This window comes from Bacteroidota bacterium (genome assembly GCA_020402865.1).
Classification (GTDB): Bacteria; Bacteroidota; Bacteroidia; order Palsa-965; family Palsa-965.
Map to the genome: position 1 here is coordinate 1 of JADBYT010000025.1, position 57,671 is coordinate 57,671.

Genomic DNA, 57,671 nt, shown 5'->3' on the forward strand with positions numbered 1-57,671 from the left:
CCGCAGTGGTTGTATTTCTGCAAGTGCCGGTAGTAAACCTCGGTGCAGATACTGTGCTGTGCGCAAGTTTGGGAAATCTTATACTCGATGCCGGCAACCCCGGATTCACCTACAACTGGTCAACCGCTGCCACCACACAAACCATTGCACCCGCTACACCCGGCACTTACTGGGTGCAAGTAAATAATGGCAACTGCACCAATACCGATACAATACTCATTTCCCTTACACCCGCTCCTCCCCCGTTAAGCGATTCCACACTTTGCAGCGGGCAAACCTATACACTCACCGCCACATCGGGCCAAAGCTGGGTGTGGAATACCGGAGCTACCACGCAGGCAATAACAGTAAATACCGGTGGTATTTATTCGGTAGCAATAACAGATGGTGCGTGTATATTTCCCGACACCGTTTTAGTGGTAATGAATCCTCTTCCGGTTGTTAATCTTGGAAATGACACCCTGCTTTGCCAGCCAGGAAATTTTCTGCTCGATGCCGGTAATCCCGGTTCAAACTGGAACTGGAATACCGGAGCGGTTTCGCAGCAAATTCAGGTTAACAATGCCGGCAGTTATGCGGTAAGTGTTACTGCCCTCAACTGCACCAGTTCGGATACCATTGAAATTGCTTATGCAACACAACCCGAACTCGGTAATTCAGCCTCCCTTTGTACCGTGCAGGAACTTATACTTACCCCCGGTACTTATCAGCCCGGAACCATCTTTTCGTGGAATACCGGTCAAACAACACCTTCAATTACCGTAAATCAGGCAGGTACTTATTCAGTTTCTATTCAGTTCGAACAGTGTTTACTCGCCGATAGTATTGAGGTTAGCGGGAATCCGGGCGAAGGAGCCGTATTTATACCCAATACATTTACACCTAATCGCGACGGGCTTAACGAAGTATTTATGGTTTATGGAAATGACATCATTGATATTCATATAAAAATATTTAACCGCTGGGGAGAATTAATTTTCGAAAGCTACGATATAAATAACGGCTGGAATGGTATGTATAACAATATGCCCGTTCAGCAAGATACGTATGTGGTGGTAACAGAATATCGTACAGCGTGCAATAACGATACCTTTGAGCAGCGCATTACACATGTGAATGTGATTAAATAGTGCAGTGCGTATTTTTGAACATTGAATCATCCAATCTAAACCGTGTGTGCGGAATTGTTTGGTAGAATAAATTGTTTGCTATCAGAATAAGCACAAAATCTATGAATCTGCTTTTTGATCTCGACGGAACGATTAGTGATCCTGCCGAAGGCATTCTTAATTCAATTCAGTATGCCTTTACGCACTTAAACAAACCGGCTCCCGAACGTCATGTCCTTTTACGGTTTATTGGCCCTCCGCTTATTGATTCATTCAAAGAAACTGCCGGTTTCACAGAAGAAGAAACACACCGTGCTGTAGCATTGTACCGGGAATATTTTAATATAAAAGGGAAATATGAGAACTTTCTATATCCAGAAATACGTGATGTACTTGAAGCCGCTGTAAAAATGAGACATCGCTTATTCATTGCCACTTCCAAACCTACTGTTTTTGCGAAAGAAATCATTGCCCATTTTCATTTAGCAGACTATTTCATTGAAGTTGCTGGCAGTAATCTGGACCATACCCGTCGTGAAAAAGCAGAGATAATTAATCATCTTCTCCATACCTATCAGCTCAACACGAAGGATACGTGGATGATCGGCGACCGCCTGCATGATGTTGCCGGGGCCCGGAAATGTGGTGTTAAATCGGTGGGGGTAAACTGGGGATATGCGGAATCCGGTGAATGGCTCGCTTATTCACCCGACCTCATTGTTGAAAACCCCGCTGAGCTTTTGGCGCTCATTCAACGCTTGAGTTAATTTTTCATTTTACAGCCTTCTATCCTCTTGTTTAGCTGTATCCTGTTCAAAAAACAGTCAAAATGTCAGTAATTCGGTTTCGGAACAGGATTTGATTGATGTACGATGTCTTTTGAATTCTCGTAAATTTGCAGGACAGAAAAATTCACGGACTCACCACATAAAACATTCCTTACAATGGCGCTTCAAATCACCGATGCTAATTTTGAAGAACTCGTTCTCAAGTCAGATAAACCCGTAGTGCTCGATTTCTGGGCCGAATGGTGTGGCCCCTGCCGCATGGTAGGCCCCATCATCGAAGAAATGTCGGCCGAATATGATGGAAAAGCGGTAATTGGCAAAGTAGATGTGGACAACAATCCCGAAGTTTCGATGAAATTCGGTATCCGCAATATTCCCACCATTCTGTTCTTCAAGAACGGTCAGGTGGTGGACAAGCAGGTAGGTGCTGTGCCCAAAAATGTATTGGCACAAAAGCTCGAAGCCCAAATGGCCTGAACGGCATTTACCTCTTGATTATCCTACGAAAGCGGGAATCTGTACCTCAGATTCCCGCTTTCGTCATTATCTTTATGCCAGTATGCCTATTGATAAACTCGCCACCCAGCCGTTTTCGCACCTCGAACTGCTTGCCCGTCAGGTAGTGGAAGGCTTTATAACCGGTTTACATAAAAGCCCTTTTCACGGCTTTTCGGTGGAGTTTGCGGAGCATCGTTTGTATAACAGCGGTGAATCGACCCGGCACATCGACTGGAAGCTTTATGGCCGCAGCGACAAGCTGTTTATTAAACGTTACGAGGAAGAAACCAACCTGCGTTGCCAGCTGGTCATTGATCATTCATCGTCTATGTATTTCCCGATGGATGAAAAGGGGCAGTCGCTGGAAAAGAACAAAATCCATTTTGCCGTGCATTGTGCGGCCGCATTAACTGAACTGTTGCGTACCCAGCGCGATGCCGTGGGCCTTTCGGTATTTGCCGAAACACTTGAAACGCATCTTCCCGCCCGTTCAAGCAACGTACACCAAAAACAGGTGTATCACGAGCTCGAACAGCTGCTGCAGCCCGTAACACCCGAAGTACAACGCAAAACCTTCGCCGTAAACGCCCTGCACCAGATTGCCGAAAGCATTCCGCGCCGCTCGCTGGTTATGCTTTTCAGCGATATGTTTGACAATGGCGAAAATACCGAAGCCCTCTTCTCTGCCCTGCAGCACCTGCGCCACAACAAGCACGAGGTGATTCTCTTTCACATTACCGACAAACAAAAGGAACTGGATTTCCTTTACGATAACCGCCCGCACACCTTCATCGACCTCGAAACCGGCGAAGAAATAAAAGTGCAGCCCGCCGAAGTGCGCGAAAATTACCTCCACGCCATTACCCGTTTCAAAAACGATCTCGTGCTGCGCTGTGGCCAGTACCGTATTGATCTGGTAGAAGCCGATATTAACCTTGGCTTCGAACAAGTGCTGCTCCCCTACCTGATGAAACGCCAGCGTATGGTGTAAACCTGACACTGGTCAGTATATTTTTGCCAAACGCTGCCAGTCAGTGTAGAAAACCTGTAATTTTGGCGCTGTTTTTAACAGGACCCTGTCATGTCCCATAATTCTCATGGTCACAACAAAGTGACCTTCGCCGGGCTGCTCATCACACTTGGCATCATTTACGGCGATATTGGTACATCGCCTCTTTATGTACTGAAAGCCATTGTGGGCAATAACCCCATAAGCAGCGACTATGTGCTGGGCGGACTTTCCTGTATTGTGTGGACACTCACGTTACAGACTACGGTAAAATATGTGCTCCTCACCCTGCGTGCCGATAACAACGGCGAGGGTGGAATTTTTGCACTTTACACACTTGTTCGCCGCACCAAAAAGAAATGGCTGCTGGTTCCGGCCATTGTGGGCGGCTCCATGCTGCTGGCCGATGGTATAATTACACCACCTATTTCAGTTGCCTCGGCCATTGAAGGCTTACGCGTTTTTGATCCTGAAATCAATACAATTCCCATTGTAATTAGCATTATTGCCGGCTTGTTTTTAATACAGCAGTTTGGCTCCAAGCTGGTAGGCCGGTTCTTCGGTCCCATTATGCTTTTGTGGTTCAGTATGCTGGCCGTGCTGGGTGTGGCGCAAATTGCCGGCAATGTGGAAATTCTCAAAGCCCTCAGTCCGCACTATGCCGTGAAAATGCTCACCGAGCATCCCGGTTCACTGGCATTGCTTGGCGCGGTGTTTCTGTGTACTACCGGAGCCGAAGCACTTTATTCTGACCTCGGGCACTGCGGACGCGGCAACATCCGTATCAGCTGGGGCTTTGTGAAGGCGGCGCTTATTCTCAACTACTTTGGTCAGGGTGCCTGGCTGCTCAAACAAGAAGGCCAGCTGCTCAACGGTGCTAACCCGTTCTATTCAGTAATGCCCGAGTGGTTCAAAGTTACCGGCATCATCATTGCCACAGCCGCCGCCATTATTGCCAGTCAGGCCTTAATCAGCGGTTCGTTTACACTCATCAACGAAGCCATACGCCTTAATTTCTGGCCAAAAGTGCGAATCAAATATCCATCCGACCTCAAGGGCCAGCTTTATATTCCTTCCATCAACTGGCTGCTGATGATTGGCTGTATCGGCGTGGTACTTTACTTCCGCGAATCGTCGAACATGGAAGCGGCATACGGTCTGGCAATTGTGATCACCATGCTTATGACCACCATGCTGCTGAGCTTCTACCTGTACATGAAACGCTACCCCAGCTGGCTCATCGTGTTGCTGCTGTTTGTGTATCTGAGCATTGAAGCCCTGTTCCTTATTGCCAACCTCGAAAAGTTTGCACACGGAGGTTACATCACGCTCATCATTGCATCCGTACTCATTCTCGTAATGTGGATCTGGTACGATGCCCGAAAAATCAGAAACCGTTACGTGGAATTTGTGAAAGTAAAAGAATACCTCCCGCTGCTGGCCGAACTCAGTCAGGACACCTCGGTATCCAAACATTCCACACACCTTGTTTACCTCACCAGTGCCGATCATAAAGACGATATCGAATCGAAAATTCTGTATTCTATTTTACAGAAACGCCCCAAACGCGCTGATGTATATTGGTTTGTACACGTACACGTAACCGACCAGCCCTACACTATGGAATATAAGGTTACCGAGCTGATGCAGAATGATGTGTTCCGTATCGACTTTTACCTCGGTTTCCGTGTGCCTACCAAAATCAATCTGCTGTTCCGCAAAGTGGTGAGTGAAATGGTACAGAATCACGAAGTGGATATTACCAGCCGCTACGAATCGCTCAACCGCAAAAGTGTAATCGGTGATTTCAGTTTTGTAGTGCTTGAAAAATACCTTTCAAACGATAACGAGCTGCCCGTTTACGAGAAAATCATTCTCGATATTTATTACTTCATGAAACCGATTACGCTTTCTGAAGAAAGTGCGTTTGGGCTCGATACAAGTTCGGTGCTGGTAGAGAAAGTACCGATTGTGCTGGCGCCGGTGCGCGAAATAAATCTGAAACGAATCAAATGCTGATAAAAAGACAAAGCCGGATATTTTCCGGCTTTGTCTTTTTATCAGTGGTGTTTACTTTGCTTCTGGGGTAAGCAGCACAGCCTGCACCTGTACGTTCATTTTCTTCAGCACGGGCTCATCACTCGATACAAGATGATCGCCGGTTACAAGAGCGAGTTCGCGCTGTTCCATAAATTCATACACTGCAGGCGACTCGACAAGCTGCACGGAAATGCCGGTATTTTCAAGTTTACCGTTTTCCCAGCCCGCCGCGCCACCGCCATAATCCCAGCCAAAACCTGAAAAACGGAATGGCTTGCCGTTAATGGCCTGAAGTTTTTCGAGCGATAAACCGGGCACTACACCGGCTTGGGTTTTCCACCGGCCTTTGTATTGAATAGGTTTATCAGCCTCTATCAGGCAGCTCACTTTTACGTAAGCTATACCCGTTTTACCCGAATTGTTTTGCCACACAACGGCCACTTCATCAGGCGTTCCCCGAAAAAGATAGGTGGCTGTTTCCCAGTTTCCTTCTGCCCCCCAGAGCGTATCGGTTTTCACATTGGCATCGCCGTAAGCAGCACGCAGTTCGGTTTCCGAACCAAACAACACGAGACTGTCGAGCAGCGATGTGGCAGAAACGGTTTGGGCATTTATCTGTACGGGCGTGGCGGAAGATGTTGGAGAGGTATGTGCATTTGTATTCTCGTCAGCATTTCCGCAGGCCGCAGCCAGCAAAAGCAAAAGCAGATAATATGCGCGGTTCATAATTGCAGATCGGTAAAACTTGTGCAAATTAGTGTGAAATATCACACAGCACAAGTTTTGTGTGATCACTGAAATTTCCGCACCTATGATTTTTCGCTGCATCAAAGCCTACAACGTACTTTACGAAAACCCGATTGAAGTAAAGCGGGGCGACAAAGTAAAAGCGGGTAAATTCGACACCGACTGGCCGGCTTTTCGCTGGTGTGCCGGGCCCGACGGGCGCGAAGGATGGATGCCCGATGATTTGCTTGATGAAGTAAACGGCGAGTTTTTCGCCAATACCGATTACAGCGCCCGCGAGCTTCCGCTTGCTGAAGCGGCAGTAGTGGAAGGCTTAATCGAAAACGGTGGCTGGTGGTGGTGCCGAAACAGCAAAGGCTTGCAGGGCTGGGTGCCCGAAACGCATCTTGAAATGATTGATTAACAGCCTGCCGGAAATGCCCGGCAGGCTGTTACAGCAAGTTATTTATGAAGCAGCTTGCTTTCCATCAGCAACACATCGCTTTGCGACTGTGTGAGGTATAAAATCAGCAAACCGTAAGGCATGCCCGGCTGAATTTCATTGGCGGGCAAATTCGTGGTATCAGCGGCAAGCAGCTTAATGATGTGTTGTTTGCGCTGGCTTGCATCAGAATAATTAAACGCTAAATCCTGATTGGCAAACAACATGGTTATCGGCGTGGTATTCCAAGACTCTACCTGTGAATAATCACTTGCACCAGCCTGAACCAGTGTAAATGCCTTAAAATCCTGAATATAGTTTACGTAATCCTTTACCTCGCCATGTACTTTGGCCGAAACAGCCACTGCCGAATCAGGTTGCTTTTTAAATCCTTTTTCGTTCATGGAAAGCTGCATATTTACACAGCTTTCATTTTGCTTGATAAGATTGTAATAGGCTGCATTGGTTTTCTGACTGCTCCCGGTTCCGAGTGTGGTAAAAATTATTCCGCTTACAGCCACCATGATTACCACAGTAGCCACTGCATTGGTAAGGTTGAGCGATTTGCGGTACACACTCAGCAGGTAAAGCGGAATATACCCCAATATGAGCACCGCCAGTCCCGAATAAATTAACTGCGTAGCTCCGGGCCAGTACAAAAATTTAAAACCGCCCCCAGCACCAAGCAATACACTACCCGCTGCACCTACAATAGCCAGCATGGTATTTCGGTTTGATACCTCACCGGTTTTATAGCGGTAAATAAAAAACACCGGGGCGAAGATGGTGGCTACGATAAACGTGCCCAGCAACAACATGATATTGGCTCCGGGCCAATGCATTGCCTTAAACAATGAGCCCGCAACTATAAATGCGCAACTCATTAAGCCTGTTACTCGAAGTGTCTTACTCATATAATGTTTTTGAATGTGGTGAATCAATAGGTTGGTTTCCTTCTGCAAAGGCAGAAATTGAGCATCGCCGAATTCATGAATGATATTCCGATAAGCAGTTTCGAAATCTTCAGAACCGGCACGTGCTTCCAGCATGCAGCAAAGGTGGTCAAGCAGCCCTTCCCTGAGCGAAAGCATGGTAACCCCGCGCCGCAGCAAATCGGTACGGATAAATTCTACCTGTTCATCACTGACTTCCATGGTAATCAGTACAGATCAGGTTTCAGATCGAGAAGAGCCGACATGGTTCGGACAAAATCGCCAAACTCGTTTATTTTTTCCCGCACCAGGCTTTGACCCGGACGGGTAAGCGAGTAATACTTTCGTACACGTTTCCCAATATTCACTGTTTCGGTAATCACTATTCCCTCTGCTTCCAGCTGATGAAGCAACGGATAGAGTGCGCCCTCTGTAATAATGATCTTTTCGTGTGTGAGCTCTTTTACACGCTGCGTAATTTCATACCCATACATTCTTTCCTGCTCCGAAAGAAGTTTAAGTACTATGGTTTTCAGCGTGCCCCGTATCAGTTCATTTGAATACATAACGCAATTATACATCGGGATCTTATGTATTGCAAAATTCAGATACCTAAAATTCTTATGTATTTAGATAAATTGCTGAATATCAATGATAAAATTAACGAGCAACCTTACCAGAGGAGTATGGTGAGGCATAGCGGCGATCGTTTATGAAAGCCGAATCGGATAATGTGAGCAGGAAGGCAAGCAGTTGTTTTTGCTGCAACGGCGTGAGACGTGCCCCGCCATTGCGTACGGTGCCCATCCGGCTGTCCACATTGGCCGACGCATGCACGTCGTTGCTGTAAAATGCCAGCACCTGACCGAGTGTGGCAAAACGGCCATCGTGCATATAAGGCGCAGTAAAGGCGAGGTTGCGCAGGGAAGGTGTTTTAAACTTACCGTTATCTTTTGCAATGCCGGTAATTTTGCCGCGCCCCGCATCGGTATAGCCGTTGGCAGCGTACACGGCATCCAGGCCGTTGTTGCTGAACTGTCCGGTGGTTCCGAGTGCGTCGGCATCAGTGGTGTGACAGTGCAGGCAGTCGCCTTTGGTCATGTCGTTGGCCAGTTCAAAGCCGGCGCGTTCATCGGGCGTAAACAGCGCGCGGTTGGTAATGGCCAGATCGTATTTTGAGCGGTTTGAAATGAGTGTGCGTTCAAACTGTGCAATGGCTTTGGCAATGCGCACACTGTCTATACGATCATCGCCAAACGCCGCCTTGAAGCGGGTGCGGTAGAAACGGCTTCGCGCCACACGTTTTTCAGCCTCAGGCCAGTTGAGGTTCATTTCGTGATGGGCGCGCACGGGTTCAAACACCTGCGTTTCGAGACTTACCGCGCGGCCATCCCAAAAATAGGCCGGGTACCAGGCCAGATTATACAACGGCATGGTATTGCGCGGCTGCAGGCTGCCATCAAAACCTTTGCTAAACGCCAGCGGCCCGTCGCTGAACGCCGCTTCCTGCCGGTGGCAGCTTGCGCAGGAAAGCGAACTATCCGCACTGAGCACCGGGTCGTAAAAAAGATAACGCCCAAGCTCAGCACCTTCTACCGTAACCGGATTACCGTCAGCCACAGGCATGGGCGGAAAAAACTTCAGTTCGGGAAACACATAAGGCTTTGGCGCCCGCTGCCTGCCCAGCGCCGACAGCATCAGCACCGACACAAGCAGCGGAATGGCCCAAAGAATTGTTGTTCGGAGTCCGGTATTCACAAGTGGTTCAGCGTTGCAAAATTACTTTATGCGTTTCGGTCTTTTTGTTGGTAATCACACGCAGGTAATACGTTCCGTTCGGATAGGCGCTCAGGTCGATCCAGAATTTTGTGGGGCTCACACCATATTGCTTCAGCAGTTTTCCATCAGCACTGATTACTTCAATGCCTTCGATAATATGATACTCCTGAAGTTTCTGCGCTTCAATGTTTACAATACCGGTTGAAGGTGTGGGATACACACGCAGGTATTCGGGCTGATTGTCTTTACCTGCGGTGTGGAAAATGGTGAGGTGCTGATTGTAATTATCAATCATCCATCCCTCACGGTTATTGCTCACCGAATCGGTTACAATGCGAAAACGGGTTTGAAAAGTGGTGGTGTAAGGAATCAGATAAGCCGCATCAAAACACAACCATACATCGCGCCAGCTTGTATCGCGCCCGGTAAATGCCAGTTGCGAAGTGTCAACAGTTGATGAATCGTAGCCGTAGAAATTATACACGTACGGGTTGTTGAAACAGTTCTGCCAGGTTACACCATTATCAATGGTATATTCCACAAACGCAAAATCGGCAGCACTGTCGAGATCGAATTTCTGCTTCCACTGCATAGCCATAATACCAATAGGCGGAAACTGATTAAGCGGAAACACAACCGAAGCATTGGCGTTTACCGCACAGGCATTTACCGTATCGGTAATAAGTACGTTAGGCGTAGAAGCCGGTGCATTGAAAAGCGTTTTCTGTGGTGCTCCCACCTGCCACACATTTCCCGAATCAAGTGTATAAACTGCCGGTTGAATATCGGATCCATCAAAATACTGTGTAGCCGTTATTTGCGCAGCAAGTGAGAATACCGTCAGGTTGGTGGTGAATAATAGTTGAAGTTTTTTCATGGGCCTGATAATTTGAGGTTGCTATATGATAAAAGTAAACTGTAAACTTCTAAGCCGCTAAGTGTTGTTCTGAATTTCTTACCTGTTCAGTGCTATTTCAATACTACCTTATTTACATTCGGCTTATCAGGATTCCTTCTCCACAAATAAAAATTGCAACAAAACCATCCTCAAACTGTTGCATTACGTAAGTGTGAATTAATAAAATAATTACTGCCGAATACCGACCTTTACATTATGCCGGGATACCGTTTTTCGAAATTTTCCAAAAAAGATGACAAACCGCCTTTCGACAGGCTGTTTGATATTTTCCGCGAACTCCTCACCCACACCTCGGGCGATGTGAATGAAGCACTGGCGTGGATGAACGAACTCGACCGCGAATACAAGCTCACCGATAACAATTACGGAATGGGCGATTTTATCGAGGATCTGAAGAAGCGCGGTTATCTGCAGGAAAATCCGCAGGACGGAAGTTTTGCAATTACCTCCAAAATGGAGCAAAGCATCCGGCAGAGTTCGCTTGATCAGATTTTTGGCAAGCTCCGCAAATCGCGCACACGGGGCAACCACAAAACGCCCTACAGCGGCCGCGGCGATGAACTGACCAGCGACCGCCGCCCTTTTCAGTTTGGCGATGCGCCGGAGCAGATTGACATGACTGTGAGCATGCGCAATGCACAAATTCACCACGGCACCAGCGAGTTTGCCATGAGTGAAGATGATTTGGAAATTATTGAGCAGGAGCACAAAACCCAAACATCAACCGTGCTCATGATTGATATTTCGCACTCGATGATTTTGTATGGCGAAGACCGCATTACGCCAGCCAAAAAAGTAGCCATGGCTTTGGCCGAACTGATTAAAACACGCTATCCGAAAGATACGCTCGACATTATTGTGTTTGGCAACGATGCGTGGCAGATTGAACTCAAAGACCTGCCCTTTTTGCAGGTAGGCCCCTATCACACCAACACCGTAGCCGGGCTTGATCTGGCCATGGACATTCTGCGCCGCCGCAAAAATCCGAACAAGCAGATTTTTATGATTACCGACGGCAAACCGAGCTGCCTCAAACAGGGCGAAGAATATTACATGAACAGCTTCGGCCTCGACCGCAAGATTGTGGCACAATGCCTCAACCGCGCACATGCCTGCCGTCGCGTACATATTCCCATAACCACGTTTATGATTGCCAAAGATCCTTACCTGCAGCAGTTTGTAGAGGAGTTTACCGATGCCAACCAGGGCCGGGCATTTTACACCTCGCTGAAAGGTCTGGGTGATTATATTTTTGAAGATTACACCACAAACCGTCGTAAACGCGTTCGATAAAATGAATAGTTTACCCGAAACCGATTTTACACTTACCGCCGAAGGGCCCGTTACAAAAGCGTTTTTGCAGGCCGGCGTAACACGTTTCACCGAAGCAGTAAATTACGTGCGTAAACTCCGCTACAACCGCATCAGCAACCGTAACAACTGCCTGCTTGTGCTCACCGAACAACGTGGCACCTGTTCTTCGAAACACCAGTTACTGGCCTTACTGGCAGAAGAAAACAATAGGCCCGACATACAATTGGCAGAACTGTTGTTTCGTATGCACGAAAAAAATGTACCCGGAACAGGTGAAATACTTTTTCGCCACAATCTGCCTTACATGCCCGAAGCACACAACTATTTACGTGCAGGCAATCAAATAATTGATGCCACTTCAGAATCTGTGCGCATAGACTATGAAGGCGATAAAATTTCGGAACAAATAATATCGCCACGTCGAACCACGGAAGAAAAAATGGCCGCACATCGTTTAGCTCTCGACCAGTGGCGCTGCACAGATTCACTGGCTGCTGCATATACCTTAGATCAACTTTACTCCATCCGCGAAAGCTGCATTGCGGCAATCGTATAAATTCAATCGTACTGTGAGCAACTCACCCGCTATCAATACCCTCGGCGAACTTATTGCCGCCGGATACACACCAAAATCAATAAAACAGGAACTCCGCGATAACCTGCTTGCACGACTAAGAGCAAAAACACCTTTGTTTGATGGTATTATCGGCTATCAGGATACGGTGATTCCTGATCTGGAGCGTGCCATACTTTCGCGGCATAATATTAACCTGCTTGGTTTGCGCGGACAGGCCAAAACGCGTATTGCGCGGCTTATGGTGAATTTGCTGGATGAATGGATTCCGGTGGTAAAAGGCTCGGAACTGAATGATGATCCGCTGCAACCGCTTTCGCGCTATGCGCGCGATCTGGTGGCCGAAAAAGGAAACGCCACACCCATTGAATGGATGCACCGCAGCGAACGTTTTGCCGAAAAACTGGCCACGCCTGATGTATCGGTAGCCGATCTGATTGGAGATGTGGACCCGATTAAAGCCGCCAACATGAAACTGAATTACAGCGATGAACGCGTGATTCACTACGGCATTATTCCCCGCGCCAACCGGTGCATTTTCGTAATCAACGAGCTGCCCGATTTACAGGCACGTATTCAGGTGGCCTTGTTTAATATTCTGCAGGAAGGCGATATTCAGATACGCGGATTCAAGCTGCGCCTGCCGCTTGATATTCAGTTTGTGTTTACGGCCAATCCGGAAGATTACACCAACCGGGGCTCGATTGTGACGCCGCTTAAAGACCGTATCGGCAGCCAGATACTTACGCATTATCCGAAGGATCTGGAAACAGCCAAGCAGATTACGCAGCAGGAAGCCCGCGCAAGGCAGGATGCCGCTGCAGTGATTCATGTGCCCGATGCCGCGCTGAGCATGCTCGAGCAGATTGGCTTTGAAGCACGCGAAAGCGAGTTTATTGATGCCAAGAGCGGTGTATCGGCGCGTTTAAGTATATCGGCCTACGAAAACCTGATCAGTGCGGCCGAGCGCCGGGCGGTAATAAACGGCGAGGCCGAAACCATGGTGCGCCTTACTGATTTTGCCGCCGTAATTCCGGCCATTACCGGCAAGGTGGAAATGGTGTATGAAGGTGAACAGGAAGGCGCAGCCGGTGTGGCCAAACACCTTATCGGAAAAGCCATACGCACACTCTTCCCCACCTATTTCCCCTCGCCCGAAAAACTAAAAAGAAAAACCGAAACAAGCCCGTACCAACCCATTATCGACTGGTTTGGCGAAGGCAATACGCTTGATCTGACAAGTGATATGCCCGCGCGTACATATGCTGCCGCACTGAGTGTAGTGGACGGACTGGATGAACTCGTTTCGAAACATTATCCTGCTGCCGAAGGCATGCAAAAGCTGTTTCTGATGGAACTGGTGCTGCACGGACTTTCGGAGTTTTCGCGGCTCAACCGCAGTTCACTTGAGTCGGGTGCGCGTTTCGGCGATCTGATGGGTGCCATGCTGGGCGGGGAGTAACTGGTCTAAGAGGCTGTCAGGGAATTTTGTGTTGCTTTGATTTTGATGGATTTTTTGATTGATTGAGGCGCTTTTTGAACAGATACCTTGAGGGTCAAGCAACGAAAAGCAATCAAAAAAGACGCGAAAACATTAAAAAGAAAATTCCCTGACAGACTCTAAAAAAGCAATTAAGTTTTCTTTTACCTGAAGTTTATTTTGGAAAGTCGGTGAAAATGGTTATATCTTAGTAAACTGTGCAACAGACACACCTGCACAGTGAAAGGAGGCACCATGACACTTTTTGCACAAGAGCTGACTGCACACACCGGCCGGCTGCGCGGGCATACGGGAGCCGACAGGGAATCACCCCAAAGTACCAGGTCATCACCGGAATCTCTTGCCGCAGTCCGTCCTGAATCATTTCAAACCTGGCGGAGCATCCGTTTCCGCGATCCATTGCTGCTGGTGGTAATTCCACTTGCCTCACTGGCTTTTTATGCACTGTCGTTAAGCGTTACGGCTATTTCCCTGCGTCTTGGGCCGGTTGCCACACATGCTGTGGGGCTGGGCATTCCGGCACTTTGGGCAGTATATCTGCTTAGCGATTATCTGCGCTTCCGCAACTGGCGGGCCCGGCTTCCCTTTGCCGTAGCGGGCTGGGACGAAGTAGTAAACCACACCGCTTTTGAAACGGGTGTGTGGCGGCATGCTGAGGTGAAGCTGATACTGAGTGAAGGCATTTCGCCCGAACAGGAAAAGCATTTTGCCGCAGGCATTATTGTCTTTGCCCACCTCGCCAATTCAAGCTATGGCGAACGCTATCAAGGCGATCCGCGCCGCTACTGGAATACAGACATCCTCACGGCATCCGGCAGCATTGATATTCATGTGGCGGCCTGTTTTGTGGGACTTTGCACAAAAAAACTCAGGCATGCCGCACAACGTTATCCCGGCTGCCTGCAACGGGTAGAAATTTCGCTCAGCGGCGATCCGTTTCTTGCCGATCCGCATGATGCTCATCACTAATTCAACGTTAAAATAAGCTAAGGGCGCCCTGCGGGGCGCCCTTAGCGCTGCTTTACCGTTTACCTTTGCGCGTATGGCAATTGAAATAGAACGCAAATTCCTGCTCCGTAGCACCCGCTGGCAGCAGCATCCCGACCTGAGCGTTACACATATCCGTCAGGGCTACCTCGTAAGTGATGCCGGCCGTACCGTGCGCGTACGCTGGCGAAACGGCAAAGGCTACCTCACCGTAAAAGGCAAACCCGAATCAGGCAGCATTGCACGCATGGAATATGAATACGAAATTCCCGGCACCGAAGCCGAAGCCCTGCTGCAACTCTGCAAACCGCCGCTCATTGAAAAAAAACGCTGGCTCCTGCCCGCCGGAAATCATACGTGGGAAATAGACATCTTTGAAGGCGAAAACAACGGACTCTGCGTAGCCGAAATCGAACTGGTAAACGAACACGAAACGTTTGAAAAACCCGACTGGCTGGGCGAGGAAGTTACTCACGACGGGCGCTATTCAAACGCAGCACTCAGCCGCGTGCCTTACTCACAATGGTAAAGTCTGGTGTTTAACGTTCAGCCTGCATAGGCGCATAGCCGGTAAACAAAGCGTTTTTCAAAAACTGCCTGCTCATAAAACTTTGGAACAAGTTGAAGTCGGCTGACCGAAGTTGCACCAAAACCATTATTTTTGCCCATCATAAACCAATTTGTGAACCACGTGTACTCATCACGCACTTTATTTATCGTAGTAGCCATATTAATTGGCGCTCTGACCCGTCTTCTTCCCCATCCGCCGAACTTTACCGTCATTGGCGCCATCGCTCTGTTTGGCGGTGCGTACCTCGGCAGCCGCTGGCTGGCCGTTGTGGTTCCGGTGCTCGCTGTTTTTCTCAGCGATCTTGTGCTTAACAACACTATTTATGCACAGGATGGTCAGTTTGTATGGATGTATGAAGGTGCATGGCTCGTATATTTTTCAACTGCACTTTGTACTTTGCTTGGCATGTTTATGCTTCGTAAAGTAAGCGTAAGCAATGTGTCTGTTTCTGCTATTGCAACCGCTCTGCTGTTCTTTGCAATTACCAATTTTGCAGTATGGGCTGGTTCTCCCATGTATCCGCAAACAATTGGCGGCCTTGCTGCCTGCTACGTGGCTGCGTTGCCTTTTCTGGGCTGGAGCATGCTTGGCAACCTGTTTTTTGCCGGTATTTTCTTTGGCGGCTTTGAACTCGCCGGCCGTCGGTTTCCGAAGCTGGCTGCGCGTAAGGCATAAGTAACTTTCGCTCATCTTTATCACGGCCTGTGCAATGTGCACAGGCTTTTTTTTCGATAATATGCCTTGAATTTGCCGTGAAACGGTTACGTGTACTCCGCTTTTTATTCGGAATGGATAAGCAAACGGAGCCTGCTGATTAGAGACAGCGTAAGGTTAAAACCTCATCAGCTGACTCCGTACAAATTCCCACTCCGGTGTAATCAGTAAATGACCAAAATCAAGCGGATACCACGGACTGTTTCCGGCTTCATCGGGATTTCGGAGTACCTGAATATTTTGTGCGGGCATGTAGCTTTGCAGCAGCAGAAACACTTTTTCGCCTTTTGCATTTACAGCCATATCGGCCACGATGCAGGCGTGTCCGGGTGAGCCGCCTTTGATAAATACATCGCCGATCTGCATCGAATCAGCTGAAACGGATTTCATTTCGCGGCTAAGCGAGAGCGTGCCTGCATACATAAACACGTCGTTGAGGTAGCGGCGAAAAGCGGTGTATTCGCCTACTGCGGCTTTGCTCCCGTTTTGCAGTCGTTTACCCGGTTTGCGGGTATCAATGCGTTCGCCTTTACACCAGGAAAGATAAGCGCAACGGTCGCCGCTGGTAAAGTTGAATGCGATTTCGCTGTAACGTTGTTGTGCAAAAAGGTATTCGGCGCGTAAACGCATCACCGCATCCGCACACTGCTGTAAATCGGCTTTACCGGGATCAACATTCACCACGGCCACATGCGCATTCTGATTTCGTTTGGGTTGTCCGTTGTGCAGCAACACCGGTGTGCCGTTGGGCAGCAGCGGCAAGTGCCGCAGCCAGACAGCAAAGGATCCGTCATTTGCTTTTACACGTTTATAGCCTTCGGGCACGGCAAAGCGTGTGCAGATTTCAGCCTTTGACGTATCGGCGCCGGGCCAGCAGTAGCGTTGGGCAGGATCATCAGGAAGCGAGTCGGGCACACCTGCATAGGTGTAAGATGCGGGTGTGGAACCTGCATCGGAGCAGGAAACGATGGAAGTACTCAGTACAGCTGAAAATAAAAGGGCAAAGCTGTTATTCATTTGTTTTCCTTTTATTTTAAGGTATTGCCCGGTTTATTTTCCGGGCTTAGCATTCTGCAACTGCTGAATGTAAGCGGCCGAAGTTTCGTAATTATACTGAGCCTCGCTGATTTGTACACCATCTTTAAAGTAATATACACCGCCCCAGCTGTACACTTTACGGGTGTACACCCAGGCTTTGTTTCCGGCCACCACAATACGTTTGGTGGTATTGGTACTTCCCTCCTTCTCTGTTTCTTCGGTGAGGCCCTGCGGATATTTTTTCACCAGTTCATTCATAAACTCCTCATTGTTTGTATTCTGAGGGGTATTATTTACAACCGGATCTGTTTTCGGGTTGAGGATTTTATCAATCTCAGCCAGTTTCTGTTTCGGATACAACTCAATGGGCTTTAGGGCAAGCGCCTCGTTGTAGGCTGCTTTTGCGGCGTTGTAGTCTTTGGCTGCAAAAGCACGGTCGGCTTTGGTAATTGCCGCATCATACTTTTTCTGCTTTTCGGCTTCAAACTTCTGATCGGCAAGTATGCGATCCACATCGGCAATGCGGTCTTTGGGCAACTGCTCGGCCGGTTTTAGCGAGGCAGCCTGCTGGTAGGAAACTTTTGCGGCGCTGTAATTTTTGAGCGCCATCAGGCTGTCGCCGGCCTGAATGGCGGCGTTGTATTTCTGTTCTTTCGCAATCACAGCTGCATCAGCCGCTGCAAGGCGGTCAAGCTCGGCAAGTTTTGTTTTCGGATAGGCTTCGGCCGGTTTAATGCTCAATGCTTCGGTATAAAGCTGGCGCGCACTGGTGTAGTTATTTGCCGTCATGGCAGCATCGGCTCGGGCAATTACGTCTTTGTATTTCTGATTCGTTTCGGCCAGACTCGAATCTTTTGCACTATTCTCGTCACAAAGTCTGATGCGGTCTTGCGGATACTGCTCTGAGGGTTTCAGCCCCAGTGCCTCGGTGTAGGCGGTTTTCGCGCCATTCCAGTCTTTGGCGGTAAATTTTGCATCGGCCTGTTTAATCAGATCGAGATACTTTTTATTCAGTGCTGCAGTTACTGATGCATCATTGAGCATGCGGTTAATTTCGGCCAGCTTGTCTTTCGGATACTGTTCGTCCGGCTTAAGCCCCGCAGCTTCGGTAAATGCGGCTTTGGCCGAGGTGAGATCCTGCGCGGCAAGCGCCTTATCGCCACGGGCAATGGCATCAGTATAACGCTTATCGGCATTGGCAGCTGCTTTCTGATCGGCCAGAATTTTGTCGATCTCCGCAATCTTCGTTTTCGGATACGCTTCGGCTGGCTTGAGTGTTTGCGCTGATACAAAGGCCACGCGTGCATTGGTGTAGTCGTTCAACCGGAATAAACTGTCGCCACGAGCAATCGCGTTTTTGTAATTCGCGTCAACATTTCGTGCCTTTTCAATTTCAGCCAGTTTCTTTGCAATCAGCGCAAGCTGATCTTTCGGGTATTTCTCGGCAGGCTTTAATCCGCTGGCCTCGTTATAGGCCGACTGAGCCGTTTCGTAATCATTCGCTTTAAAGGCCACATCGCCTTTATCAACCGCTTCCTTGTACTTTTTATTCAGTGCAGCAGCATCAAGTTCTTTGGCAATACTGGCATCACAAAGCGCCATGCGGTCTTTGGGGTATTGCAGTGCAGGTTTCACACCCGCCGCCTGCTCATAAAGTGAGCGTGCCCCGCTCCAGTCTTTTGCTGCAAACTTCGCATCCGCTTTGGTGATGAAATCGTTGTATTTACGTTCTACTTCATTCAGCGCAGCTGCATCGGCCAGCAGGCGGTCTATTTCGGCAATTTTATCTTTCGGATATTGCTCATCCGCTTTCAGGGCCGATGCTTCTGCAAAGGCGGTGCGGGCTCCGTTGTAGTTTTTTGCGTTAAACGCCGCATCGCCTTTGGCTATAGCGGCTTTGTATTTTGTATCCCGGTCAGCGGCGGCTTTGGCATCGCCAAGGCGTTTGTCGCACTCGGCCATGCGGTCTTTCGGATATTGCTCTGCGGGTTTGAGCGACGAAGCCTGCAAATAGGCCGCGCGTGCGCCGGTGTAGTCGCTGCCGTTAAATGCGGCATCCGCTTTGGCAAGTGCGTCTTTGTATTTCTGCTCAAGCGCAGCAGCCGAAGCGGCATCGTTTTCAATTTTAGCAATTGCAGCCAGCTGATCTTTCGGATACTTCTCGGCCGGTTTCAGGCCGCTGGCTTCGGCATAAGCCGCTTTTGCAGCTGCATAGTCGGTTACTTTAAACGCGGCATCCCCTTTGGTTATGGCTTCTTTGTATTTCGCATCACGTTCAGCGGCCGATTTTTCCTTCGTCAGGTTTTCCTCGCAGGCTTTTATGCGGTCTTTCGGATACTGTTCGTTGCTTTTCAGCCCCGAAGCCTGCTCGTAAAGCCCGCGTGCCGAAGCCCAGTCTTTGCTGCCGAAATTCTGATCGGCCTGCACAATAAGGTCGTTGTATTGTTTCGAAAGCGCATCAGCAGCGGCTTTATCGGCAAGCAATTTATCAATGGCGGCAATTTTGTCTTTCGGATACTGCTCGGCCGGTTTCAGTCCGCCCGCTTCTACAAACGAAGCGCGGGCCTGCTCGTAGCTTTTGCTGTTGAAAGCCGCATCACCTTTGGCTATTGCCGCTTTGTATTTTGTGTCAAGTTCGGCAGCCGATTTAGCGGAGTCGATATTTTTGTCGCACAGTGCAATCTGATCTTTCGGATATTGCTCGGCAGCTTTCAGCGTCAGTGCCTGCTGATAAAGTGCTTTGGCCGACGACCAGTCGCCGGCGGCAAAGCGCAGGTCAGCTTGTGAAATGAGGTCTTTGTATTTCTGTTGCGAAGCAAGTTCGGCGGCCGCATCAGCCGCATTTTTTTCGCAAAGGGCAATCTGATCTTTCGGATATTTTTCAAGCGGCTTCTGCCCTTGTGCCTGCAGGTAAATTGCTTTTGCATTGTTCCAGTCTTTCGCTGCAAACTTTGCATCGGCCTGGGCAATGAGGGCCTTGTATTGCTTATCGCGTTCGGCAGCGGCCAGTTCATCGGCCATAAACTGATCGCACTGGGCAATACGTTCGGCAGCAAACTGATCGCCGGGTTTCAGGGCAAGCGCCTGCTGATACACGCTTTTTGCAGCGGTGTAATCTTTCGCGCCGAATTTCAGATTGGCCTGCGTAATCAGTTCCTGATACTGCTTTTCTTTTGCCGCAGAGGCCGCTGCATCGGCAATGGCTTTATCGCATTTAACAATCTGGTCTTTGGGATACTGCTCGGTTTGTTTCAGCGAAACAGCCTGCTGATAAAGCGTTTTGGCCCCGCTCCAGTCTGATGCGCCGAATTTCTGGTCGGCCTGCGCCAGCAGGTCTTTGTACTTCTGATCGTTGGCAACAGCCATAGCGGCATCGGCCAAATTCTTATCGCAAAGATTGATGCGGTCTTTCGGATACTGCTCCACCGGTTTGAGCGAAGAAGCCTGCTGATACACACTTTTTGCGCCGCTCCAGTCTTTGGCCGCAAATTTCGCATCGGCCTGCGCAATCAGGTTTTTATATTCCTGCTCTTTTGCTGCCGCCGCAGCAGCACCAGCAAGCTTTTTATCGCACTCGGCAATCTGATCTTTCGGATATTGTTCGTTGGCTTTTATGGCCAGCGCCTGCTGGTAATTGGTTTTGGCCGTGGTAAAATCACCCGTACCAAATGCTTTATCGCCGCGCTGAATGGCTTCGTTATACAAACGTTCCTTCTCACGCGCCTGGCGGGCCAGTTCTTTCAGCTTTTCAAGTTCGGCTCTTATTTTCTCGGTATAAACCTTATCGTAGTCAAAATCATCCACATTGGGAGCCGGATTATAAATAATACGGGCAATGGGTTTATCGAGCACAGAGTAATCGAGACCGGGGAAAATCTTGAACAATTCAATTTCCACATCAAACTGCCCGAAGGGAAACCCGCTTCGTTCAAGCGGCACGTTCATGGTATTAATGGCAAAACGTTTGGTAATGTATCCGGCTTTGGTAACTGTAACCGTGTAATCGCCGTTGCCCGGAATACGGCATTTGAACTTACCGTTGCTCTGCGTGTTGGTGGTACTCACCACTGTGCTGCCTTTATATACCGACACCAGCGCCATATCCAGCGCCACATCTTTCTGCTTTTCTTCTGAAAACTCGGTTACACGTCCGCCAAACACAAACTCCCAGTTTTCCTGAGCAGTTAAATGTGTACACAGCAGTGTAAAAAATACAAGTAGTAAAAGACTCCGCACGGGGGGCAAAGAGAAACGGATAGACATGGTGTGAACCGGGTGATTTGGCTTTGGCTTACAAATATCGCCTAAAATCGGCAATGCAAGGCAAAAACGCTCGATGTTTTCTGTGATTTTAGGCCACATACGCAGCAAACAGGATTTTGTTTTGATTCGTGAAAAAAAACCGGGAGAATGTGAATAAATACCGTGATGCATGGGTACATTCGTGATGTGGAAACAGAAGCTACGCCAAACGCTTAAAAATCATGCCATGCACACACAGTTAAGTTATTGGGAATACGACCGCTGGTTGGGCCCGGCCGATGTGGTGGTGGCAGGCAGCGGCATTGTGGGCCTCAATGCCGCCATACGGCTTCGCGAACTTCATCCGCAATGGCGCGTAGTGGTGGCCGAACGTGGTGCACTTCCTTCGGGCGCCAGTACAAAAAACGCCGGTTTTGCCTGCTTTGGAAGCATTACCGAACTGGCCGATGATCTTACCCATACGCCCGAAGATGAACTCATGGCACTTGCCGAACGGCGCCTGCGCGGACTAAGCCTCCTGCGCAGCCGGCTGGGCGATACAGCCATAAATTACGAACCACTGGGCGGCTACGAAGTATTTGAAAGCAAAGCCGGTTTTGAGCAGTATGCCCCGTTTATTGAACGTTTCAACAACCTGTTCCGCAAAATCACCGGCCTGAAACACACCTACATAAATGCCGATGAGCAGATTGCCGGCTTCGGGCTGGGCGGCGTAAAACACCTCATCAAAAACGTGGCCGAAGGACAGATAAACACCGGCTGCATGATGGAAGCATTAATTGCCAAAGCGCAGGCGGCAGGCGTGCAAATTGTAACCGGCCTGCACATTACCCGTTTCACCGAAACCAGCCACGGCCTGCTGCTCCATACCGAAAACGGCTACGAAATACACACGCAGCAGCTGGTGGTATGCACCAACGGTTTTGCCAAACAGCTTTTGCCCGAACTCGAAGTAAATCCGGCCCGCGCACAGGTACTCATTACCGAACCCATCGAAAACCTGCGCATTAACGGCTCGTTTCACTATGACCGGGGCTACTACTATTTCCGCAACGTGGGCAACCGTGTGCTCTTTGGCGGTGGCCGCAACTTAGACTTTGCGGCCGAAACCACCACCGCCCACAGCCTCACACCCCTCATCCAAAACCGCCTCAACCAGCTGCTGCGCGATGTGATTTTACCCGGCACGCCGCACAAAGTAGCTATGCGCTGGGCGGGCACCATGGGCATTGGCAGTGTTAAAAAACCTGTTGTCAAACTCATTTCACCACGCGTAGCCTGCGCCGTGCGCATGGGCGGCATGGGTGTGGCGCTCGGCAGCCTCGTGGGCGATGAGGTGGCGGAAATGATTGTAAATGCGTAATTACCAATGCAAATACACAGCCGCATACTACAACCTGGCGACGAAAATCTGCTTTCGCAGTTAATTGATATTTATATACAAGTGTTTGAGCATGAAAAAGAAGCAAAACCATTACCCGGATACCTGAGCTCACTACTTCAAAAAAAAGATATGTTATTTATGGCAGCCATTCTCAATAATCAAACACTGGCGGGCGGTTTAACCTTTCATCTTTTATCTTCTGTTTATTCCGAAAAACCGGAAGTATATATTTATGATTTCGGAATTAATCCCAACTATCAGCGCATGGGAATTGGCACAAAATTATTGAATGATTTAAAAGAATATTGCATTGAAAAAAACTATGGAACCATTTTCGTTCAGGCCGAAGCGGTTGATGAACATGCACTGAATTTTTACCGGAAAAACAGAGGCGACGAAAACGCTGTGCGGCACTTTAGTTTTAAACTATCTTTTCAAAAAAAATAAAACTGATTGGAAGCGAAACTGAAGGTGCAATAAATAACCGCTTGGTTCCAGCCCTCACTCCAAGTCCTCCCGGCATACGGGCAATAATAGTTTTATCGCAGGTGCGGGCTTTCCGTTCGGTCTGGGCTATAAACTCAATACATACGGCATTTCAGCAATATCTAACCCAAATCAACTATTTTAATAATTGCATATAAAAATCACACTCCCGCAATTTCCTTTTTCACCCTTCCAAACTCCTCCACAATTTCCTTCACCACTTCAGCAGCCGGTTTTATTTCGCGCATCATGGCGCTCACCTGCCCTATTTCCAGTTCGCCTTCTTCCATATCGCCTTCAAACATGCCTTTTTTGGCGCGCGCGCGGCCCAGCAGTTCTTTCAACTCGTCGGGCGATGCGCCGCGGGCTTCGGCGGCTTCTACTTCCTTGCAGAATTTATTGCGGATCAGGCGCACGGGTACAAGCTGTTTGAGCGTGAGCAGTGTATCGCCTTCATTTGTGGTAATTACCGCCTGCTTAAAATTCTGATGCGCCGAAGATTCGGGGGTGGCTACGAAACGTGAACCAATTTGCACCGCATCAGCACCAAGCGCCATGGCGGCCAGCATTTGTCGGCCGGTAGCAATTCCTCCGGCGGCAATAACCGGTATGCTCACCGCCGCGCGTACCAGCGGAATTAGCACCATGGTGGTGGTTTCTTCGCGTCCGTTGTGTCCGCCGGCTTCAAAACCTTCGGCCACAATGGCATCCACACCGGCATCGGCGGCTTTCTGCGCAAATTTGGCGTTGGCCACCACGTGCACCACGGTTATACCATGCTGTTTCAGGTGGGCTGTCCATGTTTTCGGATTCCCGGCCGAGGTGAATACAATCTTTACCCCTTCTTCAATAATAATCTGAATATGTTTATCAATATCAGGGTAAAGCAGTGGTACGTTTACGCCAAAAGGTTTGGATGTGGCCGCCTTGCATTTCCGTATTTGTTCGCGCAGCACATCGGGATACATGGAGCCTGAGCCAAGCAGGCCCAGTCCGCCCGCATTACTCACTGCCGAAGCCAGTTCCCAGCCGCTGCACCAGATCATACCGGCCTGAATGAGCGGGTATTCGATACCAAAAAGTGAAGTAATGCGATTTGCCATAACCTTTTTGTTTGAAACGGCGTAAAAATACGATTAGCAGCGTTACCGTATGCCACACTGCATCCGAACTCCTGCTAATTTCGTACTTTTACCCACTGTTACAGCTCTAAGAAACTGATATTCATGCGTAAACTCATCCTTCTGGCGGCAGTGCTTGCGGCTCCCCTGCTTTCGCGGGCACAGTACTACTGGGAATATGGCGGCGGTGTTGGCGCAGCTAACCTGCTGGGCGAAATGGGCGGCGATGAACTTACCCGCCGTGATTTTGTGGCCGATATGAAGCTGAATCAGACGCGGCAGGCCGCAAACGGCTTTGTGCGCTACAAACTCACGCCTATCTTCTCCATTAAAGGCGGTATCAATTACATGACCGTGCGCGGTGCCGATAGTCTTTCAAGCAACATAGGCCGCAATACCCGCAACCTCAACTTCCGGAACCACATGTTTGAGGCTTACGGCGAATTTCAGTGGTTTTTCTTCGAAATCAACGACCTGGGCCGCACATACCGTTATAAAGATAATTTCCGCGCCTACATTGGTGCCGGTATCGGTGCGCTTTACCACAATCCGCAAGCCTATTATCAGGGCGACTGGGTTAACCTCAGGCCGCTTACCACCGAGGGAAGACGCTACACCGCAGTAACCATGACGCTGCCTGTTTCCGGCGGGTTTTACTTTACCATCAACAAACACTACCGCATTGGCTGGAACCTGACCTGGCGCACCACATTCAGCGATTACCTTGATGATGTGAGCGATAAATATGTGGATCCGTCACTGCTGCCCAGTCCGCTGGCAGTATCGCTGGCAAACCGGGCCATTGTAAATGATGCAGATCCTGCGGCATTTTACAGCCATGCACCGGGCCAGAAACGCGGCGACCCCACACACCGCGACGCCTTGCTTTGTTCGAATGTAGAGTTCAGCTATGTGTATCGCGGCAAAAGCTCAATTTACAAATCAAAATACAGCAGTATTTTCAAAGGGCAGAAGTACAAAAAGCGTAAAGTGCGCGCCAAGTTCTGATGCAGACCTGACCATAAAAAGAGCGGTGAACAAAACGATCACCGCTCTTTTTTATTTACTTAAGAATTGTTTGAGTTTGGAAAGCGGCTTGCGGATGAGTGTTAATAAGCCGGGCTTTACACCGTTTACATCCCACGCACGGCGATCTTCGCGGTTGGCTTTGATGCGGTTGCGAAGGCTGGCATTACTGACCCCGCCGGTACGCATAAGCACAAGCACTTCGGGCAGGTAGCTCACGCTTACTTTATGCACATGCAGCATGCGCAGCATAAGTTCATAATCGGCAGCGGTGCGGAAAGCGGTGTTGAAATTGCCGTGTCTTTCATAACAGCTGCGGCGCAGGAAAAAAGAAGGATGCGGAGGCATCCAGCCTTTGTGGAAAAGCCCCGGCGAATAACGCCCCGATTTCCAGCGGCGGATTACCCGGTTCAGATCGTTGCGGTCCACATAATTCAGATCGCCATATACGCTATCGGCGCCGCTACGGGCAAACTCGGCCGCCACATGGGTAAGTACATCGTGGTGGGCAAATACATCATCAGCGTGCAGAAAAGCGATAATATCGCCGGTAGCCAGCGAGAGCCCTTTGTTGAGCGCAAAATAAATACCGCCATCACGGCCCGATTCGATACGGGTAATGCGGTGTTTGTAGTGTTCTACAATGGAAAGCGTTGAATCGGTTGAAGCGCCGTCGATAATGATGTATTCAATATCGGAATAGGTTTGCGAGGTAACCGAGCGCAGCGTGTCGGCTATGGTTCCGGAGCTGTTGTAACAGGCTGTTATGACAGAAATTTTCATAACGGCCTGTTTTGATTTTCTGCATTTGTCACCACCCGCTCACGCACTTTCTGCGCCGGATTGCCCTGATAGATGCTGTATGCTTCGAGTGTGGATGTGGCTACCGAACCCACGGTGAGCAAGGCATGCGAACGGCATTTTACGCCCGGACAAACCACGGCTTTGGCTCCTATCCACACACCATCTTCAAGATGAATTTCGCCGGTGATCAAATCGAATGTGGATTTTTTGTAATTGTGATTTCCGGTGAGCAGCATTGCACCCTGCGAAAGACAGCAATTATCGCCAAGCGAAACCGGCACAAGATTATCAATCCACACATGTTCACCAATCCAGCAATGCGCACCCGCTTTCAGCAACCACGGCGATTTGATATTTACCGATGGTTTAATGACCAAACCCGGCCCGATGCGCGCTCCAAACAGTTTCAGCAAAAAAACTTTAATCCCGTTTACCGGAAAACGCGACTGAAAAAACGAGGCGCTTACCAAATGCCAGATGCCTCGTTTGATAAACGATGCGCCGGGATTGTATTCGGGATTGCTGAACGTGGAAAGGTCGGTGCGTCCGGGTGACATACTCCGTAAAGGTAATTAATAAGCGGTGATTGGAAATTGCCCCGGCAGCTGATTTCTGCAGACTTGCTATATTTACTGCATGCCGCGACCCGATCACCTGATATTTTTGCATGTTCAGAAAACAGCCGGCACCACACTGCACAACGTAATAAGGCGACATTACAGGCGTTCGGAAATGCTTACGTTTTATAATGTGCCGATGGCGCTGAAGTTTACGCAACTCCCGCAGGAAAAACGTAATCAATACAAAGTATTAAAAGGGCATCAGCCTTTTGGCCTTCATGCTTTTTTCAGTAAGGGAACTACAGAATACATTACGCTGCTGCGCGAGCCGGTGGACAGGGTGATTTCGCATTATTACCATTTTGGGAGTGACGAAGAGCATCCGTTTCATACCGAGTTTCACCGCGAAAAATACAGTATGATTCAATTGCTTGAAAGCGGTAAAATACCTAACCTGAACAACTGCATGGTACGCCTGTATTCAGGCGAGTATGACAGGGCGTATGATGCCTGCGATGAAGGTATGCTTGAAAAAGCATTGAAAAATCTTGAATCAATGGCGCTGGTGGGCTTACAGCATGAGTTTGATATTTTTCTGTTGCAGGCGGCCTTACGCTACCACTGGTCTTTTCCGTATTACAGCAAGCGCCGTGTTTCAAAAACACGCATACAAACCCAAACGCTTGATGCAGCCACACGCCAATGCATTACGCACTACAATAAGCTCGACATTGCGCTTTACCGTATTATGAAACCGCGTATTGAAGCCATGCAGGCGGGCCTGGGGAATGAATTTTACCAACAGCTTGAGCGATTTAAACGCCGTAATGCGGTGGCCGGGAAATTTCTGAATATCTATAACAACCTGAGCCGGGCAAAATGAGCAGCGAAAATTACAACCGCAACGTGCTTCGGGCTGAGGGTTTAATTCCACCACCCGGCCTGCGCTTACGGCTTACGGCCGAACAACGTATGCTGCCTTCGTTTTTTATTATTGGTGTGCAGAAAGGCGGCACATCGGCCATGAGCGAATACCTCAGTGCGCACCCGCAATTGGTAAGGCCGCAACGCAAAGACATTTACTTCTTTAACAATGCGGAGAATTACGCAAAAGGCATGCGCTGGTACCGCGCGCATTTTGCGCATCCGTTTTACAGCCTGCTGAAACAATGGCGCACCGGTACAAAAGTGAAAACCACTTTTGATGCCACGCCAAACTACTTTGCGGCACCGGGTGCAGCAGAAAGGCTGCATACATTTTTTCCGGATGCAAAACTTGTACTGCTGCTGCGCAACCCGGTACAGCGCGCCTGGAGCAACTGGCGTATGAACCGCCGCCACGGCTTCGAACCGCTGGGCTTTGAAGAAGCATTGCAGGCCGAACACGCCCGCATAGCCGCCGAAGACCGGTATGCTGTCGATCATGGCACGCACTCTTACGTGCGGCAGCGCATGGGTTACCGCACCAATGGCGTGTACGTAAACTTTATGCGCGAATGGCTGCAATACTTCCCGGCGGGCCGCTTTTTCATTTGCACCACCGAAGAAATGGAAGCTGATACAGCCCGCGTGTATCAGGCACTTACCGACTTTCTCGAACTCGATCGTTTTAACGGTGTGCAATTCATTCGCCACAACGAAGGCGGCGAACGCGATAAAATGCCGCAGCAGGTGTACGAAGAACTCAGCCGTTTTTTTGCCCCGCACAACCGCGAGCTGGAACAACTGCTTGGCCGCAAAATGAACTGGGAGGAATAACACCATGCTGAACCGCATTTTCCCGCCACCCGCCGCCACTTCAAACGACCGCTTTACCGCGGGCACGTTTCTGCTTGTGCTGGCGCAGGTGGCTGTGCTGTTTGGCATTATCGGGTACTGGGAAATTGAGCGGCAGAGCGGCCTTACACTGGTGCTTCCCTGGGCGGCGGCCGGTTTTGTGCTGCATGCCTTGATGCCGTTGCGCTTTCGTGCTGCATTTTTTGTGCTGCTCACAGTGGCCGCATTAATCTGGCTGGCCGGACCACTGAGCGGTATGCTGGTAGCCGCAGCTATTCTTGTGCTGCTCGGCATTGGTCATTTGCCGCTGGGCTGGGGCATTCGTGTAGCGTTGCAGCTTGGTGCAGGTGCGGTTATGACGGCGCTGCACATGCAGCTTGTGTATGCACCGCGACTGAACATTGCCGCCGGTATTGCCGGTTTATTTGTCATGTTCAGGCTCATACTTTATATGTATGAACTGAAGCACGAGCAGAAAAAAGCCGGCGTGTGGGAACGGCTTTCGTACTTTTTCATGCTGCCCAACCTTTGCTTCCCGCTTTTCCCGATTATCGACTACAAAACCTGGCTGCGCTGCCGCTATGCCGAACCCTTGCCCGAAATCTGGCGCAGCGGTATTCGCAAAATACTGCGCGGCTGCGTACACCTGATCATCTACCGTATCATTTACACACATCTTGTACCCTCGCCCGCCACACTGCACGGGCCGCTTGAACTGGCCGCTTACATTGCCACGGCTTACCTGCTGGTACTACGCATGAGCGGTGTGTTTTACATTGCGCTGGGCATGCTGCATTTGTTTGGCTACAGCCTGCCGCCGGTGTTTGATAATTTCTTTCTCATTTCGGGCTTCGGGCAAATCTGGCGCAGGATAAATATTTACTGGAAGGATTTTGTGACCAAACTGGTGTATTATCCGCTCTGGTTCAGGCTGCGGAAAGTGAACGGAATTAATGCGGTGTTTGTAACCGGCATCATTACCTTTTTTGTGACCTGGCAGCTGCACTCGTGGCAATGGTTCTGGGTGCTGGGGCGGTTTCCGTTTTCGCTTATGGATGCTATTTACTGGCTCACGCTGGGTGTGGTAATTACGTGGAGTCTGGTAAAAGCTGCGCAGCCGCAGACCGAAAGCCGCGAAGCCGGCTGGACACTGCGCGGGGCGCTGATCAAGGTGCTGCGCATAGCAGGAATATTTCTGTTTATGAGTGTGCTTTGGTCGTTCTGGAACAGCAAAAGTGTATCAGGCTGGCTGTATCTGATGACACATGCGTTGAACGGTACTGCGGCCGATTATCTGTTGCTGGCGGGTTGCGTGGCGGGTTTGCTTGCGTTGGGTGTACTTGCGCATTATGTGGTTTACCGCACCGGGTTTGACAATAACAAACCCATGCGTGTAGGCTATACGGCATTAGCGGTGTGTGTGGCGGGGGGGATATTGCTTGTTCCGTTGCACAATTCAGTACAAACTATGCTCCCGCCGGCGGTAAAACAGTTTATTGCCACGCTGCAGCACACCCAGCTAAACCGCTACGACCGCGAAAATGCCGAGCAGGGTTACTATGAACAATTGCTCGAAGATCCCACGCGCAGCAATCCGTTTCAGCGCCGCATTTTTGTGAAAGGCAAACCCGGCAGCGATAAAATTACCCAGCCCGACAACAGCATTCTGCAACGTAAGCTGCGCCCAAATTCAAAGCTGGCACAGGATGGTTACACCATCAGCATAAACCGCTGGGGCATGCGCGATAAAGATTATCCGCTCGAAAAACCTGCCGGTACTTTCCGCATTGCCCTGCTGGGCGGCTCTTATGAAATGGGCACAGGCGTGAGCGACGGGCAGAACTACGAAAGCCTGCTCGAAGAAATGCTGAATAACAAAGACAGCACAATTAAAGCCTCCCAACACATCGAAATTCTCAATTTTGCCGTGCCCGGTTATCACGCCCTGCAACATGCCTGGCAAGCCAAACACGAAATCTGGCGCTTCCAGCCCGATATGGTGATCTACGTGGCACACTCCGAAGACCCGCGCCGCCTCAATGGCTTTTTTGCCTCGCTCGTAAGCAACGGCGTGCCGCTTCAATACCAGTTTCTGGAGGAGATAAAAGACAAAAGCGGTGCCGCCCAAACACAAAGCCGCGACGAAATACGCAACCGCATGCTGCCTTACAACGATACGCTGCTGGGATGGGCTTATTCCGAAATGGCCATGCAATGCATCTTCCACAATACACCCATTGTCTGGCTCTACCTTCCTGCCACCGCCGATGAAGTAAACATTGCCGAACGAAACCGTATGCAGCAACAAGCCCAAAACCTCGGCTTCATTACCGTTGTGCTCCAAAATCCCTACGGCAACACGCCCCGCGAAGCCCTGCAGATCGGCAACGGCGATACGCACCCCAATGCCAAAGGCCACCAGCTTATTGCCCGGGCTGTTTATGCGAAAATTAGCGGGAATAACATTCCGGGTATTCCGCTTTATTCTACTTCAGGGCAATTTGTACCAGCCCCAGGCAATCAATACCTATCTAAATGATAATCAATAAATAAGAAGCAAAATAATAATCGCCATTTTTTGTATTATCTTTGTTCTTTCGTCAAAGACACACGATCAATAAACTATGAGTCCCGATCCTCTCCCTGCTTCGGCAGAGAATTTTCAGATTTTACTTCAGGTTGTTCATTCTACTGAAATTTCCACACCACAGGTTCTGCTTATTATTCTGCTTATTCTGCTCAACGCTTTTTTTGTAGCAGCCGAGTTTGCCATTGTAAAAGTCCGCTCTTCGCAGGTTGATTTAAAAATCAATCAGGGCAGCGCCCGTGCCCGGATTACGCGCAATATTCTCGACAATATGGATGCCTACCTCTCGGCTTCGCAGCTGGGCATTACGGTAGCCAGTCTGGTTTTAGGCTGGGTGGGCGAACCCGTGTTTACAGCGTTAATGCTCAAACTGCTGGATGTAATGCACATCCATCTCGACCATGCCATTGTACAGAAAATAGCCATTGTGGCGGGCATTGCGCTTATTACCATTTTGCACATGGTGCTTGGCGAGCAGGTACCCAAAACCTTTGGCATCCGCCACCCGCTCGAAACCTCGCTCCTGCTCTCCTATCCGCTGCGCCTGTTTTACGTGGTGTTCCGCCCGTTTATCTGGCTTATCAACGGCATTACACGTATCACACTGCGCCTGTTTGGCCTGCGCGCTTCGGGTGAGCATGATGATGTACACTCGGAAGAAGAGCTGCGCATGCTGCTTACCGAAAGCGAAGAAGGCGGCGCCATCAAACAATCGGAACACGAACTGATTCAGAACGTGTTTGAGTTCGACGACCGCGTGGTACGCAGTATTCTGGTGCCGCGTACCAAAATGGCCGCCATTGACCTCGACAGCACACCGCAGGAAATACTCGATCAGGTAATTGAAGACGGCTACTCACGCCTGCCTGTGTACCGCGATTCACTCGACAATATTTCAGGCATTCTTTACACCAAAGACCTGCTGCGGCTGGTGAAAAATGGCACCCTTACCCGCGAAGCCATTGAAAGTGTAATCCGCCCCGCCCACTTCATTCCGCAAACAAAACAGGTAAACGCCCTGCTGCGCGAGTTTCAAACCCTCCATATCCAAATTGCCATCGTAACCAACGAGTTTGGCGGCATTGCCGGTATGGTTACCATGGAAGATATTATTGAAGAACTGGTAGGCGAAATTCAGGATGAATACGATGAGGAAAAGCCTCCGGTAGAGAAAAAATCAGACACCGAATTTATAGTAAGCGCAATGGTTACGCTTTCAGACGTAAACGAAGTGCTGCCCGTGGCGCTGCCCGAAAGTCCGCATTACGAAAGCGTTTCGGGGTTACTTAATTATATTTTCGGACGTATTCCGGCTGTTAACGAAATCAAGGAATTTGGCGGTTACCGTTTTACCGTACTTAAGCGTTTCCGGCACAGTGTGGAAAGTGTGAAAATGGAAGTGCTTGACCCGGGTTATAATCCGGATGATGAAAACGAATAACGTTCTGCCTGAATTTGCGCTGACCGCGTAATTAATTTCTATTTTTTCTAATAAAAATAAAGCATCTGTTAAAAACACTGTTCACGTGTTTTCAATCTTGCGTATTTATAACGCAGGGGAAAAGTGAAGGATATTGGGAAAGCCTGAAATTACGGCTGTTTACTCGCGGGTTTTCACCTTTTCCGGAGCCGGGCCGGTTTCGTAAATGAAGAAGAAAATGAGCCCCGTTACAAAACCACCAATGGCCTGCTCAATAACCTGCCAGATTACATCGAAAAGCATATACTGAAAATCAGCGCCGTAGCTGGCAGTAACACCAATTACAATGGCCATCATATACACCATCAAACCTGTTACTGCTCCTGCAATAGGCCCGCGCACAAGCGGATGAAAACTTATTTTATCAAGCAGGCGGATGTGATACAGGCGGGTAAGCAGAAAGGCCATGAACAAATACACACAGGCGGCCGCAATGAGAAAAATTCCTTTGGGATAGTTGATACGGGCATAATCGTTAAGCACCACCCCGTGCCAGAGGTAGGAACAGCCAAACATGACTACCGCCGAGGTAATCCAGGCTATCATAAAGCGCTTCCCGTAAATTTGCATTTGTTCGTTCAGAGAGGTGTGCAAATATACGTGTGTATGCTGGTTTTAGTTTCAGTTTTCGCTGAATGGGTAAGAAGAACCGATAGTTGGTAATTAACCCATTTTGATTTTATGTATTTTCGTAAAAACAAACCACTGACCCTGTGAGAAATCTTCTCCTGATTTGCATACTGTCTCTTGCCCTTTCCTCCTGCCGCCGTGGCGATCCGAGCTGGGAAACCGGAATAGGCGTTCCTGTGGCGCATGGTTCATTTGGTATTGAGCAGCTCATCGCCGACAGCCTTACTTCAACCGGCGCTGATGGTACGGTTTATGTCGATTATACATTTTCTCTCAATAATATTGGATTAGATACCCTGCTTGAAATTCCAGATACCACCTTGCGTTATATTTATCCTGCAGTATCATCGGGGTCGTTCCCGCCGGGAGCCACAATCTGGGGGCAGAATACCACCACCCGCTATCAGCTTGGAGCCATACAACTTATGAGCTGCGAAATGCGCGAAGGAACCATGCGGGTTGCAGTAAAAAACGACATTACCCAACCTCTTGACCTTCAAATTACACTGCCCTGTGCCACAAGTAACAGCCAGATACTCGACACCATACTTATTGTACCTGCGGCTTACAGTTCAACCGCAGCTTACCGTGATACGTTTGAAATAAGCCTGGCCGGTTATTCCGTTGATATGCGCGGGCCTCAGTTTAATCAGGTAAATACCATTACCATTCAATACACAATTAAAGTTTCTACAACCGCCACCGGGCAAGCCATCACTACAGCCTGGGCCGATAGCGTGGGTATGAACATGACATTTACCGGCATTAAACCGGAGCTTGTACGCGGGTACTTTGGTAATCAAACACTTCAGGCCGGCCCTGAGGAAACGGCCACCGGCATTTTCGACCTTATTACTGCGGGTTCATTCGGGCTCGACTCCCTGAAAATGGAACTCGAGCTCGAAAATTATGTGGGAATGGATGCGCGCATGCGGATTAACAGCCTCTGGACGCGTAATGCGCAAACCGGCCAAACGGTTATGATGGCGGCACCGGTAATCGGGCAAACCTACAACTTCAACCGGGCCACTTACAGTTATGGCAATCCGCCCTCGGTGCCTTCGCGGTTTACCATGCTGCTCGACAACAGTAACTCCAACCTGCGCGCGATGATTGAGAATCAGCCCGATTTTCTGGGCTACAACATCAGTGTAGAAACCAATCCGCTGGGTAACGTTTCAGGCAGTAACGATTTCTTTTACACCGATTGGGGCCTGAACGCCAAAATGCATGTGCTGATGCCGCTTTCGTTTCATGCCTCGCAGCTTACGCTGGCCGATACGCTTGCTGTGGATATGACAGCGGTTGAAAATCCGGAAGCCATTGGCGGCGGCACGGTTACGGTATATGCACAAAACAGTTTTCCGTTTCACGCCGCCATTCAGCTTTACCTGCTTGATGCGGCTGGCAATATTACGGATGTGCTTGTGGCGCAGCCCAACGTAATTGCTCAGGCTCCGCTGGTAAGCAGCAACAGCAGCCTTGTTTCGGCCGGCAGCACACCCGGCATCCTGCACATACCGCTCACTGCCGACCAAAGCCGGCGTTTGCTGTCCAGTAACCGTGTGTATGCCAAAGTGGTATTTGATACCGGCTCGGCGCCAAACTATGTGCGCATACGTACTACCGATAAACTCGACCTGCGTATTACTGCAGATTTCAATTACACGTTCGGCAACTGATTTTTATGCAATTTGCATCTCCTACATACTGGCGTAATACCGCTGCTGCATTAGTCTTGCTGTTTACGCTGGCGGCCAATGCACAGGAACCGTTTTACAACGCCGGCCTGCCCCGCCTCGGCTTTGAACGCGATTACATGTGCGTGTTTGCAGGTTACTCGGCCGGCTCTACCATGATCACCAATTCGTTTATGAACCGTTTATACAAAGGCGGCTTCATTAACAACGACCTGAAAAACGAGGCACTCGAACGGCAAAACCCCTACAATCACCTTGGCGCAGCCGCCGAAGCCGGTTACGCTTGGCACTGGCGCACCGGCTGGGGCAAAAAACGCACCGATACGATTATTGAAATATTACTATACATCCCAAACAAAACACCCCGCCGTTACCAGCAGCACAATGTAACCTACCGCGAACGCTTTCTGCTCAATGCCGGCTTCAGTACAGATGCTTTCCGAATGCTGTTTGAAGGTAACCGCCCGTTTTACGGCGACACCATTGACCTGAACAAAACCCGCTTTACCAGTTTACGTTTTCAGGAACTGCACTACGGCATTGATTTTTACAACAACCGCTGGCCGGTGAGTTTTGGCGTGGGCGTTTCGGTGCTGAACGGACAAAACTTTTCGCGCGCTTACCTCAAAGACGGTTTTATTTATACCGAGCCGCTGCTGAATTTCATCGACGTACGCGCCAATGCACAGTGGCAGCAAAGCGACACGGCTCAAACCGGCTGGGGCGTAACCAACGGACTGGGCGCCAGTGTTTCCCTTGCACTCAATTATCAGTTTCAGGATGTGTTTAAAGTAGAAACACAACTCCGCGATTTGGGAGCGATACGCTGGAACAACAATACGCTCAATTACATGCGCGATTCGTTAATTCACTTTACCGGCATTGATATTTCAAACGCCATTATTGATCCCGAATCAGTTGACGGGCTGCCTGAGATAGACTCGATTACCGGTACTGCGCGTAAAGCCGCGTTAACTACATGGCTTCCCGCCGCCTATTTCGTTCGCGTATCTTCGGTAATTAAAGACTATCACGCCTTGCAATGGGGCTGGACCATTCAGGGCTGGACAGCTACGGGCTGGTACAGCGATAAGCCTTCGGCGCAACATACATTCTGGGGCGCGTATCAGATGGGTTCACGTGTGCGTGCGCAGGCTGGCGTGGCGTTTGGCGGGTTTGCCCGTTTTCAGACTCCGGCCGAACTGGCGCTTTCCTTTAAACACGTTCACCTTCAGGCCGGCACACCGAATCTGCTTGCATGGCTTATGCCGGGGCACACAACCGGACAGGGGCTCTGGCTTTCACTGGGTTATCAATTTGGTAATAATTAATGAGGATGAAGTATATAGCTGTATTCATTTTTTTTATTGCTGCAACGTGTCTGCACGCGCAAACTCCGTACAAGTTTCAACGTAACTACGGAGGGCTCGGCTATGAGTATGGTTACGGAATTGTGCAAACGTATGATGACGGTTATGTAATAGCAGGCTCAACCAGCAGCTTTGGTACAACCGACGGGTGGCTGGTAAAAACAGACAGCATTGGCATGATGATCTGGAACAAGCGGTATGATTTTTCGCAAATTGATGTGCTTCGAAGTATGGTACTCCTGCCCGATTCGGGCTTTGCACTTGCCGGTTATACCAATTCCACACCCGGTGGCGATTATCAGGGCCTGCTTATCCGCACCGATAAAAACGGCGATACACTCTGGACTCGAAAAACGGGTACCGCCGATTGGGATTTCTTTTACGGTGTAACCCATACCTGGGATGGAAATTTTGTATGCGTGGGAGGAACCTACGGCGCCGGAAATGGCGACGAAGACATTTACCTTGTGAAGTACGCAGCAAACGGCGATACGATCTGGACAAAAACAATTGGCGGCACACGTATGGATGAAGGCCGTTCCATTATAGAAACAAGCGACTCGCTCTTTGCCATTGTTGCCAATACCGAAAGCATGGGCGATACACTTGGCGACGGCTGGCTGCTCAGGCTCAATCAGAATGGTGATACACTGTGGACTCACCTGAACGGGTATCCAAATTCGCCCGATTTTCTTTATGACTTATGCGATTTTGAGCTGCTCGGCCGGATTTTTATTTGCGGACAATATACGAATGGTGGTCCCGATGAATTTATTCGTTCTCAAAATTATTCAGGAACTATAAATTTTACTGAAACACCTTTTCCCACCACAGGCATTCAGCGCTTTAATGCTATTACAGTAAATCCTTATTCCAATTATTTTGCCGCTATCGGTTTTACCTCTACAATGGGGCATGGCAATGGTGATGCACGTTTTTATACAGATATTCCGGGAGCAGGATATACTACATTCGGACAGGGATTGCCTGTACAATACTGGGGAGAAGATGAAGCTTTTGACATAGTAGGCACACGCGACAAAGGCTTTGCCGCCTGCGGTTTTATGACTCCTTTCGGGCCGCTTTTTCCCGATCTTTTCCTCATTAAGATAGACTCAACGGGCTATTCCACGCAGGTGCTCGGTATTTTTGATTCGCAACAACCGGTTACTCAGATGCAGGTATTTGCCTATCCGAATCCGGCCAATCAACACACTTCAATTCGTATAAACTCAGAAAGCATCATTACCGAACAACCACAACTGTTGTTATTTGATGCAGCAGGCCGCAACGTAACGAATGAGATTCGTTTGCGTTGGAGTGAAACCGGCTTACGCAGTATGGATGCGGAGCTCGATGTATCACAACTTCAGGCAGGAATCTATTACTATTCGCTGATTACCTCTGATTCTGCTACCCGATCAGGACGGATTGTGATTACCAATTAACGTATGGCTTACTCGCCAATGTGGTAAAGGGTGAGTCCGGCAATGGGTGTTTCGGTTACTGTTCCGAGCGAAATTCCTTGTTCTTCGGCCACGCGGCGCAGCAGATTGCTGTAATAAAATCCTACCGAGCCGGTTACATGCAACGGAAGTTGTGTGGCATTTTCATAGCGCAGAATATGGTGTTTGAAAAATGCGCGGAAGCTGCTGACCACAATTTCTGCACACTGCGCATGGTCGATATTCTGATACACAAACTTGCTGAAACCTGCCAGAAACCGGTTGGGCAGCGGCTGCCGATAGACCTGATGCAGTATATCGCCAACGCTTAGCGGATAGCGTTTCAGAAAACGTTCGCGCAGGGAGGCTTCCATTTCATCATACATAAACAAACGGACAAGGGCCATACCAATATGGCAGCCGCTGCCTTCATCGCCAAGCATGTAGCCTAATGCCGGACGATTATCGGTGATGGTTGTGCCGTTGTAAAGGCATGAATTGGAGCCGGTGCCCAGAATAGCTGCCATACCGGGCGTATGCAGGCAAAGTGCGCGGGCCGCGCCAAGCATATCGCCGTTTACATGTACTTCGGCGGCTGGGAAAAGTTGCAGCAGGGCATCGCGCACCACTGCCGCTTTTTCCTCTGCACCGCAGCCCGCCCCGTAAAAGTGAATGAAATCGGGCTGATGCGCGCCGGTTTCGGGCAGCAGGTACTTGCGCAAACTATCGCCAATGCGCGCCGCATCCATGTGGTAAGGGTTGTAGCCTTCGGTCTGAAACTGCTGCAATACGCGGTTTCCCTGCGTAAGACGCCAGTCGGTTTTGGTGGAGCCGCTGTCGGCAATGAGTTGTATCACACTACGAATTTAGGAGTTCTCGTGATGATTGGTGCGATGCTACAATACTCCGGTGGCTGAGTCCCCGCAATTTCTGCGGGGGATCGAAGCCACCGTATCTCAAATGCCATCCGGTGGCTGAGTCCCCGCAATTTCTGCGGGGGATCGAAGCCACCGTATCTCAAATAACTCCGGTGGATGAGTCCCCGCAATTTCTGCGGGAGATCGAAGCCACCGTATCTCAAATGCCATCCGGTGGCTGATTCCCCGCAATTTCTGCGGGGGATCGAAGCCACCGAACTCAAATGCCATCCGGTGGCTGAGTCCCCGCAATTTCTGCGGGGGATCGAAGCCACCGTATCTCAAATGCTGACGCAGCACAATGCCTCAGCTTTCGCGAAACAAATATTTATCGGCTACAAAAGTGCCAAACGGCAGCAGCGAAGCCAGAAAGCCAAGCAAAAGTTTTACAAAACCCCACCCGCGCGAAACGCCGGTTTGCAGCAGCAGTATGCAATAGAGAATAAATAAACCGCCGTGCAGCATGCCTACAATGTAATTGGGCTTAGGCATATCGTAGCCGTATTTCAGCCACATGGTAATGCCGAGTGCGAGAAACGAACAGCCTTCGAGAAAAGCCACAATGCGCAGGCGGCCGAGATCGGTTTTAAGCAGTGATGCAATCATAACTGCAAAAATAGCATTTGCCTTGCGCGTGGCTGTTCAATTCGGGTTAAACTGCAATTACACTGTGGCCATTTCCTCGCCGGCCTGCTGCCGCCACAAGGCCGCGTAAAGTCCCTCGCGGTGAATAAGCTGCTGGTGATTGCCCGTTTCTACCACCTGCCCGCGTTCAAGCACGTAAATACGGTCGGCATGCATAATGGTGGAAAGACGATGCGCTACAAGCACGCTTATTTGCTGCTGCGCGGCTGATACGTGGCGGATGGTTTCGCTGATTTCTTCCTCCGTAAGCGAATCAAGCGCCGAGGTGGCTTCGTCGAATACGAGGATTGACGGATTGCGCAGCAGCGCGCGGGCAATGGCTATGCGCTGCCGTTCGCCGCCGGATACTTTTATGCCGCCTTCGCCAATAATGGTGTCGAGGCCTTTCTCGCTCCGCGCCAGAATAGGCATGCACGCGGCTTTCTTCAGCACATCCATCAGCTGCTCCTCACTCGCATCAGGCTTCACAAACAATAAATTCTCGCGCAGCGTTCCCGAAAACAATTGCGTGTCCTGCGACACAAGCCCGATCTGACGGCGCAAGTCTTCGGGCGCGAGCTCATCATAGTTCACCTCGTTATATACAATCGCTCCTTGCTGCGGACGATAAAGTCCGGTAAGCAGTTTGATGATGGTGGTTTTTCCGCTGCCCGATGGGCCAACAAACGCAATGGTTTCGCCTTTATTCACTTCAAAACTTACACCGTTAACGGCAGCGCGTCCGGCTGTTTTATGCGTAAACTCAACCGCATTAAATCGAATCGATGAAACTGTGCCCAGCTTTTTGGGTGTGGCCGGACGCGGTTCTTTGTCGGCTTTCAGCAAGGCGTTGAAATTCTCAAACGAAACCTGCGTTTCGCGCCAGATGTTGATGAACGAACCGATTTCCTGCAGCGGATTGAAGATATAGAACGAGTAAAGGAAAAGCGCGAAGAAATGTCCCGTCTGCAACTGCCCTTTCCACACCAGCCAAAGCATAATGCCCGCCAGCACGGTGCGCACAAGATTAATGATAGTGCCCTGAATAAAACTCAGTGTGCGCACTTTCTTCACTTTCTCCAGCTCAAGGCGGAGAATGCGGTTGGTAATGCTGTTGAGGCGGCGTTCTTCCTGACTGGTGAGGCCGAGCCCTTTTATGAGTTCAATGTTGCGCAGCGACTCGGTGGTGGAACCGGCCAGTGCGGTGGTTTCCTTTACAATGGTTTTCTGAATGGTTTTGATGCGGCGGCTCAGCACAAAACTCACACCGCCAATTACAGGCAGCGCGGCCAGATACACGGGCACAATAATCGGACTTTGCTGCCAGGCGTAAAGCGATACAAACACAATGCCCACCAACGCCGAAAACACAATGCTGATGAACGATTGTACAAAACGTTCGGTATCGGTGCGTACTTTTTGCAGGATGCCAAGTGTTTCGCCGCTGCGCCGGTCTTCGAAATCCTGATACGGCAGCTCCATGGTTTGTTTAATGCCGTCGGTATAAATAGCTGCGCCTATTTTCTGCACAATTACATTAATCAGGTAATCCTGAATATTCTTTGCAATGCGCGAAATCATGGCCACACCCACCACGCCAAGCAGCAGCCACATAAGGCTTTTCAGAAACACATCGTCAGAAATAGCAGGCCGCAGTGTAATAAATTCATTGATAATTTTGCCGTAGAGGTGCGGATCGAGAAAGGAAAATAAAATGCTGATGGCCGAAAGCAGCAGTGCAATGCTGGTAAACAGCCAGTGTTTTTTGAAATAAGAATACAGTGTTTTCATGAATGCTGATAAGTGTAAATAGCTTAGCCTTCGAGCTGTGAGGCTGCATGATTAAGTTCGGCCACCAATTTGTTGCTTTCTGCTTCTCCCAGAATAGCCGAAAATTGTTCGTGAAAATTCTTGCGGCAATCGCTCAGTTGTATGTACAATTGTTTACCCCGGGGCGTGGGATACACATTGGTAAGCTTTCCGTCGCCGGTGCGGAGCAATAGCTTTTTTTGCTCCAGCTTCTCCATTAACCGCGAAATTGTAGAAGGCGCAAGCTGCAACTGCTTGCTGAGCACACCCGGCTGAACGCCCGGTTCATCAAGCACTGCAAGCAGCAAATACCCCAAACTTGGCGACAAGCCCGAGGGTTTCCAGCACATTTCGGCCAGCCGGGTTACTTTGCGCGATAAGGCTGTAACTGAGAAGTATGCACAGTGGCAATACTTCGATTCGCATTGTTTCACCGCACAAAGATAACCTCATTTGTATATACAAATCAGAAATAGATGTAAATACATTGACTTTTATCAGTTCCTTCACAGGCAAGCTCCGCGCCGGTTAGTCCTCGCATCAATTTAAACCCGTGAAAATCAAGGCAAGAGCAACAAAAAGGAAAAATTTTGCTTGAAATGTTTGGGAATTAACACAAACACCTATCTTTGCGCCTCTGATTTACGGTTCCGTAGCTCAACTGGATAGAGCATCTGACTACGGATCAGAAGGTTTGGGGTTCGAATCCCTACGGGACCACAAATAGCCTCGGTTTTACCGGGGCTATTTTTTTTAGTTTTTCTATGATTTTACAAATTGCTTTTAATCAGATACAATAAATTATCCCTATTCTTCAATTATCAATATTTAATCCCTATCGAAAGGTATTTCATCAAATGCAATGCAAATACTACAGTACTCAATTCATAAAATAAGTTTCCGTCATGGTTTTGATTTTCCAATAAATAGTAAACGCCATATTTGAGTAAAGAGTAAATAGAAATTGCTAAAATCAAGATAATCATAAGTACCGATGCATCTAATATGGACTTACTTCTCGTAAATAATACAAATTTATTTCTCTTCTTTATAAGAAGATATTTTACTTTCCTGCCAACAAAAAAAACAATGACAATACATATCGCAATAATTCCCAAAGGAAAATTCTTATCTTTTTGAATTGTAAAAAAATGAAAAACAAATATTAATTGTATCCAATCGAAAACAACAAGAAAGATTAAGTTTGAAAGATTTTTATTTGACTTAATTTTATTTCGAATTATTGCCCAAAGCAGAATCGAAATAAGCATAAAGCATTGTGACAGAAAAAAACCTTTACTTGATTCAATACTCTGTGCAAAAAGCGTTAAAGCATTAAAAATGCCAAAAACAGTATATAAGTTGACATTTTCGTTTAAATGATCTTCGATTTTCTTCTCTTTCATTTCTATACATTAATAAAATCTCTTTTCGATTAAATTACAAAATATTTTATAATTAATCAATCTTTGTAGATAGTAATATGTAAGAAGAAAAAGCAGCTTGCAAATTACTGAATGCTAAACATTAACTGCCCATTCGCAATCACAACCGCCGGCCCCGGAATCTTCACCCACCCAAACGTACTGCAAACCACTTTAAGCCATTTACGCTTCACCGGCAACTTCGTCAAATCAATATCGGCCGATAAATACCACTCACGATAACGCGCAAACGTAAAGCAATTGCCCTGCGCATTGCAGATAACCGGATTGCTGCTGCCGCCGGTCATTCCCCCCGCCCCGTAGCCCACTGCGGCATTCAGCCAGCGCGGAAAACGCGTATCGCTGCGCAGAAACGAAGCTACATTGACCGACAGCCAGTACGTTTGGCCGTTGTAGTCTTTCAGCAACTGCTCGGTCCAGGTGCTGCCCAGCAACGCCGGCCGGTACTGCGCAAATTCGCTTTTGCGGAAACCGAATTTCAGTTGCACACGCTGCTCCTGCCACAGTGCATCCTGCACCAGAAACAGCGCACTGCCTGACGCATTGGCCACACAATCGCCCCACGAAAAGCCCCAGCCCGATGAAAAGCCGTCGAGCATTTCGATACCGCTTAAATACAGCATGGGCGTGAGCACACCATACCAGCGCGCACGCCCCGCAGGCACACCCGCCCAGCGATACGTGCCCGCACTGAGCCGCGCAAGCGCATAACTCGTAAGCGCGTGACCGGCCTTATCCATTTGCAGCCACTCATCATTATCATCAAAAAAATGAAACGGCTCGCGCGGATAATCGGCATACCACAACTGATTGAGGCCAATGAGCGAACCACCGCCCAGCAACACCTGCGTGCCTGTTACCACACGCACACGGCCTTTGTGCGGCTGCGGCGATTTATCGAAAAAACGCAGCGTATCGCCGGCCTTCAAAGCCAGTGAACACAAACACGCAAACAGCAGCAGGCGAATCTTCACTGTGCTAAAATACACCGGCGGCTGCAACTTATGCTGCAGCCGCCGGTAAAATCGTAATTAATATTCTCTACTGAATGCTGATGCGCGATACGGCCTGACCGCCATCGTACACATAGCGCAGTACATACATACCGCTGCCGTATGCCGAAAGATCAACCTCGCTGCGGCCGGCGGCATTGTGCTGTGCGCGATATACCTCACGGCCTTCGATGGTATAAATTACCAGTGTGCCGGGCAAACTGGTATTCACCGTAAACTGTCCGGCTGAAGGATTGGGACTGGCTGTAAACACAACCTGACCGTTTATTCCGCTGATGCCGGTGCACACATCAACCGTAAAAATTACGGGTGTGGATGTAGCCGAACAACCCAGCGAATCGGTGTAGCTGTACAGCAGGGTGTGCAAACCGGCACCGGCTGTGGCAGGTGTGAATACATTACCGCTTACGCCGGGACCGCTGAATGTGCCGCCTGCCGGTGTGGCAGTAAGCGTAAATGCACCGCTGGTTAAGCAGAATGTATCCTGCGAAGGTGTGAAGCTGATTACAGGCAGCGCATTTACGGTAATGTTGATTGTATCGCTGTCGGTACAGCCATTGTTATCGGTAGCCAGCACCGAATAAGAACCGCTGTTGCTTACCTGTATGGTTTGCAGCGTGGCACTTGTATTCCACAGCCACTGCGTAATGTTATTGGCCGATTGTGCGGTAAGCGGATAGGGATTGGCTCCGGCACAGAACGCCGTATCGTTGCCAAGCGTAACAACCGGATTGGATACTGCGGTAACCAGGTAACCGGCAGCTGCCGAATCGGAGCAACCATTGAGATTTGTTTTGATCAGGTTGTACACGCCCGGCTGGGTGGCTGTGTAAGTGGCCGTATTTGCCCCTACAATAGCCACGCCGTTCAGGTACCATTGTGAGGTGCCGCCTGATGATGCGGTAAGGTTTACAGTGCCGCCGGGGCAAAGTGTGGTTGCACTTCCGCTGATGGTTACCACGGGTAACGGATTAACCGTAACAGTGACCTGTGTGGAATTGGTGCAACCGAATGCATCGGTGGCGGTGAGTGTGTAAGTTTGGTTGGCCGTTGGCGATACGGTGACAGACGCACCGCTAAGGTTACCCGGCTGCCAGCCGTAGGTATAGCTGCCGCCGCCACCGGTGGCCGAAGCGGTAAGCGTGGTGCTTTGTCCGATGCAGATGGCCACGTTATTTCCGGCGCTGGCTGCAAGCGGTGAACCTGTGAATACGTTTACCGGAAGCAAGGTGCCGGTGCCTGAAGTAGTGGCTGCGTCCACACGGATGCGGCCGGCTGCACCATTTGCTCCCGTACCGAAATACGGCGAACCGGGTACGTTTGAAGCACCGCCGCCGCCGCCCACGGCACGCACCTGACCATTGTTTACAAGCGCGTTGGTAAGCAGCCAGATGGTGCCGCCCGAACCGCCGCCGCCGCCACCGCAGTTGCCTGCTCCGTCGCTGCCGCCGTTACCGCCGTTTGCACGAATTGCTCCGGCTGCGCCAATGGTTAATCCGCTGCAGGCCGAAATACGGATATATCCGCCACCTGCACCGCCGCCGCCACTGCCGCAGCTGAATCCGCCCGAACCGCCGCCGCCGCCGCTGCCGCCAAGCACCGCCGAAAGCTGTGCATCGCCGTAAGCCGGACCGGCAAAACCGCCCGTACTTCCGCCCGAAGCCGAACCCGCAGCACCATATCCGGCGCCGCCGCCGCCCGACCAGCCATTGCCCGCCGTAGTTACACCACCGGCACCGGCTCCATCCTGCGCAAGCATGCCACCCAAAGAGGCGGAATATGTACCGTTGCCGCCATTCTGGCCGCCGGCCACACCAATACCGCCGGTTCCGGCTGCCGAAAAGGTAATACCATTGGTACCATTACCACCGCTCGCATCCAGCACACCGTTAATGGTTACTGCACCCGAACAGTTGATAATGAGCGGCTGTGTGCCGGTTACAGTAACCGTAACACCGGCTGAAATGTTGAATGAAGTGTAATTGTATGTACCGCCCGCCAGTGTGGTGTTGGCCGTTGCGGTGAATGCACCGTTACTGCCTGTTCCGCAGGGAATGCAGGTAACCTGTGCATGCACAACCTGAACAGAAGCCAGACTGAGTAACGCAAATAATCCTGTGTAAATTTTTCTCATGGGAGTTTGATTAAGGGTAATGTTGTTTGTGGAAGTAAAAATAACGAAACCGCGAAATTATACTGCGGCGATTAGCAGAATAGCTGATTTCATTCATAAAAATCTGTTTTTGAGTAATTGCTGCACCGTTGCAAAACCACGGCGATGCTTACTTTTGCAAACTGTGTTTGCTTTCCTCCGCGATTATTCGAAAATTGAAAAACCTGTGCTGCTGGTCATCGCGGCTGAATTTTTTATTCAGCTGGTGAATGCCACGTTTATGAATTTGCAGCCGCTGTATATGAAGGCCGAAGGATACAGCGACAGTGAAATTGCCGATTTTATTTCGTGGCGGTTTGCGGGAGTGCTGTTGCTGGCCTTGCCGCTGGGGCTGTTTATCAAGGGACGTAAGGTGAAAAATTTCTTCTGGCTCTCATCCATTGGCGTGCCGTTGTTTGCGCTTTGCATCATTTATGCAGTGCATGAGCGTGCGGGAGGCTGGCTTGTGGTTTCGCAATTGCTTTGGGGCGCTTCGTTTACATTTATGCAAATTCCGGTGCTGCCGTTTATCATCCGCAACTCCTCGCCCGAAACACAAACGCCCGCCATCTCCCTCAGCTTCTCTACCTGGAGTTTGGCGGGTATTGTAAGTGCGTCGGTAGTGTGGGCGTTAAACAGTGCGGATCCGCTGCTGTTCAGCGAACGGAATTTGCTTACCGGAATTACCATTGCCGGTTTTGCCGGACTCATTTTCATGGCACGTATCCGCATGAATGAGCAAACCGTGGCCAATGCCCACCGCCGCCTCGATCTGGGCAACCACGACTGGGGCCTTATTGCCGGTGCGCTTATTCCGGCGCTGGTCATTGCGGTGGGCGCAGGTTTGACCATTCCGTTTATCAACCTTTTCTTCTCGCGCGTACACGGGCTGAGTACCGATACAATTTCACTCTGGAATTTTGTGGCGGCATTACTTGTGGCGGTGGGCGCCTTGCTGGTGCCGCAAATAAAAGAGCGTTTCGGCTACAAGGCAGCGGTGCCGGTTACACAGTCGTTTGCGGTTATTTCGCTTATCCTCATGGCTACTACGGAGTATTACAACCAGCTTCCGCCGGCGGTGTGGATTGCTGTGGGCTGTTATCTGCTGCGCCAGCCGCTGATGAATATTGCCGGACCCATGACTTCTGAAATTGCCATGAAATTTGTGGGCGAACGCAATCAGGAAATTACCAGTGCACTGAGTGCGGCCATCTGGTCGGGAAGCTGGTTCATAAGCACGCGGTTTATATTTGGCATGCTGCGCAAAACCGGCTGGCCGTATGTGGATATTTTTATGATTACCGCAGCGTTGTATGCGTTTGGCGTGTTTCTTTACTTCCTGCTCATCCGCGCATGGAGTAAACGCGAAGCCGACGAAAATTAATTACGCTTCCACCACTTCTCCCGCTCAATTTCCTTCACCTCAATATTCACCCGCAGCGAAATTTCGTGCGGCACATTCATGCCCGCCACTTCGGCGCGGTTGAGTGCAAAATTGTAGCCGTAGCAAAGCGAAAACACACCATTCCCCAAACCCGCCTGCGGCTGCAGGGTAAAACGCACATCCGAAAAATTGGTGTACGCATTAACCCGAAAGCCGGTAACGATTGCAGAAAAATACGTTCTCCAACGGCTGAAACCAACGCCCGCAGTTTGCTCCAGCGGGTTATACAAGCCGCTAAATGCTGTGCCGCGATAGTAACTTCCCAAAAAGTATCCGTTTTTGCTACGTGCATAAGAAATTCCAGCCTCAGCCCACGGACTTTGCCAGTAGTGCGCGGCAAGCACCAGCCCTACCGCATTACGCTTACGCTTCAAATCGAAATCAGTACTTTGAAAAGCCTGCGCAGGAATGCTCAGCACCACAAGCCACACTACACTGAGAAGCCAACGTTTCATTTAATCGTTTTTTGAAAGTACCTGTTTCAGCCGTTCTTCCAATGCAGCATAGTCAGTATAACCACGCGCAATGAGGTAGTAGTTGCCATCATGCTCCACAATTACAGTGGGATAACCGTTGGCCTGAAAACGCTGTGCTTCGCGGTAATCCTCTTCGGCCAGCTGTGCCGCTGAACTTAAACGCAATCCGGCAGCAAAAAATACGCCATCATCAATACCCATTTCTTCGGCCAGATGAATATAGGTATTGTCGGCTTGCGGGGCCATGCCTTTGCTGTAAATGGCACTTTGCAGCGCATGCGCAAATTCAACCTGCCGCTTCGGATACTGCGTTCTGAAACTGGCCAGCGCACGCGAAGGCATGTCGGAACTGAAAATCATTTCACCTTTATCAAGTTCATTCAGAAACGCTTCACCAAATACCACACCGGTCATTTCCTCTACACGTTTGTAGGCACCTTTGATATAGGGAGCCACTTTACCAATAGGTCCGGAACGTTCACCCAGCACCATGCCGCCTGAAATTACCTTAAACTCAATTTCGTGCTTGTAATTTTCGTGAAGCTGTTTCATTACCGGACTAAAACCATAGCACCATCCGCAAAGCGCATCGTAGATGTAGTAAAGTGTAGTATTCATGTAACAAAGATAGGCGGCAATACGTCATCTCAGGAAAAGAGTATATTTAAACCAAGTTGCTTAATTAAAGTATAGTAAATGACAATTGTCTGGATAATTACCGTAATTGTGGCGCTGCTGCTGCTTCCGGTGGTTCTGCTGCGGATTATCAGTCCGGGAAAAACCCCGCCGATCACCGATGCGCGTGGGAAAAAAGTGCCGGGAAGTATTGCCGAAATAGAAACACTGCAGATTGGAGGTGTAACGCAATGTGCAATAATCCGCGGACAAAATGTGAATAATCCGGTGCTTTTATATGTGCATGGCGGGCCCGGTACACCTGAGTTTGCGTTTGTGCGCCGCGAGTTTGCCGCGCTGGAAAAGCATTTTACCATTTGCTACTGGGAACAGCGTGGTGCCGGAAAATCAGCCGGTGAAGCGGCAGGTATTACACTTGAGCAACTTGTGAGTGATGCAGCTGAGGTGACTTTGTATCTTCAGCAGCGTTTCCACTGCGGCAAAGTACATTTGCTGGGGCACTCGTGGGGAACAGTGCTTGGCGTACATGCGGCAAAGGCTTTTCCCGACTTGTTTGCCTGTTACATCGGTATCGGGCAGGTGTGCAACCAGTTTGAGGGCGAACGGCTTTCGCTGGAGTTTGTGCGGGATCAGGCGCGGCAGCTCAAACATACATCGGTGCCGGGTAAAGTAGAAAAGCTGCAATTGCCTGCACGTGACGCTGCTGCTGAAACGTGGATAAACTACCTGCTTAAACAACGCCGCTGGGTAGGCGAATTTGGCGGTGCGCTCTTTCGCTCCAACCTTAATAAAACAGCGCCCAAACAGCTCATCACCTGCCCGGAATATACCCTTCGCGAAAAATTAGCCTACATGGCGAAAGCCCGCAAAAGCATGCTCCAACTCTGGCCCTGCGTGATCAGCAACGATCTCGCGCAGGTGATTCCTACGCTGGAAATACCGGTGTACATTATTCAGGGCCTTCACGATTATCAGACGCCGCTTAAAGAAGCACGCCGTTTTTACGACAACCTCTCGGCACCGCACAAAGCCTGGTTTGAGCTTGAAGAAGCCGCACACTTTCCGCATACGGAATGCTACGCCGCTTTTGAACAGTATTTGCTTACCGAAGTACTTTCGCCCAAAAACTGAATCAGATTTTCAGCTTGATCACAACCGGGCAGTGATCGCTGGCATGCGGCCGTTCTTTGCCAATTCCTTCAAAACGCGGCCCGGTATAGCGCGTGGCCTTCTGGCACAAACCATTGCGGATCATAAACGGAATAGCTTTCGGGTTTCTGTCGGCCATGGCTTTGGAGAGAAAGATGTAATCTATTTGCTTGTAGTCTTTCTTATCAGCCCAGAAATGCGTCCAGCGTTCCTCCGGGTCAGCTATGCGTTGTGATACATCTTGCATCCATGGCGAATTCTGCAATTCACTGATTGCTTTTGAGGGCTGGTAATCATTCAAATCGCCAAGTACAGCCCAGTCAAACTTACCCGGATCATCACCATAACGCTCTTTGAGTATTTTCAACACTTCCTGCGCCTGCATTAGCCGTCGTGCCTCGGTTTCGGCCTTACCGGTAAGCATCGACTTAAAGTGGTTTACAAACACACTGAACGGCTTGCCTTTTATATCGAGTACCACTTCCAGACAATCGCGAGAAAATACCTGCGACTTGCCTTTGCGCCTTGTCTGGTGAGTGACACACTGTTTAATCGGAAAACGACTCAGCACGGCCACATCAATCAAACGCGGATCATTGCCATCAATCAGCATGCGGTGGGTGTAACGCTCATTTTGCAGAAAACGGCTTGTGAAGGCCTTGAGGGCATCTAAATTCTCTACCTCCTGTAAACAAATAATATCTGCATCTGCCGCCAGAATGGCCTGAGCGGTAATGGTACGTTCCTGATCGATGATGGTTTCAAAACGCTTTTTATCAAGAATGAATCCGTTTTGTACTGCACTTTCCGGATTGGCCGTACTGGCAAACTTGTAACGCAAAAAAAGATTTTCGCAATTAAATGTAGCTAAGGTAAATGTGGGCATAAGGGAGTGATGCTGTTTTTGATTTTGTGTATTGATGCACAATTTACAATTACATCACAGTGCAAAACCAGCATATTTTTTCAACAGACGCTGAAAGGCTCATAAACAGTACATCGGGTAATTACCATAATTACATTTCAGATAATTACAGCGTCAAAAACACAGATAAAATGATCCAAATAAAAACGCCGGATAAATCCGGCGTACAATATGAGATGCAAGATGTAGATATTATGAGCGAGATGAACAAGCCTGAGAAGGCGAACCGAATTGAGCAAGCAACGCATTAACTTTGACAAGCTTGGGCTGAGAAAATGACTCTGATACCCCATCAGCGAGCGCTGTAACGACATGCACCACCGGCAACTTTGTTATTTTCTTTTTTCCCATCCCCAAATATACAATTTTCATCCGGCCTCGTCAATACCTTTCTTCTTATCCCACTCATTTTCAACCCATTTTTCACGCACCAGCACATTTTCAAAGTTGCGCCCCGGCTTTTTCTTTACCGCAAACCCTTCATAAATTTTACCTTTTTCAAAAGGTTCCCACCCTTCAGGTTTTAGCGCAAGGATATCAAAATCTTTTTCAATATCGCTCCAGTAGTTCGAAATAGCCATCCGATACAATCGTGTTCGTGCCGGTGTGCTGCCAGTGAGAAAAACCCAGAGGTGCGGATTCTCGCGGGTAAATACATAAATGGAAGCCGCCACGGTGGCAAGCACAAGCGGCATATCGCCATTGCCACTTACGGCATGGTCGTCTAAAGCATCATTACCTCCGGCATTGTCGCCAAACGACAGATTGACAATATCATCGTGGCTGGTGGGTGAAAAACGGATGAGCTTGTAAATGTGATCGGCCTTACCGTTGCTCACAAATCTGAACATAGAAAAATCCTGCGCTGCATCGAGCGGATACTTGGGTAAATACATGGTAAATAATAAATTTTGAAATAATAAATAACTGCGTCTTCAATCCTCTTGTGAAAATAGGCGGCAAACTTAGTGTGATAAAATCGGGAAAGTCAAGATCTGTTGAAAACTCAACGCCCCGGAATACAGGTTCTACCTACGGTAGAAAAACACATCATCTTTCAGAAACCTGACAGCAGCACACTAAATAAACCGGCAGCTGCTATGATAAAATACCCCGTCAATGTGCCGGCCCCTTGATAATCTTTTGCCATACGTTGTCCGAAAAGCAGCATCAAAAATGTAGAAAGTGATAAGGAAAGACCGATACACCCGATAAATCGCCCCCACGAAGTAAAGCAGCAAACAGCTCCCAGCGCTGTCAAAATGCCACTCAGTGTCTCAAAGACCGTGAGTATGAAAAGTAATCCCGGAACAATACCTTTAAGTGCGGTGGATGCAAAATGTGATTTCAACCAGTCGGTATTTCCTTTGTAATGAATGATTTTATCCAATGCCGATTGTAAAAAAACAATTGCCATGAAAGCGCAACAGGCTGCGAAAATTATACAGGGAATCCAAAATGAAGGTTGTGAATAATCAATCAATCTCTCCGTTTGTGAAGTGAGATAAATAGCTGATAGGTAAAACGAATTTTGAAGCACCATCCTGAATTGCCTTTATTTATAGAAATGAACTGTCTATTCTAAAACCCGGCCATCCCTTTCGCATGCAACTCGATACTGGCCATTACCGTGGCATCGGGTTTGCGTTCGGGGCTGAGGTGGTCTTTAATGAGAGAGAGCGGAAGGTGGCGCGGGTAAACCAGCATTTGCATGTAGTGCATGGCCGCCGTAAACTGATCGATGCCGCGCAGGTTGCCGCCACGGCCATTGGCTACACCCACAAGGCCTATTTTTTTGCCGCGAAGCAAATCGGGGTGCAAACCGTCGAAAAGCAGTTTGAGGATGCCGGGAAAGGTGCCGTTGTACTCCGGCATGACCACCACAAAGCGGCCGGCAGGGAGTATGTATTCGTCAAGCTGCTGCTTAAAAACCTCGCTGCGATGCCCGTACAGGTCGGTAAACGCAAAATCGCGGGGCAAATCTTCGAGCGTGTAGAGCCGGTTGGGCTGCTCAAGGCTGGTCAGTACGCCGCTGTATGCCTCGGAAATGATACGCGTGGTGCTGCCGGGGCGGTTGGTTCCTGAAATTACAGTGATCATCAGTTAATTAAGGTGTTAACGGGCCGCTGTTTATAAAACGCCGGGGCGGTTTCGGCCAAAAAACGCTACCTTCGGGACAAAATTAATCGTTTGCCGGAGCGATTCTGAAAATACAAAATTCATTTCCGGTGCGTTATTAACAATTACTGCCGGGCATTGTTTGTCCGGCTGCTGTTTTGGGGAAGCTGAAACCTATGAAGATTACGTATTACGGTCATTCCTGCTTTGGCATTGAAACCGGAGGCAAACACCTTCTGTTTGATCCGTTTATTACCTACAACGAACTGGCCGCAGGAATAAACAAAGACGAAATCAAAGCCGATTACATCCTCGTGTCGCACGGCCACGAAGACCACATTGCCGACTGCGTGGCTATTGCACAACGCACCGGTGCCACTGTAATTTGCGCCTGGGAAATAAGCGTCTGGCTGCATAAACAAGGCGTTTCCAAAACCCATCCCATGAACGTGGGCGGAAAATGGATTTTCGATTTTGGTAAAGTGAAATGTGTGGCCGCTCAACATTCGAGCGGACTGCCCGACGGCACTTACGGCGGAAACCCGATGGGCTTTGTGGTGGAAACCGAAGAAGCCAACTTTTACTACGCCGGCGATACAGCCCTCACTTACGACATGAAACTCATTGGCGAATACCGAAAAGTACATTTCGCCTTCCTGCCCATTGGCGATAATTTTACCATGGGTATCGACAACGCCATTATTGCCTCCGACTTTATCAACTGCACCGATATCATCGGTATGCACTATGATACTTTCGGCTACATCAAAATAGATCATACCGAAGCAATCACCAAGTTTGAGCGGGCGGGAAAAAAGCTTACGCTTATGCCCATCGGTTCAACCATTGTAAAACCCTGAGGAATAGCGCTGCACACATATTATGGGTAAAATTATAGCCGTTGCGAACCAAAAAGGAGGGGTGGGAAAAACCACTACCGCCATTAACCTTGCCGCCAGTTTTGCCGTGCTCGAATACCGCACGCTCCTGGTGGATGCCGATCCGCAGGCAAATGCTACTTCGGGCGTGGGTTTCGACCCAAAAAACGTGAAAACCGGGGTGTACGAAACCATCATCGAAGGACGTAACCCGAAAGACATTATCCTGCAAACCACCACGCCCAACCTCGATCTCCTGCCCGCGCATATTGATCTGGTGGGTGCCGAAATTGAAATGATCAACATGCCCAACCGCGAACACATGATGCGGCAGGCCTTACATCAGATCAAAAACGATTACGACTTTATCATCATCGACTGCTCGCCCTCGCTGGGGCTTGTTACCGTAAACTCGCTCACCGCAGCCGATTCGGTAATTGTACCGGTGCAGTGCGAGTATTTTGCGCTTGAAGGTCTCGGTAAACTGCTCAACACAATCAAAATCGTACAGAGCCGCCTCAATCCCGAACTGGCCATTGAAGGCATACTGCTCACCATGTACGACATCCGCCTGCGTTTATCGAATCAGGTAGTGGAAGAAGTGAAAACCCACTTCCAGAGCATGGTGTTTGATACCATCATCCAGCGCAACACCAAACTTGGCGAGGCACCCAGTTTTGGCGAAACCATTATTATGCATGATGCCACCAGCAAAGGTGCTATCAATTACCTGAATCTCGCACGAGAAATCCTGCAGAAAAACAACATGACCCGCCTCTCCGACGAGGAAAAGATCATCAATATTACCCAGCAAGACTAAGCCTGCCCGGTCTCGGCTCCGCCCGACCAGACAAGGCAGATCTTTAGCGAATGCAGCGCAGGCCCAAACAAGGCCAATACAATACGAATAACAAGTACAGACATGAGCAACAAACGTCAGGCACTCGGAAAAGGCCTCAGCGCACTTCTCGAAAACGCCAATACCGATATTACTTCAAATGCCCGCCTGTCGGGCGATGTAACATCGGCTGTGGCCGGAGCCGTGACCAGTATTCCGCTGAAACAGATTGAAGCCAACCCGTTTCAGCCGCGTACCCATTTTGAGGAGCAGGCGCTCGAAGAACTTTCGGCCTCCATTAAGCAGCACGGCATTATTCAGCCGGTAACTGTGCGCAAAATGGGCTACGACAAGTTTCAGCTTATTTCGGGCGAACGTCGTTTCCGTGCCTCGCAGCTTGCCGGTTTGGAAAGCATTCCGGCCTATGTGCGCGTAGCCAACGACCAGGCCATGCTCGAAATGGCACTGGTTGAAAACATCCAGCGCGAAAACCTCGATGCCATTGAAGTAGCCATCAGCTACAAACGCCTCATGGACGAGTGCAGCCTCACGCAGGAACAGCTTAGCGAGAAAGTTAGCAAGCAGCGTTCTACCGTAGCCAACTACCTGCGCCTGCTCAAACTCCCCGCCGAAGTACAACTCGGCATCCGCGAAAAGAAAATAAGCATGGGCCACGCCCGCGCACTCATTAATGTAAATGGCGAAGAAAATCAGATCGACATTTACAACCGCGTAATCAATGAAGACCTCTCGGTGCGTGATACCGAACTGCTGGCCAGCGATAAAAAGAAAATCGAGCCCCGCATCAAACACAAAAACCTGCAGGGCAGCCTCGACGATAAATACGCCGATCAGATCAGCGCTATTGGCAAGCAGTACAACGCAAAAATCCAGCTCAAAAGCAATCCACAGGGCGAAGGAAAACTCATTATTCCCTTTGCCAGCGAAGAAGATCTCGAAAAGCTGCTGGATGCCCTCAACAGCTGATTCCTTTTTACACTTATTTGGAATACCGGTTAGCTTTAAAGCGCCGGTATTCTTTATTTTTGTCTGCACATGATGTCGCGCCTGTTTATTTTGCCTGTTGTCTGGTGTACACTGCTTCTGCTTTGTACACACTCCGCACAGGCACAAACCGACTCTGCCGCAGTGGCCAAACCGCCTGCCGACTCAGCCATTAAACCACCGCCCCACCCGCCCAAACGCGCCGCACTTATGAGCGCATGCCTGCCCGGGCTGGGACAGGCTTACAATAAAAAATACTGGAAAATCCCCATCATTTACGCCGGTTTTGGCGGCTTGGGCTACAGCATGGGCTTTAATCAGGTCTATTATAAACGCTACCGCAATGCCATCAGGCTGCGTTATGATAATGATCCCACCACAAACGATCTTTATCCCCAGTACAGCGACGATGATCTTTCCACGCTGAAAAACTATTACCAGCGCTGGCGCGACTTAAGCATCATCGGTATGGCCGCATTATATACCTTAAATGTGATTGACGCGGCCGTGGATGCCCATCTTTTCTATTTTGATGTGAGCGATAATCTCTCACTGCATGCCTCGCCCTACATGTTTCCTACGGCTGCCGGTCCGGTGGCCGGGGTGGGAATACGACTTGGGTGGCGATGATATACATCCGTTTCAGGAATAAATTTCCGGCACTTCGGGTGCTAAAAAATACATCCCGCACAATTTTTATTTGAAAATTGAACACTGTTCAGTAATTTTACTCCCGCATGGGAATCAAAGAACGGAAAGAACGCGAACGTGAACAGGTAAAGAAACAAATTCTTACCGCTGCACGTGAATTGTTCTTTGCTTATGGGTACGAGGCCACCAGCATGCGCAGCATTGCCGAAAAAGTGGAATACAGCGCCGGAGCTATCTACCTGCATTTCAAAGATAAAGACGCTATCTTTCACGAACTTCAGATTGAAGGGTTCCACCTGCTCAACGAAAAAATGGCAGTCTTGCTGGCCGTTTCCAATCCGTTTGAGCGCCTGAAGGCAATGGGCAAAGTGTATATGCAGTTTGCCAAAGAATACCCTGATTACTACGACCTGATGTTTGTAATCAATGCCCCCATGCGTGCGCTGGAAGAGGATGAAGACTGGCAGGCAGGCGAAACGGCATACCATGCTCTTATTCATGTAGTTAAAGAATGTCAAGGAATTGGCTACTTTAAGGAAAGAGATACTGAAACATTCTCCTATTACGTGTGGGCCACCATGCACGGAATCATTACGCTGGGTAAACACGGCCGTAATAAAGTGGTGTGTGAAGCCTCACGCAATTTCATTGAAGAGCTTGCTTTCGTGGAATTTATCACCATTCTGGAAAAAACTTAAAAAAATTTACAATAAAACTGAACGGTGTTCAGACTATAAATCATGTTCATACTTATCAAATCCATGATACCAATCCGACTACTTTTTCCGGTCCTCCTGTTCATGGCCGGAACTCCGCTCAATGCGCAGCAGTTGCTCGACGAGTACGTAAAGCAGGGCATCGACTCCAACATCGTTCTCCGGCAAAAATCGGTGGCTTATGAGCAGGCCATTCTGGCTCTGAAGAATGCCCGAAGCTATTTTCAGCCATCGGTAAACCTCAGCGGCAGCTACACCACCGGCGAAGGCGGCCGTTTTATTTCGCTGCCTGTGGGCGATTTGCTTAACCCGGTGTACAGCACACTCAACCAGCTTACTGCCAGCAATGCGTTTCCGCAGATTGAAAATGTGGAACAAAGCTTTTTCCCGCGTAATATGTATGATGCGCATGTGCGCACCACGCTGCCCATTGTGAACACAGAAGTGTGGTACGGCGTGCAGCTGCGCGAACAGCAGGCGGCCATTAAAGAAACCGAAATTGCCTTATACAAACGTGAACTGGTGCGCGATATTAAAGTGGCCTATTTCACGTACCTCAGCGCCACGGAAGCTGTGGAGATATACAACTCGGCTCTTGAGCTAACCGAACGCAATGCCAAAGTAACCGCTTCACTCATTGCCAACGGAAAGGCCGTGCCGGCACAAATGCTGCGCGCCGAGAGCGAAAAAGCACAGGTTACCGCCCAGCTAGAAGCCGCGCGCAACCAGCAGCTGAATGCCGAAGCCTGGTTTAACTTTTTGCTTAACCGGCCGCTGCATACTGCAATAAATACCAGCTTCAGCACCACCTCTGCCCTCGCCCGCCTCACCACGTCGTACGACTCATCGCAACTGGCGCGGCGCGAAGAATTGAAAATGCTTTTGCTTGGCGAACGCCTCAGCTTTACGGCGGCGCGTATGCAACGCAGCTACTTTATTCCCAAACTCAGCTTCTTCATCGACCTCGGCTCGCAGAGCGAGAGTTGGAAATTCGACAGCCGTTCGCGCTACTACCTGCTGGGGCTGCAGCTCGAAATGCCGCTTTACAACGGTATGCGCAACCGCAATGCCTACCGCAGCAGCCTGCTTGATATGCGTGTGGCGGCCTGGTCGGTTCAGCAAACGCGTAACCAGCTTAAACTGGCTGCCGACGTGGCCCAGAACAACCTCAACGCCGCGCTGGCCCGATGGAAAGCTGCTACCGAACAGCAACGCGCCGCCGAATCGTATTACCGGCTCATGAGCAATGCATACGCCGAAGGCACATCGCCCCTCATCGAACTTATTGACGCACGCAATCAG

General features: G+C 49.5%; 55 protein-coding genes and 1 tRNA gene (1 of these 56 running past the window's edge). 33 read left to right on the forward strand and 23 right to left on the reverse strand.

Features of this window, described 5'->3' with window-relative positions:
• The 5 genes from IM638_15770 to IM638_15790 form a co-directional block, all read left to right on the forward strand.
• Positions 1–1,130 (forward strand): gliding motility-associated C-terminal domain-containing protein (locus tag IM638_15770; protein ID MCA6364496.1); only part of this gene is annotated, 1,130 nt, incomplete at its 5' end.
• A gap of 101 nt (positions 1,131–1,231) precedes the next feature.
• Complete coding sequence (locus IM638_15775) at positions 1,232–1,876, forward strand: HAD-IA family hydrolase (GenBank protein MCA6364497.1); 645 nt, start codon at positions 1,232–1,234, stop codon at positions 1,874–1,876.
• A gap of 177 nt (positions 1,877–2,053) precedes the next feature.
• Entirely contained in the window at positions 2,054–2,374 is a 321-nt protein-coding gene (gene trxA, locus IM638_15780; protein MCA6364498.1) for a thioredoxin, read from the forward strand.
• Between the two features lie 82 nt (positions 2,375–2,456).
• Complete coding sequence (locus IM638_15785) at positions 2,457–3,386, forward strand: DUF58 domain-containing protein (GenBank protein ID MCA6364499.1); 930 nt, start codon at positions 2,457–2,459, stop codon at positions 3,384–3,386.
• A 90-nt stretch (positions 3,387–3,476) separates the two neighbouring features.
• Positions 3,477–5,423 carry a KUP/HAK/KT family potassium transporter gene (locus tag IM638_15790; GenBank protein MCA6364500.1) on the forward strand — a complete coding sequence of 649 codons (1,947 nt, stop codon included), beginning with the start codon at positions 3,477–3,479 and terminating at the stop codon, positions 5,421–5,423.
• A gap of 51 nt (positions 5,424–5,474) precedes the next feature.
• Here IM638_15790 and IM638_15795 read toward each other — a convergent pair whose 3' ends face one another.
• Positions 5,475–6,170 carry a hypothetical protein gene (locus IM638_15795; GenBank protein MCA6364501.1) on the reverse strand — a complete coding sequence of 232 codons (696 nt, stop codon included), beginning with the start codon at positions 6,168–6,170 and terminating at the stop codon, positions 5,475–5,477.
• An 85-nt stretch (positions 6,171–6,255) separates the two neighbouring features.
• Between IM638_15795 and IM638_15800 the strand changes: the two genes are divergently transcribed.
• Positions 6,256–6,594 (forward strand): peptide-binding protein, encoded by a 339-nt coding sequence (locus tag IM638_15800; protein ID MCA6364502.1) that lies wholly within the window; start codon positions 6,256–6,258, stop codon positions 6,592–6,594.
• Positions 6,595–6,632: 38 nt separating this feature from the next.
• Here IM638_15800 and IM638_15805 read toward each other — a convergent pair whose 3' ends face one another.
• The 4 genes from IM638_15805 to IM638_15820 form a co-directional block, all read right to left on the reverse strand.
• A complete protein-coding gene (locus IM638_15805; GenBank protein ID MCA6364503.1) occupies positions 6,633–7,766 on the reverse strand; it encodes a hypothetical protein in 1,134 nt (377 codons plus the stop codon).
• A 5-nt stretch (positions 7,767–7,771) separates the two neighbouring features.
• Positions 7,772–8,110, reverse strand: coding sequence for a PadR family transcriptional regulator (locus IM638_15810; protein MCA6364504.1), 339 nt, complete (start codon positions 8,108–8,110; stop codon positions 7,772–7,774).
• A 94-nt stretch (positions 8,111–8,204) separates the two neighbouring features.
• Positions 8,205–9,302: a cytochrome-c peroxidase gene (locus IM638_15815; GenBank protein ID MCA6364505.1), complete on the reverse strand. Its 1,098-nt coding sequence runs from the start codon at positions 9,300–9,302 to the stop codon at positions 8,205–8,207.
• A 7-nt stretch (positions 9,303–9,309) separates the two neighbouring features.
• Entirely contained in the window at positions 9,310–10,200 is an 891-nt protein-coding gene (locus IM638_15820) for a T9SS type A sorting domain-containing protein (GenBank protein MCA6364506.1), read from the reverse strand.
• Between the two features lie 237 nt (positions 10,201–10,437).
• On the opposite strand from IM638_15820, the gene IM638_15825 reads away from it, so the two are divergent.
• From IM638_15825 to IM638_15850, 6 genes are all read left to right on the forward strand, one after another.
• Positions 10,438–11,535: a VWA domain-containing protein gene (locus IM638_15825; GenBank protein ID MCA6364507.1), complete on the forward strand. Its 1,098-nt coding sequence runs from the start codon at positions 10,438–10,440 to the stop codon at positions 11,533–11,535.
• A 1-nt stretch (position 11,536) separates the two neighbouring features.
• Positions 11,537–12,112, forward strand: coding sequence for a hypothetical protein (locus tag IM638_15830; protein ID MCA6364508.1), 576 nt, complete (start codon positions 11,537–11,539; stop codon positions 12,110–12,112).
• A 13-nt stretch (positions 12,113–12,125) separates the two neighbouring features.
• On the forward strand, positions 12,126–13,592 hold the full coding sequence (locus IM638_15835) for a magnesium chelatase (protein MCA6364509.1): 1,467 nt from the start codon (positions 12,126–12,128) through the stop codon (positions 13,590–13,592).
• 258 nt (positions 13,593–13,850) lie between these two features.
• The gene (locus tag IM638_15840; GenBank protein MCA6364510.1) at positions 13,851–14,600 is read left to right on the forward strand and encodes a hypothetical protein; all 750 of its coding nucleotides are present in this window, start codon (positions 13,851–13,853) and stop codon (positions 14,598–14,600) included.
• A gap of 73 nt (positions 14,601–14,673) precedes the next feature.
• Positions 14,674–15,147 (forward strand): CYTH domain-containing protein, encoded by a 474-nt coding sequence (locus IM638_15845; protein ID MCA6364511.1) that lies wholly within the window; start codon positions 14,674–14,676, stop codon positions 15,145–15,147.
• A gap of 162 nt (positions 15,148–15,309) precedes the next feature.
• Positions 15,310–15,864, forward strand: coding sequence for a hypothetical protein (locus IM638_15850; GenBank protein ID MCA6364512.1), 555 nt, complete (start codon positions 15,310–15,312; stop codon positions 15,862–15,864).
• A gap of 156 nt (positions 15,865–16,020) precedes the next feature.
• Here the strand turns inward: IM638_15850 and IM638_15855 are convergent, their stop codons facing one another.
• Positions 16,021–16,920: a DUF4846 domain-containing protein gene (locus IM638_15855; protein MCA6364513.1), complete on the reverse strand. Its 900-nt coding sequence runs from the start codon at positions 16,918–16,920 to the stop codon at positions 16,021–16,023.
• 1,922 nt (positions 16,921–18,842) lie between these two features.
• Between IM638_15855 and IM638_15860 the strand changes: the two genes are divergently transcribed.
• The 3 genes from IM638_15860 to IM638_15870 all read left to right on the forward strand — a co-directional run bounded on the left by IM638_15860 (position 18,843) and on the right by IM638_15870 (position 23,035).
• Positions 18,843–18,935: a hypothetical protein gene (locus tag IM638_15860; protein ID MCA6364514.1), complete on the forward strand. Its 93-nt coding sequence runs from the start codon at positions 18,843–18,845 to the stop codon at positions 18,933–18,935.
• 2,495 nt (positions 18,936–21,430) lie between these two features.
• Positions 21,431–22,567 (forward strand): FAD-binding oxidoreductase, encoded by a 1,137-nt coding sequence (locus IM638_15865; protein MCA6364515.1) that lies wholly within the window; start codon positions 21,431–21,433, stop codon positions 22,565–22,567.
• Positions 22,568–22,648: 81 nt separating this feature from the next.
• Entirely contained in the window at positions 22,649–23,035 is a 387-nt protein-coding gene (locus tag IM638_15870) for a GNAT family N-acetyltransferase (protein ID MCA6364516.1), read from the forward strand.
• 200 nt (positions 23,036–23,235) lie between these two features.
• Here IM638_15870 and IM638_15875 read toward each other — a convergent pair whose 3' ends face one another.
• Positions 23,236–24,177 carry a nitronate monooxygenase gene (locus tag IM638_15875; protein MCA6364517.1) on the reverse strand — a complete coding sequence of 314 codons (942 nt, stop codon included), beginning with the start codon at positions 24,175–24,177 and terminating at the stop codon, positions 23,236–23,238.
• Between the two features lie 123 nt (positions 24,178–24,300).
• Between IM638_15875 and IM638_15880 the strand changes: the two genes are divergently transcribed.
• On the forward strand, positions 24,301–25,203 hold the full coding sequence (locus IM638_15880) for an outer membrane beta-barrel protein (GenBank protein ID MCA6364518.1): 903 nt from the start codon (positions 24,301–24,303) through the stop codon (positions 25,201–25,203).
• Between the two features lie 51 nt (positions 25,204–25,254).
• Here IM638_15880 and IM638_15885 read toward each other — a convergent pair whose 3' ends face one another.
• Positions 25,255–26,004: a glycosyltransferase gene (locus tag IM638_15885; protein MCA6364519.1), complete on the reverse strand. Its 750-nt coding sequence runs from the start codon at positions 26,002–26,004 to the stop codon at positions 25,255–25,257.
• A complete protein-coding gene (gene wcaF, locus IM638_15890) occupies positions 26,001–26,582 on the reverse strand; it encodes a colanic acid biosynthesis acetyltransferase WcaF (GenBank protein ID MCA6364520.1) in 582 nt (193 codons plus the stop codon). Before wcaF ends, IM638_15885 begins: the two co-directional genes overlap by 4 nt.
• 79 nt (positions 26,583–26,661) lie before the next feature.
• Here wcaF and IM638_15895 point away from each other — a divergent pair, with 79 nt between their 5' ends.
• The 4 genes from IM638_15895 (at position 26,662) to IM638_15910 (ending at position 32,389) form a co-directional block, all read left to right on the forward strand.
• Positions 26,662–27,468 carry a sulfotransferase family 2 domain-containing protein gene (locus tag IM638_15895; GenBank protein ID MCA6364521.1) on the forward strand — a complete coding sequence of 269 codons (807 nt, stop codon included), beginning with the start codon at positions 26,662–26,664 and terminating at the stop codon, positions 27,466–27,468.
• Positions 27,465–28,343 (forward strand): sulfotransferase, encoded by an 879-nt coding sequence (locus tag IM638_15900; protein MCA6364522.1) that lies wholly within the window; start codon positions 27,465–27,467, stop codon positions 28,341–28,343. Before IM638_15895 ends, IM638_15900 begins: the two co-directional genes overlap by 4 nt.
• A 4-nt stretch (positions 28,344–28,347) precedes the next feature.
• Positions 28,348–30,900: an SGNH/GDSL hydrolase family protein gene (locus IM638_15905; GenBank protein ID MCA6364523.1), complete on the forward strand. Its 2,553-nt coding sequence runs from the start codon at positions 28,348–28,350 to the stop codon at positions 30,898–30,900.
• Between the two features lie 85 nt (positions 30,901–30,985).
• Positions 30,986–32,389, forward strand: coding sequence for an HlyC/CorC family transporter (locus IM638_15910; GenBank protein MCA6364524.1), 1,404 nt, complete (start codon positions 30,986–30,988; stop codon positions 32,387–32,389).
• Positions 32,390–32,548: 159 nt separating this feature from the next.
• Here IM638_15910 and IM638_15915 read toward each other — a convergent pair whose 3' ends face one another.
• The gene (locus tag IM638_15915) at positions 32,549–32,974 is read right to left on the reverse strand and encodes a hypothetical protein (GenBank protein MCA6364525.1); all 426 of its coding nucleotides are present in this window, start codon (positions 32,972–32,974) and stop codon (positions 32,549–32,551) included.
• A 167-nt stretch (positions 32,975–33,141) separates the two neighbouring features.
• Between IM638_15915 and IM638_15920 the strand changes: the two genes are divergently transcribed.
• Genes IM638_15920 through IM638_15930 form a run of 3 tightly spaced genes read left to right on the forward strand, consistent with a single transcriptional unit; the run spans position 33,142 to position 37,576 of the window.
• Positions 33,142–34,740, forward strand: a complete 1,599-nt coding sequence (locus IM638_15920) for a hypothetical protein (GenBank protein MCA6364526.1) — start codon at positions 33,142–33,144, stop codon at positions 34,738–34,740.
• Between the two features lie 5 nt (positions 34,741–34,745).
• Positions 34,746–36,089, forward strand: a complete 1,344-nt coding sequence (locus tag IM638_15925; protein MCA6364527.1) for a hypothetical protein — start codon at positions 34,746–34,748, stop codon at positions 36,087–36,089.
• A 5-nt stretch (positions 36,090–36,094) separates the two neighbouring features.
• On the forward strand, positions 36,095–37,576 hold the full coding sequence (locus IM638_15930; GenBank protein MCA6364528.1) for a T9SS type A sorting domain-containing protein: 1,482 nt from the start codon (positions 36,095–36,097) through the stop codon (positions 37,574–37,576).
• Between the two features lie 8 nt (positions 37,577–37,584).
• Here the strand turns inward: IM638_15930 and IM638_15935 are convergent, their stop codons facing one another.
• From IM638_15935 to IM638_15950, 4 genes are all read right to left on the reverse strand, one after another.
• The gene (locus IM638_15935; GenBank protein ID MCA6364529.1) at positions 37,585–38,430 is read right to left on the reverse strand and encodes an N-acetylglucosamine kinase; all 846 of its coding nucleotides are present in this window, start codon (positions 38,428–38,430) and stop codon (positions 37,585–37,587) included.
• Between the two features lie 366 nt (positions 38,431–38,796).
• A complete protein-coding gene (locus tag IM638_15940) occupies positions 38,797–39,093 on the reverse strand; it encodes a DUF3817 domain-containing protein (GenBank protein MCA6364530.1) in 297 nt (98 codons plus the stop codon).
• Between the two features lie 60 nt (positions 39,094–39,153).
• The gene (locus IM638_15945) at positions 39,154–40,905 is read right to left on the reverse strand and encodes an ABC transporter ATP-binding protein (GenBank protein MCA6364531.1); all 1,752 of its coding nucleotides are present in this window, start codon (positions 40,903–40,905) and stop codon (positions 39,154–39,156) included.
• A gap of 23 nt (positions 40,906–40,928) precedes the next feature.
• The gene (locus IM638_15950; protein ID MCA6364532.1) at positions 40,929–41,357 is read right to left on the reverse strand and encodes a MarR family transcriptional regulator; all 429 of its coding nucleotides are present in this window, start codon (positions 41,355–41,357) and stop codon (positions 40,929–40,931) included.
• Between the two features lie 212 nt (positions 41,358–41,569).
• On the opposite strand from IM638_15950, the gene IM638_15955 reads away from it, so the two are divergent.
• Positions 41,570–41,643, forward strand: a tRNA-Arg gene (locus IM638_15955).
• A gap of 101 nt (positions 41,644–41,744) precedes the next feature.
• Here IM638_15955 and IM638_15960 read toward each other — a convergent pair.
• From IM638_15960 to IM638_15970, 3 genes are all read right to left on the reverse strand, one after another.
• A complete protein-coding gene (locus IM638_15960) occupies positions 41,745–42,329 on the reverse strand; it encodes a hypothetical protein (protein MCA6364533.1) in 585 nt (194 codons plus the stop codon).
• Positions 42,330–42,433: 104 nt separating this feature from the next.
• Positions 42,434–43,342 (reverse strand): DUF2279 domain-containing protein, encoded by a 909-nt coding sequence (locus IM638_15965; protein MCA6364534.1) that lies wholly within the window; start codon positions 43,340–43,342, stop codon positions 42,434–42,436.
• A gap of 67 nt (positions 43,343–43,409) precedes the next feature.
• Entirely contained in the window at positions 43,410–45,515 is a 2,106-nt protein-coding gene (locus IM638_15970) for a T9SS type A sorting domain-containing protein (GenBank protein MCA6364535.1), read from the reverse strand.
• A 163-nt stretch (positions 45,516–45,678) separates the two neighbouring features.
• On the opposite strand from IM638_15970, the gene IM638_15975 reads away from it, so the two are divergent.
• Complete coding sequence (locus tag IM638_15975; protein ID MCA6364536.1) at positions 45,679–46,917, forward strand: MFS transporter; 1,239 nt, start codon at positions 45,679–45,681, stop codon at positions 46,915–46,917.
• Here the strand turns inward: IM638_15975 and IM638_15980 are convergent.
• Both IM638_15980 and IM638_15985 read right to left on the reverse strand, forming a co-directional pair.
• A complete protein-coding gene (locus IM638_15980; protein ID MCA6364537.1) occupies positions 46,914–47,432 on the reverse strand; it encodes a hypothetical protein in 519 nt (172 codons plus the stop codon). The genes IM638_15975 and IM638_15980 overlap by 4 nt on opposite strands.
• Positions 47,433–48,071 carry a DsbA family protein gene (locus tag IM638_15985; protein ID MCA6364538.1) on the reverse strand — a complete coding sequence of 213 codons (639 nt, stop codon included), beginning with the start codon at positions 48,069–48,071 and terminating at the stop codon, positions 47,433–47,435. It lies immediately after the preceding gene.
• Positions 48,072–48,149: 78 nt separating this feature from the next.
• Between IM638_15985 and IM638_15990 the strand changes: the two genes are divergently transcribed.
• Positions 48,150–49,220, forward strand: coding sequence for an alpha/beta hydrolase (locus tag IM638_15990; protein ID MCA6364539.1), 1,071 nt, complete (start codon positions 48,150–48,152; stop codon positions 49,218–49,220).
• A gap of 1 nt (position 49,221) precedes the next feature.
• Here IM638_15990 and IM638_15995 read toward each other — a convergent pair whose 3' ends face one another.
• The gene (locus IM638_15995) at positions 49,222–50,124 is read right to left on the reverse strand and encodes an endonuclease/exonuclease/phosphatase family protein (GenBank protein ID MCA6364540.1); all 903 of its coding nucleotides are present in this window, start codon (positions 50,122–50,124) and stop codon (positions 49,222–49,224) included.
• Between the two features lie 59 nt (positions 50,125–50,183).
• Here IM638_15995 and IM638_16000 point away from each other — a divergent pair, with 59 nt between their 5' ends.
• Positions 50,184–50,414: a hypothetical protein gene (locus IM638_16000; GenBank protein ID MCA6364541.1), complete on the forward strand. Its 231-nt coding sequence runs from the start codon at positions 50,184–50,186 to the stop codon at positions 50,412–50,414.
• A gap of 117 nt (positions 50,415–50,531) precedes the next feature.
• Here the strand turns inward: IM638_16000 and IM638_16005 are convergent, their stop codons facing one another.
• From IM638_16005 to IM638_16015, 3 genes are all read right to left on the reverse strand, one after another.
• Positions 50,532–51,059, reverse strand: a complete 528-nt coding sequence (locus tag IM638_16005; protein ID MCA6364542.1) for a hypothetical protein — start codon at positions 51,057–51,059, stop codon at positions 50,532–50,534.
• Between the two features lie 161 nt (positions 51,060–51,220).
• Entirely contained in the window at positions 51,221–51,580 is a 360-nt protein-coding gene (locus IM638_16010; GenBank protein ID MCA6364543.1) for a DoxX family protein, read from the reverse strand.
• Between the two features lie 164 nt (positions 51,581–51,744).
• Positions 51,745–52,263: an NAD(P)H-dependent oxidoreductase gene (locus IM638_16015; protein ID MCA6364544.1), complete on the reverse strand. Its 519-nt coding sequence runs from the start codon at positions 52,261–52,263 to the stop codon at positions 51,745–51,747.
• A 194-nt stretch (positions 52,264–52,457) separates the two neighbouring features.
• Here IM638_16015 and IM638_16020 point away from each other — a divergent pair, with 194 nt between their 5' ends.
• From IM638_16020 to IM638_16045, 6 genes are all read left to right on the forward strand, one after another.
• Entirely contained in the window at positions 52,458–53,141 is a 684-nt protein-coding gene (locus IM638_16020; GenBank protein MCA6364545.1) for a metal-dependent hydrolase, read from the forward strand.
• Positions 53,142–53,163: 22 nt separating this feature from the next.
• Positions 53,164–53,979, forward strand: coding sequence for a ParA family protein (locus IM638_16025; GenBank protein ID MCA6364546.1), 816 nt, complete (start codon positions 53,164–53,166; stop codon positions 53,977–53,979).
• 102 nt (positions 53,980–54,081) lie between these two features.
• Positions 54,082–54,984 carry a ParB/RepB/Spo0J family partition protein gene (locus IM638_16030; protein MCA6364547.1) on the forward strand — a complete coding sequence of 301 codons (903 nt, stop codon included), beginning with the start codon at positions 54,082–54,084 and terminating at the stop codon, positions 54,982–54,984.
• A gap of 69 nt (positions 54,985–55,053) precedes the next feature.
• Positions 55,054–55,632, forward strand: a complete 579-nt coding sequence (locus tag IM638_16035) for a hypothetical protein (GenBank protein ID MCA6364548.1) — start codon at positions 55,054–55,056, stop codon at positions 55,630–55,632.
• Between the two features lie 107 nt (positions 55,633–55,739).
• Complete coding sequence (locus IM638_16040; GenBank protein ID MCA6364549.1) at positions 55,740–56,351, forward strand: TetR/AcrR family transcriptional regulator; 612 nt, start codon at positions 55,740–55,742, stop codon at positions 56,349–56,351.
• A 102-nt stretch (positions 56,352–56,453) separates the two neighbouring features.
• Positions 56,454–57,671, forward strand: partial view of a TolC family protein gene (locus IM638_16045; protein ID MCA6364550.1) — the 5' portion only. The gene runs 96 nt beyond the window's last position; only the first 1,218 of its 1,314 coding nucleotides appear in the window; it begins with the start codon at positions 56,454–56,456; its stop codon lies off the right edge, out of view.

What these genes read in the sequence shown, in the direction of transcription:
- IM638_15820 (MCA6364506.1), bottom strand. Translation starts at nt 10,200, where the DNA reads ATGAAAAAACTTCAACTATTATTCACCACCAACCTGACGGTATTCTCA.
- IM638_16010 (MCA6364543.1), bottom strand. Translation starts at nt 51,580, where the DNA reads ATGGCAATTGTTTTTTTACAATCGGCATTGGATAAAATCATTCATTAC.
- IM638_15970 (MCA6364535.1), bottom strand. Translation starts at nt 45,515, where the DNA reads ATGAGAAAAATTTACACAGGATTATTTGCGTTACTCAGTCTGGCTTCT.
- IM638_15905 (MCA6364523.1), top strand. Translation starts at nt 28,348, where the DNA reads ATGCTGAACCGCATTTTCCCGCCACCCGCCGCCACTTCAAACGACCGC.
- IM638_16020 (MCA6364545.1), top strand. Translation starts at nt 52,458, where the DNA reads ATGAAGATTACGTATTACGGTCATTCCTGCTTTGGCATTGAAACCGGA.
- IM638_15865 (MCA6364515.1), top strand. Translation starts at nt 21,431, where the DNA reads ATGCACACACAGTTAAGTTATTGGGAATACGACCGCTGGTTGGGCCCG.
- IM638_15845 (MCA6364511.1), top strand. Translation starts at nt 14,674, where the DNA reads ATGGCAATTGAAATAGAACGCAAATTCCTGCTCCGTAGCACCCGCTGG.
- IM638_15990 (MCA6364539.1), top strand. Translation starts at nt 48,150, where the DNA reads ATGACAATTGTCTGGATAATTACCGTAATTGTGGCGCTGCTGCTGCTT.
- IM638_15795 (MCA6364501.1), bottom strand. Translation starts at nt 6,170, where the DNA reads ATGAACCGCGCATATTATCTGCTTTTGCTTTTGCTGGCTGCGGCCTGC.
- IM638_16035 (MCA6364548.1), top strand. Translation starts at nt 55,054, where the DNA reads ATGATGTCGCGCCTGTTTATTTTGCCTGTTGTCTGGTGTACACTGCTT.
- IM638_15785 (MCA6364499.1), top strand. Translation starts at nt 2,457, where the DNA reads ATGCCTATTGATAAACTCGCCACCCAGCCGTTTTCGCACCTCGAACTG.
- IM638_15885 (MCA6364519.1), bottom strand. Translation starts at nt 26,004, where the DNA reads ATGAAAATTTCTGTCATAACAGCCTGTTACAACAGCTCCGGAACCATA.
- IM638_15790 (MCA6364500.1), top strand. Translation starts at nt 3,477, where the DNA reads ATGTCCCATAATTCTCATGGTCACAACAAAGTGACCTTCGCCGGGCTG.
- IM638_15875 (MCA6364517.1), bottom strand. Translation starts at nt 24,177, where the DNA reads ATGGCAAATCGCATTACTTCACTTTTTGGTATCGAATACCCGCTCATT.
- IM638_15985 (MCA6364538.1), bottom strand. Translation starts at nt 48,071, where the DNA reads ATGAATACTACACTTTACTACATCTACGATGCGCTTTGCGGATGGTGC.
- IM638_15900 (MCA6364522.1), top strand. Translation starts at nt 27,465, where the DNA reads ATGAGCAGCGAAAATTACAACCGCAACGTGCTTCGGGCTGAGGGTTTA.
- IM638_16015 (MCA6364544.1), bottom strand. Translation starts at nt 52,263, where the DNA reads ATGATCACTGTAATTTCAGGAACCAACCGCCCCGGCAGCACCACGCGT.
- IM638_16005 (MCA6364542.1), bottom strand. Translation starts at nt 51,059, where the DNA reads ATGTATTTACCCAAGTATCCGCTCGATGCAGCGCAGGATTTTTCTATG.
- IM638_15960 (MCA6364533.1), bottom strand. Translation starts at nt 42,329, where the DNA reads ATGAAAGAGAAGAAAATCGAAGATCATTTAAACGAAAATGTCAACTTA.
- IM638_16025 (MCA6364546.1), top strand. Translation starts at nt 53,164, where the DNA reads ATGGGTAAAATTATAGCCGTTGCGAACCAAAAAGGAGGGGTGGGAAAA.
- IM638_15995 (MCA6364540.1), bottom strand. Translation starts at nt 50,124, where the DNA reads ATGCCCACATTTACCTTAGCTACATTTAATTGCGAAAATCTTTTTTTG.
- IM638_15775 (MCA6364497.1), top strand. Translation starts at nt 1,232, where the DNA reads ATGAATCTGCTTTTTGATCTCGACGGAACGATTAGTGATCCTGCCGAA.
- IM638_15830 (MCA6364508.1), top strand. Translation starts at nt 11,537, where the DNA reads ATGAATAGTTTACCCGAAACCGATTTTACACTTACCGCCGAAGGGCCC.
- IM638_16040 (MCA6364549.1), top strand. Translation starts at nt 55,740, where the DNA reads ATGGGAATCAAAGAACGGAAAGAACGCGAACGTGAACAGGTAAAGAAA.
- IM638_15925 (MCA6364527.1), top strand. Translation starts at nt 34,746, where the DNA reads ATGCAATTTGCATCTCCTACATACTGGCGTAATACCGCTGCTGCATTA.
- IM638_15930 (MCA6364528.1), top strand. Translation starts at nt 36,095, where the DNA reads ATGAAGTATATAGCTGTATTCATTTTTTTTATTGCTGCAACGTGTCTG.
- IM638_15980 (MCA6364537.1), bottom strand. Translation starts at nt 47,432, where the DNA reads ATGAAACGTTGGCTTCTCAGTGTAGTGTGGCTTGTGGTGCTGAGCATT.
- IM638_15915 (MCA6364525.1), bottom strand. Translation starts at nt 32,974, where the DNA reads ATGATAGCCTGGATTACCTCGGCGGTAGTCATGTTTGGCTGTTCCTAC.
- IM638_15810 (MCA6364504.1), bottom strand. Translation starts at nt 8,110, where the DNA reads ATGTATTCAAATGAACTGATACGGGGCACGCTGAAAACCATAGTACTT.
- IM638_15805 (MCA6364503.1), bottom strand. Translation starts at nt 7,766, where the DNA reads ATGGAAGTCAGTGATGAACAGGTAGAATTTATCCGTACCGATTTGCTG.
- IM638_15895 (MCA6364521.1), top strand. Translation starts at nt 26,662, where the DNA reads ATGCCGCGACCCGATCACCTGATATTTTTGCATGTTCAGAAAACAGCC.
- trxA (MCA6364498.1), top strand. Translation starts at nt 2,054, where the DNA reads ATGGCGCTTCAAATCACCGATGCTAATTTTGAAGAACTCGTTCTCAAG.
- IM638_15855 (MCA6364513.1), bottom strand. Translation starts at nt 16,920, where the DNA reads ATGAATAACAGCTTTGCCCTTTTATTTTCAGCTGTACTGAGTACTTCC.
- IM638_16030 (MCA6364547.1), top strand. Translation starts at nt 54,082, where the DNA reads ATGAGCAACAAACGTCAGGCACTCGGAAAAGGCCTCAGCGCACTTCTC.
- IM638_15880 (MCA6364518.1), top strand. Translation starts at nt 24,301, where the DNA reads ATGCGTAAACTCATCCTTCTGGCGGCAGTGCTTGCGGCTCCCCTGCTT.
- wcaF (MCA6364520.1), bottom strand. Translation starts at nt 26,582, where the DNA reads ATGTCACCCGGACGCACCGACCTTTCCACGTTCAGCAATCCCGAATAC.
- IM638_15910 (MCA6364524.1), top strand. Translation starts at nt 30,986, where the DNA reads ATGAGTCCCGATCCTCTCCCTGCTTCGGCAGAGAATTTTCAGATTTTA.
- IM638_15825 (MCA6364507.1), top strand. Translation starts at nt 10,438, where the DNA reads ATGCCGGGATACCGTTTTTCGAAATTTTCCAAAAAAGATGACAAACCG.
- IM638_15945 (MCA6364531.1), bottom strand. Translation starts at nt 40,905, where the DNA reads ATGAAAACACTGTATTCTTATTTCAAAAAACACTGGCTGTTTACCAGC.
- IM638_15800 (MCA6364502.1), top strand. Translation starts at nt 6,256, where the DNA reads ATGATTTTTCGCTGCATCAAAGCCTACAACGTACTTTACGAAAACCCG.